Below are 57,257 nucleotides of genomic sequence, written 5' to 3'. Positions count from 1 at the left end.
CTGCGCCAGAATGCCCGGTTCCAGACCCTTGCGATGGTGAGGAGTGTGATCAGGCTGGTGAGCACGCTGGCCCCGACCAGCAAATAGGCAACCGGCGTTCCCAGTTCCACCCCTGCCTGCAGCAGGCCCAGCTTTCCCAGGAAACCGGAGAAGGGCGGTATGCCGGCCAGGTTCATGGCGGGGATGAAGAAGAGCACGCCCAGGATCGGTGACAGCTTGGCCAGCCCGCCCAGCCGGTCCATGTTTGCGGTGCCGCCCCGCCGTTCAATGAGTCCGGTCACCAGGAAAAGACTGGTTTGAACAATAATGTGGTGGGCCACGTAGTACACAGCTGCGCCGAGGCCGATCACGGTGGAGATGGCCAGACCAAAGACCATGAACCCGATATGGCTGACCAGGGTGAAGGAGAGCATACGTTTGATGTCCGATTGCGCAAGCGCTCCCAGTATTCCAACGATCATGGTAAGCAGTGCCACGATCATGAGCAGGGTGTTGATGCGGTCGCCCGGGAACAGGAGGGTTTCCGTGCGGACCATGGCGTACACGCCCACCTTGGTCAGCAGCCCCGCGAACACTGCGGTGACCGGTGCCGGCGCTGTCGGATAGGAGTCGGGAAGCCAGAAGGACAGCGGGAAGACCGCCGCCTTGATACCAAAGGCGACGAGGAGCATGAGGTGGAGCATCAGCTGGGTTGCCGGGTCTATTTCGGCCAGTTTCAATGACAAATCCGCCATATTGATGGTGCCCGTTGCCGCGTAAATCATCGCGATGGCTATCAGGAACAGCAAGGAGGAGACAACGCTCACCACCACGTAGGTGACCCCGGCCCTGATGCGTGGGCTGGTTCCACCGAGAGTCATCAGCACATAGCTTGCCGTCAGCAGGATCTCGAATCCAACGTAGAGGTTGAAGAGATCCCCGGAGAGGAACGCGTTGGAGACGCCGGCAACCAGGATCAGGTACGTGGGATGGAAGATGGAAATGGGTCCGTCTTCATCACCATCCGCCATACCCTGGCCTGTGGCATAGATCAGCACAGCAAGGCTCACTGCCGAAGAGACAACCAGCATCAAAGCCGAAAACTGATCCACCACCATGGTGATGCCGAAAGGAGCGGGCCAGCCGCCAATGAAGACTGCGGTGGTTCCGTGCCCGGCCGCGTTGAAGAGGAGGAACAGTTCCACCAGCAAGGTCAGGCTGAGCGTCGAGATGCTGACAGCCCGCTGGGACCGTGAGTGGCGGATGAGCACGAAGGCGATCGCCGCACCAAGGAACGGCAGGACCACTGCCAGTGGAGCCAGGTTGGAGATATTCACCGCGACTCCTTTGTATCCTGTGCGAGTCCGGGCCGTTGCGAACCGGGTGCTTCTTCTGCCTCTTCGACCGGTGTGAACTCGGTGGTTTCGATGGGCACATCGGCGTCGTCCTCGGCGTCGAAGCTGCCTTGGCCCGCCACTCTGCGGTCTTCGATGTCGTCCTGGACCTCGTCCTGCCGGCCAAGGATCCAGGATCGGTAGATGATGCCGAGCATGAATGCCGTGACGGCAAAGGAAATCACAATGGAGGTGAGGATCAATGCCTGCGGGAGCGGATCGTTGTACTCCTCAGGTGCGATATCGGCGTCATAGAGCGGTGCCAGGCCCGCGAAACCGCCGGTGGACAGCAGCAGGATGTTGGCTCCGTTCGCCAGGAGGATCAGGCCCAGCAGCACACGGGTCAGGCTTCGCTCGAGCAGCAGGTAGATCCCGGCCGCGAAGAGGGCTGCCATCACCACGAGCAACGTAATGTTGACGCTCACCTCACAACCTCCTCGCCGGACTCGGAATGCTCCTGATGTTGGGCCTTCATCCCTGCCGGGTCTGCGGATGCGGACTGGCCCTCGCTGCGCTCGTCTATTTCGGAGCCGAGGCTGCGGAGCACATCGAGCACCAGCCCCACAACCACCATGTAGACGCCGATATCGAAAATGGTTGAGGTGACAAATTTGATGTCCCCGAAGACCGGCCAGGTGAATTCGATAATGGCGCTTTGGAATACCGCGCCGCCGAGGATCACCGGTGTGATCGCTGTGAGGGAGGCCGTCGCCAGGCCCGCGCCCAGGAGCAGTCCCGCGCTGATGGGACTTGCCTCGGCAAGTTCAAAGCGCCCCCCTGCCAGGTAGCGGATAGTCAAGGCGAGCCCCGCCATCAGACCTCCTGCGAAGCCGCCTCCCGGCAGGTTATGGCCCGCGAGCAGCAGATAGATTGAAAAGATGATGATCGAGTGGAACAGCAGTCTGGTAACCACTTCGAAGATGATGGAGCGGCGCTCCGGGGCAAGGGTGCGCCCGGCAACAAGCCACGCGTCGCGCGCAACGGTGGAGAACTTCTTCGCCAGCGCCAGCGCGGCTGCTTCCCGGCCGAACTCGTCGATGTGCTCCTGCCCGCGGTCTACAGAACCGCTCTTCACCCCATGTGCCCTGATCCGGCCGTCCCCTCGTCCGCGGATGAAGATCAGGCTCGCCACGCCGGTTGCGGCGATGGCCAACACTGAGATTTCGCCGAAGGTGTCCCAGGCCCGGATATCCACGAGGGTGACGTTGACTATGTTTTCGCCTCCGCCGTCGTTGTAGGCAAGGCCGGGAAACTCGAGCGAAATGGGTGTGGCGACCCGCGAAGCCATCGCGGACATCGCGATAGCGGCCATCACCAGCCCAAAAGACAATCCGAGGACGGCGCGCAGTACCCTGTATTTCCGCCCCGGCTCGCGTTGCCACAGCCGTGCCGGCAGGGAGCGGAGCGCAAGCACAAAGGCCACCAAGACGATTGTTTCAACCAACAGCTGGGTCAGCGCGAGGTCTGGCGCCCCCTGCAGCGCAAAAACCAGCGCCATTCCATAGCCGGTCACACCGACCATCAGGACCGCCATAAACCGCTTGTTGGCCCGGACGGCGGCGAAGGCCCCCAGGATAATGACGACGCCGGCAACGGCCTGGGCGGGCGAGTCGGCCCAGTGCCACTGATCCGGCAGGGGCGCATCGTAGAACACCAACGCTGCCAGTGGGGTGACGATAGCCATGGTCAGAATGACAAACAGATAGAACGCGAGCGAACCACGCTGGGTTCGGCCGGTGATCCACACGGCCGCGTCATCGAGCGCGCCGATGATGTTCTTGTAGCCCCGCTCGTTGTCCACCAACAGTGGAAGCCGGCTCTGGGTCCTTTCCATTCTCTCGCGGAACCAGAAGAGCGCCAGTCCGGCAGCGATGGTGAGCAGGGACAGGATGAGCGCCGGCGTCACGCCGTGCCACAGCGCAAGGTGCGCCGGTTCGCCGTCGGGCTCGAACAAGGTGGTGTAGGGCTGAATGATGGCATCCAACGGAGTGGGCCAGACCCCAAACACCACTGTGGCAACAGTCAGCAGCGCCGGCGCAAACAGGAAGGCCCCCTCCACGCGCTTGAACGGCGTTGCCTCCCGGCCCTTCCCCGCGAATCCGCCCCAGACAAACCGTGCGCTGTAGGCGAAGGTGAGAATTGAACCCAGGACCACTCCGCTGAGCAGGACCACGCCCGCCGGCCCCGTTTCGGCGGCGTGCACAAAGGTCTCGTACACCGATTCCTTCGCCACGAAGCCAAACAGTGGCGGAACACCCGCCATCGACGCGGCTGCAATCACGGAGACTCCGGCGAGGATGGGCGCCGAACGACCCAGGCCGGCCAGCTTCCGGATATCCCGGGTTCCCGACTGATGGTCAATAATGCCGACCACCAGAAAGAGCGTTGCCTTAAAAAACCCGTGCGCCAGCAGGAGGCCCAGCCCCGCGAGCGCACCTTCCGGCCCGCCAAGTCCCACCACCATGGTGAGGAAGCCGAGCTGGCTGACCGTCCCGTAGGCGAGCAGGAGCTTAAGGTCATGCTGGCGCAGCGCCCGCCAGCCGCCAATGAGCATGGTTGCGAGGCCAAGCACCATCACCATGGGAAGCCAGAAAGTTGTTTCGGCGAATCCCGGAGCAAACCTCGCTATCAGATAGATGCCGGCCTTGACCATTGCCGCGGCGTGCAGGTACGCACTGACAGGAGTGGGAGCCGCCATTGCTCCCGGAAGCCAGAAGTGGAACGGAACGAGGGCCGATTTGGAAACCGCCCCCACCAGAACAAGTACAACGGCGATGTCGAGAAGAGGGCCCGTCAGGCTTTCCGCGCGGGCGAGGATGTCGGAGAGCCGGTAGGTCTCGGCCGTCTCTCCGAGCATGATGAGGCCCACCAGCATAGTCAGACCGCCAAAGGTGGTGACGATAAGCGCCTGGAGGGCCGCACGCCGGGCCGCAAGCCGGTGGCGGGAGTATCCGATCAGCAGGTAGGACAGAACCGTGGTCAGTTCCCAGAAGATAAACAACAGAATGAGGTTATCGGCGATGACCAGCCCGAACATTGCACCGGCAAACGCCAGCAGCTGTGCGCCAAACGGGCCGATATTGGGGTCGTCCTGCTTGAAGTACCGGGCACAGTAGAAGAGAACCAGGGCGCCGACCCCCAGGATGAGAATCGACATCAGCGCCGATAGCGCGTCCAGACGGAACGCGAGTTCCAGCTGCAGTCCCGGTATCCAGGAAACCACCGACGACGGCGGCGCATTGGGCTGCCCGTTGGCCAGGGCCTGATTGTCCCCGGTGTACCGGCTGTAAGTTCCAATGAGCCAGACGAAACCCGCGGCCGGTACGGCGGCCAGGACGTAGAAGGCGGAACGACCCATCCGCTGGAAGATCAGGGGCGCCGCAAGTGCCACCGCAAACAAGGCGATGAGCACGATGAGCACGATGATCTCCTGATCTCTCACATGAGACGGTCAGCTGACGGTCAAGGGCTTTGATCTATTCTACCCTTGGCATACAGCCGGGTGGACGTGATCAGCCCAGTGCAAAAGTCACCTGCCGTTGGGAATAAACAGCGTGCTGCACCGGTTGGGGTACGTGAACCGGATAGCATGCACGATATGAGCACTTCCGTTGCCAAACCTGCTTCCCACCGCATATTCTCCAGACCAGTGCTCGCCTGGGCGTCGTGGGACTGGGGCTCGGCTGCCTTCAACGCCGTCATGGTGACCTTTGTCTTCACCGTGTACCTCACCTCCGACGCGTTCGGCGGAGAAGCTCAGGCGTCCACTGTGCTTGGCTGGGGACTCGCGGTTGCCGGACTTCTGATCGCGCTCCTTGCGCCGGTGACCGGTCAGCGGTCGGACGCCGGTGGCCGGCGCAAACTGTGGCTCGGTGTCAACAGCCTTGTGGTGGCAGTCCTGATGGCACTGTGCTTTTTCGTCTATCCCCGCCCGGAACTGCTCATCCTCGGCGTGGCGTTGATTGCGCTCGCCAGTATTTTCTTTGAGTTTGCGGGAGTGAACTACAACGCGATGCTGTCCCAAATCTCCACGCCTGCCAGCGTTGGCCGCATCAGCGGGTTCGGCTGGGCCATGGGCTATGTGGGCGGCATCATCGCGCTGATCCTGGTGCTTGTGGCCTTTGTCCAGCCTGTGGTCGACTGGTTTGGCTCCAACACGGCCGATGGCCTGAACATCCGCCTGGTTGCGGTCTTTTCCGCAATCTGGTTCCTGGCGTTCGCGTTGCCCGTGATGTTTGTGGTTCCCGAAGTGCCGAGGCAGCAGCAGGCGGCGCAGCTGGGATTCCTTGCCTCCTACGGACTGCTGGTCCGCCGGGTGAAGGCGATCTTCAAATCCAGTCCGCACACCATTTACTTTCTTCTGGCGAGCGCAATCTTCCGCGACGGACTTGCCGCTGTGTTTACCTTTGGCGGCGTGATCGCCGCGGGAACCTTCGGATTTTCACTCAGTGAGGTCATTGTGTTTGCGATTGTCGGCAATGTGATTGCCGCGATCGGCGCGGTGATCGGTGGTTACTTTGATGACCGGCTGGGGCCCAAGCGGGTGATTATCGTGGCGCTGATTGGACTTTTGATAGCCGGGACTGCCGTGCTGGTGCTCGGCGTCTCCACGTTCGAGGTCTTCGGATTTCAGTGGACCGGCGACACGACGTTCTGGATATTCGGTCTCATGCTGACACTCTTTGTTGGCCCTGCCCAGGCTTCTTCACGGGCGTACCTGGCCCGGCTTGCACCTGCCGGCGAAGAGGGCGAGCTCTTTGGGCTCTATGCGACAACCGGCCGTGCAGTCAGCTTCCTCGCGCCCGCCCTCTTCGCTCTCTCGATCACCATTTTCGGCGGACAACTCTATGGAATCGTCGGGATTCTGGTGGTCCTGCTCGCCGGCCTACTGGTGCTGCTCCCCGTGAAGCCACCCGCCAAGGTGACTCCCGCCGTCGTGCCCTCCCACTAAGCGTTTCCCCCTGCTGCGCCTCTTCCACGTTGCCGCGCCTGATTTGCGCGACCGCTGCCGCACCCGATATATGCGGCGCGCCTGCCGGAAGTAAGTGCGCTGACCGGTATCGAGTGCGACACGGGGAGGGAGGCTAAATGTCCGTCCGGTGGAAGTTGAGGTGGCTCCGCGACGCCGTCGGGCCGCGTTGCCCCTGGTACCTGTTTCCATACTTGCCGGATCCGTAGGGATATTCGGCGGGAGACGTGAGTTTGAAGAAGCACAGCTGGCCGATTTTGGATCCGGGCCACAGCTTGATCGGCAGCGTAGCCATGTTGGACAGCTCGAGTGTCACGTGGCCAGAGAACCCTGGGTCAATGAAACCGGCGGTGGAGTGGGTCAGCAGGCCAAGCCGTCCCAGCGAGGATTTGCCCTCCAGCCGGGCAGCGATGTCGTGGGGAAGCGTTACCGTTTCGTAGGTGGAGCCGAGCACAAATTCGCCCGGGTGCAGGATGAACGGCTCATCCGGGGCAACCTCAACCAGCCGGGTCAGATCCGGCTGGTCCTCGGCCGGATCGATATGCGCGTACTTGTGGTTGTCGAAAAGCCGGAAGTAGCGGTCAATGCGCACATCCACACTGGACGGCTGGACCATCGCCGGGTCATAGGGATCGAGCACAATTCGCTCGCCGGCAATTTCGGTTCGGATGTCGCGGTCTGAAATCAGCACGGTCTAAAAATACCCCAGAACCCTACCTTCCGATTTCCGTGCGCACCGCAAACAGCTCCGGGAAGAACGTCAGCTCAAGAGCCTTCTGCAGGAAACCGACCCCTGAAGACCCGCCCGTTCCCTTCTTGTGGCCGATGGTCCGCTCTACGGTTTTCAGGTGCCGGAACCGCCACAGCTGGAAATTATCCTCCAGGTCGACCAGTTCCTCGCACGCCTCGTAGATATCCCAGTGATCGGACGCATTTTCGTAGACAACCTTGTACACCTGGACCAGCCCGCCGTTGAACTCATGGGCCGCACGGACATCCCGTTCCAGCAGTTCGACCGGAACGCCGTAGCCCCTCCGGTGCAGATAGCGGATGAACTCGTCATAGATGCTGGTTTCCTCCAGGAGCCCGCACAACAGGGGGTACGCCTGCGCGTCGTCGGCGAAGACCTGCAGCATCCCCTGGTTCTTGTTGCCCAAAAGGAATTCCACCGCCCGGTACTGGTAGGACTGAAAACCGCTCGCAGCCTCCAGCGATCCGCGGAACTCCGCGTACTCCGACGGCGTGAGGGTGGCCAGCACCGACCATTGCTCGGTCAGCGACCGTTGGATGTGCTTGATCCGGGCTATGCCCTTCATCGCCGCCCGCAGGTCATCGGCCTGGAGCCGCAACCGCACGGCACGCAGTTCGTGCAGCACCAGCTTCAGCCACAATTCGGAGGTCTGGTGCTGGATGATGAATAACATTTCATCGTGGTGCTCAGGCTGGCTGACCGGATGCTGTGCGTTCAACAGCTCATCCAGCGATAAATAGGAGCCGTAGCTCATCCTTGCCGCGAAGTCCCGTTCGATTCCGGCCTCAAGATTGCGGGTGTTCCGCTCCACGCTCATACCCTCAGCGTACCCACCGTTCCAGCGGGCACCGCCGACCACCCGCAGGCCCGTTGAATACTGTCAGCGCGGGCGGCTAGGTTGGACGCAACCAAGGAGGCCATATGTATTGCAGCATTGTTCCGCCGTATCTGCTCACCCGGCTCGCCGGCCTGCAGGATCCCGGCCACGCAGGCGCAGCAGCGGCCGCGCGCCACGCATTGCAGCAGCTGGATCCGCTGCACGCCGCGCGTTCCGCGACACCCGTCATGCCTACGCCGGGCGCGGGCACCGCCGTCGTCCTCGCCCTGCGCCGCACCATTTCGGACGCGGGCGGGCTGGAGGAGCTGCCGGGCCAAACCGTGCGCCGGGAAGGCGGGGAGCCCACCGGCGATCCCGCAGTGGATGAAGCGTATGACGGCCTGGGCGCCACCTACTCGCTGTTCGGCGACATCTATGGCCGGTCTTCGATTGACGACGCCGGCCATCCCCTCGACGCCACCGTCCACTTTGGCGAACGGTATGACAACGCGTTCTGGGACGGTACCCGAATGGTCTTCGGCGACGGCGACGGCGACGTCTTTGACCGCTTCACCAGATCGCTCACGGTCATCAGCCATGAGCTCACCCATGGCTTCACGCAATACACCACCAACCTCCAGTACCGCGGGCAGTCCGGCGCCCTGAACGAGTCCATTTCCGACGTTTTCGGTGTCCTGGTGGAGCAGCGGGAGAAGGCGCAGACGGCTGACACTGCAAGCTGGCTCGTGGGCGAGGGAATCTTCACGGAGCAGGTGGAGGGAAACGCCCTGCGCTCGCTCAAGGCGCCCGGAACCGCGTACGACGACGACGTGCTGGGCAAGGATCCCCAGCCCGCCACCATGGCGGATTACGTCGAAACAACGTCCGACAACGGCGGCGTCCACATCAATTCGGGCATCCCAAACCACGCGTTCTATCTTGCGGCTACGCGCTTGGGCGGCAGGGCCTGGGAGCGGGCGGGCCAGATTTGGTATGACGCCGCGGTGGGCGGTGAAGTACCCGAGGACTGCGACTTTAAGCTGTTTGCCTCCGTCACTTTTGATGCGGCAGTGGAACGGTTTGGAGAAGGATCCGAGGAAGCGCTGGCTGTCGACTACGCCTGGAAGGAAGTGGGGGTGGTGACGTGAAAATTGTGGTGTCACAGTCCGGTGGATTCGCGGGCATCACCCGTACCTGGAGCGTGGAGGTGAGCCGGACGGAAGCGGAGGAACGGTGGCTGCCGCTCCTGGCGGAGGCCGAAGGGTCCACCGACGACGACGCACAGAGGGACCGGTTTGTCTACCAGATCAGCGTGGGCTACCGGGAAGTCACTGTGACGGAGAGTGCTGTGGCCGGGCCATGGAAGGAGCTGATCGAGCGTGCCAAAGGGGAATCAGATCAGGACAAGGCGGCGGATCCGGACTGCTGAGCACTGAACCGGTGGGCTCCCTGCCCGGCCGCGGCAACGCCGTCGCCGATAGCCGGGTGCAGTCTGTCCGCTCCGGTGTCCGCGTCCGGTGCCCGTCCCGGACAGGCACCCGGATGTTGTAGGGTTTATGAAGCGGTTTAAGCCGCAGTGCGGGCGTAGCTCAATGGTAGAGCGCTAGCTTCCCAAGCTCGATACGCGGGTTCGATTCCCGTCGCCCGCTCCAGGAATCCCCGGCCTACGCCGCCCCCGGCCGTGGTGCGAACATGATCACAGCAACCCCGATGAGGCAGATCATCGAGCCGATGATGTCCCATCGGTCCGGCCGGAAACCGTCCAGCACCATCCCCCACGCCAACGACCCCGCCACAAACACCCCGCCGTAGGCAGCAAGAATCCGGCCAAAGTTCGCATCCGGCTGCAGTGTGGCGATGAAACCATACGTGCCCAGCGCCATGACCCCGAGCCCCGCCCACCACCAAGGCTTCGCCTCGCGCACGCTTTGCCAGATAAGCCAGGCGCCGCCGATCTCGGCGAGTGCAGCAAATACGAATAGCACAATAATGCGGATTGTGGTCATGCCCCATTATTGCCCGCAGTTGAATCTGCCCACTGAGCGCCCGGATTCGGTGGGCATAACCGAACATGCCCACCGAATAAGGCTGTTCAGTGGGCAGAAACGTTCGCGGATGCGGGCAGGCAGCCCAACCTACGCAGGCTGGTGTTCGCGCACGTTCGATTTCCGCACGATGGCAACCAGCCGCCGTCGCTCATGTGGCTCTGCTGTCCAGCGGAAGCGGAGCGTGAGCTGGCCACGCCGAGCCAGTACAACGGCGATGACACCCGCCGCAATCGCGGGAACACCTCCTGCAATGAGCAGGGCGGTATGCGGGCTGAGGTTCTCAGCCACCCACCCCATCATTGGTCCGCCAATCGCCTGACCACCGATGAGCACCATCATGTAGAGGCTCATGACGCGTCCCCGGATGGCCAGGTTTGAGGAAACCTGAACCAACTGGTTGGCACCGGTGACAAACCACAGACAGCCAATTCCCGCACAGAACATGAGAGACGCGAAAACCGCCTGGTTCGGGGCGAAGGCCGCGAGCACCATAAAGCCACCAAATGCGGCCGCGCCGCCAAGGACTCCGCGAAGCCGCAGCGTGGTCCGACGGGTAGATGCCAGTGCTCCCACCAATGAACCGGCCGCGAGCGCCGAGTTCAGGAAGCCGTAACCCCCTGCCCCCGAGTTGAACACGTTGTCCGCAAACGCTGCCATCAGTACAGGCGTGCTCAAAGCGAACACGGCAACAAATCCAGCCGCTAGGGTGCTCCAGAAAATTGCCGGTTTGCGGAGCACATACCGCGCCCCTTCGCGGAGTTGGCCTTTTGCCTTGGGTGCGCGCACCGCGACAGCCAGCTGATCGGTTTTCAGCATTGCGAGGGTCAGCACTGTGTACGCGCAGGCAACGGCGTTGACGGCGAATGCCCAGCCTCCACCGATGGCCACGATGAGCACGCCGCTGATCGCGGGGCCCACCATTGCGCCGACCTGGAAGATGGAGGAGTTGAGACTGATTGCGTTGCGGAGGTGGGTTGGTCCCACCAGGTCATTGACGAAAACCTGCCGGGCAGGTGCATCCACCACAGTCACCAGGCCAAGCACGAGCGCAATGACATAGACATGCCAGACCTGAATCACCCCGGACAGGGCGAGGACCGCCATTGCCGTGGCCGACAGCGCTGCAACACTCTGGGTAATGATCAGCAGGATCCGCTTTGAATAACGGTCGGCGATGATTCCGCCCCAGGGTCCCAGGATCAGGAACGGCGCAAACTGCATTGCCACCGTGATTCCGACGGCGGTGACCGAGCCGGAGAGCTGCAGAACCATCCAGTCCTGCGCGATGCGCTGCATCCAGACGGCGACGACGGCAATCAGATGGGAGATGGCAAAGAGCCGGAAATTGGGGATGCGGAGGGAAATGAAGGTGTCGCGCCAAGCGGGGCGCTTGGTGATAATCGGGATGGGTGCGGTCAGCGTGGGGTCTCCGGCGTGGACGGAGGGGCGTGGGGGTGCCAAGGTTTCTTCCTGAATAGGCTGATGGGAACGCGTTCAACGCTACGCAGCACCCCGCCATTATCAAAGCGTATGCTGGCTATAACTAGTATTGGATAACGTAATAGAACATCTTCGGGAGCCCTCATCGTGTTTGAACCCGTCCAACTCAAGACCTTCCTCGCCGTCGCCGAAACCCTCAGCTTCACGGGCGCCGCCGCACGGCTGGGCCTCAGCCAGCCCACAGTCAGCCAGCACGTCCGCAAGCTGGAGGCCGCGGCGGGGAGGGGGCTGATAGCCCGCGACACCCGGGACGTCCGCCTGACCGACAACGGTGACGCCATGGCCGGCTTTGCCCGCACCATCCTGGCCGCCCAGGAGCAGGCAATGAGCTATTTCTCCGGATCAGCCATGCGCGGACGGCTGCGGTTTGGGGTTGCCGACGATCTTGCCATCACCCAACTCCCCCGCATCCTTCGGCATTTCCGGCAGCTGTACCCGCAGATCAACCTGGAGCTCACGGTGACGCAAAGCCCATTGCTGCTGCGTCGACTGAGGGCCGGCCAGCTGGATCTGATCTTCATGAAGTACATGACCGGCACCGGAGAGGGCGCGCTGGTTCAGCGCGATCAACTGGTCTGGGCGGGCCACGGCAAGACCTCCCTTGAAGAAGGAGCGCCCGTTCCCCTGATCGTCTACCAGGCGCCGAGCCTGAGCCGCCAAATGGCCATCAACGCTCTGGAGAAGGCCGGCCGGACCTGGCGGATTACCTGCAACACCCGGGAGATCAACGGGGTCCTGGCCGCGGCACGGGCAGGAATAGGCCTCGCTGTTTTCCCGCAGTCACTCATCCCGGAGGACCTGGTCCAGGTGAGCAACCGTTTCAACCTGCCGCCTGTCGGCGAGGTGGATTTCACCCTGCTCAGCAATCCGCTGGCAAACCAGGAACTCGTTGACGCGCTCAGCACCGCCATCATGGGCCGGGCGCTCCGCAAGGCCCCGGACGTATGAGAATCAGTCCCCGCGGATGATCCTCCGCCGGCGCGCCTCGGAGATGGCGGCGGTCCGGTTATCGACCCCGAGCTTCCCATAAATATGCACCAGATGCGTCTTGACGGTCGCTTCTGAAATGAACATCTGCCGCGCCAGCTCCCTGTTCCCCAGGCCGGTTGCCAGCAGCTCGAGCAGCTCCACCTCCCGCGCGGACAGCGCTGGCTCGGGGTTGCGGATCCTCCCCATGAGCCGCGCAGCAACTTCAGGAGCGAGCGCGGTCCGCCCCGAGGCCGCGGCCAGCACCGCCGACCGGATCTGCTCCGGAGGAGCATCCTTGAGCATGTAGCCCGCCGCCCCGGCTTCCACCGCGGCGAGGATGTCGGCGTCGTTGTCGTAGGTGGTCAGGATCAGCACGGGCGGTCCGTCCAGCGCACGAATCCGCGACGTCGCGGTCACCCCGTCCATCCCGGTCCCCATCTGCAGGTCCATCAACACCACCTGCACCGGTTCGCCGAGCGCGGTGAGCCGTCCAAGCTCAGCAAGGGCGCCCGCTCCATCGGCCGCCTCCGCCACCACCGTCATTCCTTCGAAGTCGGTGAGCATGGACCGCAGCCCGGCGCGCACCACGGGGTGGTCATCCACGAGCAGCATCCGGATCTCGCTCACAGGGTTCCCTCCCCCAGCGGTAGCCGCACCGCCACGACGGTGCCCTCACCCGGAGCCGACTCGACGCTCAGCGTTCCGCGCAGAGCCCGGACACGCTCTCGAAGGGACAGCAGCCCGAAGCCCGTCCCATCCGCGCGCGGCACCTCCGGCAGCGCTGCCGGATCGAAGCCGGCGCCGTCGTCGTAAATGTCCAGGGTGACATCATCGTCCAGGAACCCAAGAGTAACGACGGCGGCCGCTGCGCCCGCGTGCGCAGCCACATTCGCGAGGCTCGCCTGCGCGGCACGCAGCAGTGTGACCTCGTACGGTGCGGGAAGCCCGGCGGCATCGCCGTTCACGGCGAACCGGCGCCGCAGCGACGCAACCCGTGCCGCCGCCTGCCGCTCGGTGCTCTCGCAGAGCCGGCGCAGGCTGGACGCCAGTGACTCCTCGGGCGAGGTGACCCCACGGACAAACCGCCGCGCCTCCGCAAGGTTTTCCGCGGCGGTGTCCTGCACTGTCTGCAGCCGCTCCCGCGCCGCCTCCACATTTCCCGATCCCAGCGCCGAGCCGGCCGAACGCGAAGCCAGCACAATGCTGGACAGCCCCTGCGCGAGGGTGTCGTGAATGTCGCGCGCGAGCCGCTCCCGCTCGGCGAGCACACCGGCGCGGTGCTGTGTTTCGGCGAGTTCGGCGCGTACGCTGCAACTCCTCGAGTGCCCACCGAAACCCGATTCCCACCGGGCATGTACGGACATGCCCACTCATCAGCCCCGCTCAGTGGGCAGAAATGGAAGAACAATGCTCAACCTCGTGAATGTGACCCTCGAATACCCGGACGGTACCGGCACCATCAAAGCCCTCGACAACGTGAACCTCAAGGTGCGGACCGGGGATATAGTTTCGCTGGCCGGTCCTTCGGGTTCCGGGAAGTCGTCCCTTCTGGCCGTTGGCTCCACGCTCATCCGCCCGACGTCGGGACTGGTGGTCCTGGACGGAACGGACACCGCAGCGCTCAGCGACAGGGATGTGACGGCGCCGCGACACGGTGGGAATCGTCTTCCAGCAGCCCAACCTACTGGCATCACTGACAGCCGTGGAACAGCTGCTGATCACGGCGCATCTGCGCGGACACCCGCCCCGTGATGCCCGGAAACGGGCCCTGGAACTGCTCGACGTCGTCGGACTCGCGGACGCTGCGTCGCGCCGCCCGCACCAGCTCTCCGGTGGGCAGCGCCAGCGCGTCAACATAGCCCGCGCCCTCATGGGCAATCCCAAGGTGCTGCTGGTGGACGAACCGACTGCCGCACTTGACCACGCCCGGTCCGAGTCCGTGGTCAAGCTCCTGGCAGCACTCACTCGTGACTTCGCCGTTGCCACAGTCATGGTCACGCATGACACGGAGTTCATTTCCCTGACGGATGCCGTCGCAACTATGCGGGACGGCCGCCTGAGTGCCGCGGAGGCGACCGTTGGCGCGCACTGAACGCCGTGCCCCGACCGCTGACCTCGGTGGTCGACCAAGCGACGAAGGAGCGCGTGGAGACCAAGCCCACATAGCCGGACACTTTGCCCGGCGGTAGACTTGATGCTGATGAACCGCACAATGTTTAAATCCAAGATCCACCGCGCCACGGTAACCCACGCAGACCTTCACTACGTCGGTTCCGTCACCGTTGACCTGGATCTGCTGAACGCCGCGGACATCCTGCCCGGCGAAATGGTCTCCATTGTGGACGTCACCAACGGTGCCCGGCTGGAAACCTACACCATCGCCGGCGAGCGTGGTTCCGGAGTGCTCGGCATCAACGGACCGGCCGCGCACCTGATCCATCAAGGCGACACCGTCATCCTGATTACTTACGCGCACATGACCACCGATGAGGCCCGCGCTTTTGTGCCGATCGTTGTTCACGTCAACGCAGAGAACAGGATCATCGAGCTGGGAAACGATCCCGCGGAAGGCCTGACGGCCGGTCTGGAACGCCCACCGCACGCGCTCAACAACTCAACGCTGATCTAAAAAGCCCCAATCCGATAACACCGGCCCACCGCACCGCCTTATGTCCTAGCGTAATTTCCGTGCAGGGCATATGGTCACAATGACAAGGCTGCTTTGGTCTGGCTGGCTAACCTCTGCCGCCTGACCGGGCTGTCTACGACGATGTGGAGGCACGGTGGGATTGCCGGGAAATCGAAGGAAAAAACGTCTGGCCAAAGGCCGGACCTACGCAGGGGCATGTGCAACCCTGCTTGCAGGGACCATGGCGATGACCGGGTGCGGCCCGGCGGACGGCGGCGTGGAGACGCTCACCTGGTACATCAATCCCGACGCCGGTGGACAGGCAGCCATTGCGGCGAAGTGCACGGAGGAAGCCGGCGGGGCCTACCGGATCGAAACCTCGCTGCTTCCGACGGATGCCGCGGCGCAGCGTGAACAGCTGGCCCGCAGGCTCGCAGCCGGCGACGATTCGATGGACATCATGAGCATCGACCCGCCGTTCATCCCCGAGCTCGCTGAACCCGGCTTCCTGGCACCGGTTCCCGACGACGTCGCACAGGCCACCACGGAGAACACCCTGGATGGCGCCCTTGCCGGGGCCACCTGGAAGGACGAGTTGGTCACGGTGCCCTTCTGGGCCAACACTCAGATTCTTTGGTACCGCAAATCCGTGGCCGAGGCCGCCGGGCTGGACATGTCCCAGCCAGTCACCTGGGACCAGCTCATGGAAGCCGCAACCGAACAGGAGAAGCTCCTGGGCGTGCAGGGTTCTCCCGCCGAGTCGATGACCGTGTGGATCAATGCGCTGATTGAATCCGCCGGCGGCCAGATCCTCGAGAATCCCGAAGCGCCAGCCGACGAACTGCAATTGGGCCTTACCTCCGAAGCAGGAGTGGAAGCCGCCCGGATTATCGGAACCATCGGCGACGAAGGGCTTGGCGGGCCCGGGCTCCCCACCTCGACCGAGAACACATCGCTGACCCTCTTCCAAGGGAATGAGGGATCCTTCATGGTCAACTATCCGTTCGTCTGGCCCGCGACCCTGAGCGGCGTCGAAGCAGGGACACTTGAGCAATCGGTCATCGACGATATCGGCTGGGCCCTCTACCCACAGGTTTACGAGGGCGAGGACACCGCGCCGCCGCTGGGAGGCATCAACCTCGGGGTTGGTGCTAACAGCCAGAACCCTGAGCTGGCTTATGAGGCGATCGAGTGTATTGTTCAGCCGGAGAATCAGACCGAATACTTCATCACCAACGGGAACCCGCCGTCCAACTCCGAGGCCTACGAAGACCCGGCTATCGAAGAACAGTTCCCAATGGCTGAGACAATCCGAGATTCCCTGGAGCTCGCGGCTCCGCGGCCCCAAACCCCGTTCTACAACGAAATCTCCACTGGACTGCAGCAGGAGTGGAGCCCGCCCAACGAGGTGGACCCTGATGTCACCCCCGAGGAGTCCCAGGAGTTCATTACTGCCGTGCTCAGAGGGGAGAAGCTGCTGTGAGTAGCTCAACGATCAACAAACCGGACACCGGCAACAAACGATCGGACAAGTCAGCGAAGAAAATGCACAGCGACCGGGTCAAGGCTGAACGACGCCTGGGCTGGTATCTGGCCGGCCCAGCGTTCATCGTCATGCTGCTGGTCACGCTGTACCCGATCCTGCAGGCGGTTTTCGAGTCCCTTTTCGCCTTCCGACTGACGGCGCCGGACGAACGCGAGTTCATCTGGTTCGCCAACTACATCACCATCCTCTCCGATGAGGTGTGGTGGCGGGACCTCCTGGTGACCCTGCTGATCACGGTGGTGACAGTCGCCGTCGAACTTGTCCTCGGGTTCGCGCTGGCACTGGTGATGAGCAAGGCACTCAAGTCACTCCGCGGCATCCTCCGGACCGCGATCCTGGTGCCGTACGGCATCATTACGGTGGTTTCGGCCTACGCCTGGTTCTACGCCTTCGACATCAACTCGGGATACGTCAACGCCTGGTTCGACTGGGTGCCCGGCATCGACTCGGACCTGAACTGGTTCGCGCAGACCGGGACTTCCCTGTTTGTGATCATGGCATCGGAGATCTGGAAGACCACTCCGTTCATCTCGCTGCTCCTGCTGGCCGGGCTGGCACAGGTCCCGGACGAGCTCACCGAGGCCGCCAAGGTGGACGGCGCCACCTGGTGGGAACAGATGCGCAAGGTGGTCATCCCCAATATGAAAGCAGCGATCATGGTCGCTGTGCTTTTCAGGGCGCTGGACGCCTTCCGAATATTCGACAACGTATTCATCATGACCAACGGTGAGAACAACACGGAGGTGCTCTCGCTCCTGGCCTACCGCACCTCGATCAGCCGGCTGGAGATAGGACTCGGTTCAGCCGTGTCGGTGCTGCTGTTCATCTGCGTCATACTCATCAGTTTCGCGGCCATCAAGATCTTCAAGGTTGATCTTGCTGGCACGAGAGGAGAAAAATAATGAAGAACTCTTCCCGGCGCGAAAAAGTCTGGTGGGCAGTCATTTCCGTCCTGGTACTGGTGTACGCACTGTTCCCCGTGGCGTCCATCCTGGCCACGTCCTTCAAATCCCCCAGCGACCTGACCAATGGAAGCTTCCTGCCCTCGCCCGGCGCCGCAACTACATCGAACTACGAGCAGATCCTTGTCGGCGACGCTCAGGACCTGTTCCTCAGCTCACTGCGGAACTCCATCGGCATCTCGCTGATCGCGACGGCGATCGCCGTCGTCCTCGCAACGTTGTGCGCCTACGCGATCGCGCGGCTGGATTTCCCCGGCAAGAAGCTGATCCTCACCACCGCACTGGCTGTCTCCATTTTCCCGGTGATCTCGATTGTGACCCCGCTGTTCAACCTGTGGAGGACCATTGGCCTGTATGACACCTGGCTCGGCCTGATCATCCCGTACCTGTCCCTCACTCTGCCCATCTCCATCTGGACCCTCGCGGCATTCTTCCGCCAGATTCCGTGGGAACTTGAACAGGCGGCGCAGGTGGACGGCGCCACAACGTGGCAGGCCTTCCGGAAGGCGATCGTGCCACTGGCCGCGCCGGGTGTGTTCACGACGGCGATCATCGCCTTCTTCATCGCCTGGAACGACTTTGTCTACGGCATATCGCTCACGTCGACCGAGGCGGCGAGACCGGTTCCAGCAGCCCTGGCGTTCTTCACGGGCGCGTCCCAGTTCGAATCACCCACAGGCGCCATCTCGGCGGCGGCCATTATTGTCACCATTCCGATTGTCCTGTTGGTGCTGTTGTTCCAACGTCAGATTGTTTCAGGCCTCACCCAGGGCGCGGTCAAGGGCTAACTGCCCCTGTCTAAGAAAAGGATTCTCAAAAAATGGCTTCGATTACCCTCAACAACCTGGTCAAGAAATACGGCGATGGATTCCCTGCCGTCAATGACATCAGCATTGACATCGCAGACGGCGAATTCATCATTCTGGTTGGACCTTCCGGCTGCGGCAAGTCCACCCTCCTGCGCATGATCGTGGGTCTGGAGGACATCACCGACGGTGAGCTCCTGATTGACGGCAAGCGCGTCAATGACAAGGCTCCCCGCGACCGCAACCTGGCCATGGTGTTCCAAAACTATGCGCTCTACCCGCACCTCACAGTGTATGAAAACATCGCCTTCCCGCTGCGCCTGGCGAAGGGAAAGCACAGCGAGGAGCAGGTCAACAAGCTGGTGACCGAAGCCGCGTCCACCCTGGAACTCACGGATCATCTGCAGCGCAAGCCGGCCAACCTTTCGGGTGGGCAGCGCCAGAGGGTGGCCATGGGAAGGGCCATTGTGCGTCAGGCGGACGCATTCCTGTTTGACGAGCCGCTGTCCAATCTGGACGCCAAGCTCCGCGGACAGATGCGGTCCGAAATATCGCAGATGCAGCGCCGGCTGGGTGTCACGTCGGTGTATGTGACCCACGACCAGACGGAGGCCATGACGCTCGGCGACCGCGTGGCCGTGCTCAAGAAGGGCGAGCTGCAGCAGATTGCGTCCCCGCGCGAGCTGTACGAACAGCCGGTCAATCTGTTTGTGGCGGGCTTCATCGGCTCGCCATCCATGAACTTCCTCCCGGCAACCATCGAGAACGACAAGCTCCAGACTGCTCTCGGCGACCTGGATGTTCCCGCGGAAAAGGCAGCCAAGGCGGAGGGGAAGAAGGTGGTGCTGGTAGGCGTGCGGCCCGAGTTTTTTGAAGACGCCAAGCTGGTCGAGGAGTCCAAACGCGAACACGGCTCCACCTTCAACGCGACGCTCACGCACACCGAATGGCTGGGCAATGAGCAGTACGGGTACATCAACTTCGATCCTTCGCCGGAGGTCCGCGAACTGCTGAACAACCTGGCACGCGACATGGACGCCGATGAACTGCGTCCGCAGATTGTAGTGACCCTGGATGCCGCCAGTCGGATCCGTGGCGGCCGCGAGGCAGAGATCTGGCTGGACACCCGCAAACTGCACCTCTTCGATCCGGAGACCGGCGAAAACCTTACCCGCGATGCGGAAGCGGGTGCTGCGCTCACCGAAGAGGCCAACCAGGAGCGCGCCGAGGAGATCGATCAGGCCCGCGAGCGCGACGCGTCGAACGGGCACGAAGGCGGGTCTCAAACCGGGCAAGAGGGCGGCAGGCACGCAGCGGCCAGCTAGGCCTAACAGTGGTCGGCCAAGGTCGCTCGCGACCGCGTGGAGACCCACCAACCAACCGGATCTCCACGCCCGCCCCAGCGGGCACTTGGTCGATCACCGATCCGCCCGCCCCCGGCGGCCCTGGTCGATCACCGGGCTCCGCTGTGTACGCTGTGAGCTATGGCGAGCAAAGACACCGCGGAGCATGCAGCTGACATAACGTCGGGATACACCTTCGAGGGTGCTTCGGTCCACTTGGGTGCAAGCATCATTGGTGGTGAGATCCACAAGGATGCGGCCGTGCGGCTGCCCCTGGCCATGATGAACAGGCACGGCCTGGTGGCTGGCGCCACGGGCACCGGAAAGACCATTACCCTGCAGGTGATCGCGGAGCAGCTCAGCTCCCACGGGGTGCCGGTTTTCCTGGCGGACATCAAGGGAGACCTGACCGGATTATCCACACCGGGCAACGGTTCCGAGAAACTCCTTAAGCGCACCGTCAGCGTAGGCCAGGCCTGGGAAGCGAAGAGCTTTCCGGTGGAGTACTACTCCCTGGGCGGCGACGGCATGGGAGTGCCCGTCCGCGCCACTATCTCAGCGTTTGGACCGCTGCTGCTATCCCGCGTCCTTGACCTCAATGAGACCCAGGAATCCAGCCTGCAGTTGGTGTTCCACTATGCGGATAAGAACGACCTCGAGCTGTATAACCTCGCGGATCTGCGCGCCGTCATCACGTTCCTGACCTCCACTACCGGGAAGTCCGCATTGGAGGAACTCGGGGGACTCTCCAAGGCCACTGCGGGAGTTATCCTCCGGGAGCTGATCACCCTTGAGGCGCAAGGTATGGACAAATTCTTCTGCGAGCCGGAGTTCGACACGGGGGATCTGCTCCGAACCGCAGATGACGGGCGCGGGATCATCGGTTGTCTGGAGCTTCCAACCCTCCAGCAGAAACCCCAGCTCTTTTCCACCTTTCTGATGTGGCTCATCGCGGACCTCTTTGCTGAACTCCCGGAGGTGGGAGACACAGACAAGCCCAAGCTTGTGTTCTTCCTGGATGAGGCGCATCTGCTGTTCAACGGCGCGTCCAAGGAGTTTCTCCGCTCCATCCAGGCCACTGTCCGGCTCATCCGCTCGAAGGGTGTGGGCATCTTCTTTGTCACCCAAACCCCCAAGGACGTACCGGCGGACGTGCTGGGCCAGTTGGCCAACCGGGTGCAACATGCACTCAGGGCCTTCACCCCCGACGATGCCAAAGCGCTGAAGTCCACCGTTTCCACATTTCCCACCAGTCCGTATGACCTGGAAGAGGTGCTCACCTCAGCCGGCATCGGCGAGGCAGTGGTCACCGTCATGAATGAGAACGGTGCACCCACACCCGTCGCCTGGACAAGGATGACCTCACCGGTGTCCACCATGGGACCATCGGAGGCATCAGTGGTGCAGGCCATTGTCGACGCTTCTCCACTCCTGACGGACTATGGCACGCCCGTCGACAGCCATTCCGCGTTCGAAAAGCTCAGTGGAAAAACGAATGACGGCGTTGCCGCCAACCTGCCGGCGGGCGCCGGGAGCGGCAGAACCGCACCAACACCCGGCGGAGAAGAAAATTCCGATCGCCCGATGTCCCAGGCAGAGATCGATGCCGAGGCACGCCGCATCGAAGAAGAGATCCTCGGCAGGCCCAGCACCCGCCCGGCAAGTGTCCCGCAGATGCCGGAACAGCCAGCACGAAAGCAGCCAGAACAGGCACCGCCGGCACAGCGCACGGAGAACAACACCGAGATGAGGGACTTCGCACTCAAGGCGGCAGGCGTGATCGGAAGCGAGCTGATGCGCGGCCTGTTCGGCACCAAGCGCAGGCGCCGTCGTCGGCTTTTCTGAACCCGGCGTGTGTCACACAGTTAGTAATGTTGCCTGTTACTACGGGTAACGTAATAGCGTGCAATCCTCCCGCGTGATAAAAGTCCTTGCAGCATGGCTGCTTGGGCTGATGCTGGCGATCGCGGGTGCCATCACCACCATTTACATCGTCAACGTTCACGTCTTCAGCCCGGAACAGCAGGTTGAGAGCTACCTCGAAGCGTTGAAGGACGGCGACGGGGAGCGTGCGCTGGGGCTGCTCAACGCGTCAATGCCGGAAGCAAATGCGGCGCTGCTTGATGGACCGGCCCTTCAGCAGTCCGCGGCTGCGGTAGAGAGCGTCCAGATTGGAGAGCCGCTCCAAGCGGGAGACGGCCGGGTTGACGTTCCCGTCACGTACATGATCCGCGAAGTGGAGCACTCCACCGGGTTTGTGCTGGAGAAGACCGGCACTGAGTGGCTGTTCTTCAACCGCTGGGAGTTTGTTCCTGCCGTCCTGCCGGTTGTGGAGGTTTCGGTGATCAACGAGAACGAGGCAACGGTTAACGGAACCCGCGTACTCATGCCGGATGGCCGCAATCAGTTTGCCGTGTTCTATCCGGGCGGGCTGGAAGCCCACTACACCAGCCAGTTCTTCGCTGCCCCAGCCCAGACTTTGTCAGTGACCTCCAGGCAGGGATCGGCAGGGCGCATAGCACTCGCGACACAGGCCACCGAAGAGCTCTCCGAAGCAGTGGACGCGCAAATCAGGAGCTTCCTGGATACGTGTGCCACGCAGACTGTCTTCCAGCCGGCCAACTGCCCTTTCGCGTTCCAGACGGAAAACCGCGTGGCGGGCGAGATCAAATGGTCCATCACCGAGTATCCGACGGTGTCCATCGAACCCTTCAACGGCGACTGGGTCATGGCCCCCCTCACCGGCACGGCCCAGCTGGACACCAGCCTTCAGGACCTCTTCACCGGCACCATCGAGCCCATCAGCGTGCCGCAGGACTTCGGCTTCACTGCCAGGCTGGCGGTCACCGATGAGGAAATCACGGTTACTCCGGTGGTGGAGTACTAGCCGCTAGTCCAGCCCGCGCAGGTCCAGCGTCAACTCCGTCTCGCCGTCGGCGCTGAAGTTCACCGGTATGCCCCAGTCCTGCTGGTACAGGTGGCAGGCCGCATGGTCGGGGATCTCGCCGCCCAACTCGCCGTCGCAGGCAGCCGCCCTCGCGGTGATGTGCAGCACGCCCTCGGTGATCTCGTCCGACAACACCAGTTCACGCTGCAGCCCCACAGACGTACCACCCCCGGATACCAGGAGCGATTCCGGGGAGGATGAAATCTTCAGCTGCGTAGGGTCGCCCCACCGGTCGTCGAGCTTTTGGCCCTTGGGCGCGCTGAAACGGATGGTCACTGCCAGCGGTCCGGGCACGACGGCGGTCTTCGGCCGCTGCGTCTGCGAGGCACCCTCGTCCACGGCGAGTGCTTCCTTAGGGATGGGCACGCGGACCAGTTGGTGTTTGTTCGCTTCGACGACGATGAGCAGGGGCTCGCCGCCGTCGGCTACCGGCGCCTGGTCCACGAGCACGTCCGACGGCTCGGCCAGCCCCCGGACCAGCGTGGAAACCTGCCGCGTTGCGGGATCATAGCGCCGCACGGCACCGTTATAGGTATCCGCGATGGCCACGGAGCCATCAGGCAGCGCGGTGACGCCCAGCGGGTGCTGAAGCCGGGCCTGGTCAGCGCCGCCGTCCCTGAAGCCGAAATCGAAGAGGCCGGTGCCAACAGCTGACTGAACCTGAACGCGTACGCGTCCGTTCACGGAGAGGAAGCTGAGGATCCTCACCGCCGAAGTTTCGGAGTCGGCCACCCAGATGTTCCCATGGGCGTCCTCGGTGAGCCCAGAGGGCTGGGCAAACCAGGCTGCGGAGGAATCGCCGTCGAGCAGCCCCTCAAGACCCGTTCCTGCAAGAATATCTACCGATCCGGTCAGCGGATCAAAGGTGAAGATCTGGTGTGTCCCGGCCATCGCGATGACCACTCGCTCAAGCGTTGAGGACCAGATGACGTCCCAGGGCGAGGACAGCGAGATGGCTGTGGGGTTGATGCCCAGGTGGGTGTCCTCCAGCCGGGGAGTGGCGTCTTCGGGGGGTTCGCCCGTGTAGCCGCCTAGGTCATGTGACGTTTCCTGCAGTTCGACCGGGCGTGCCTTGATCTGGTTTTCCGCATCGAGGAGCCGTTGCACACCGTTGCCGGCAATCGTGGATACGCGGCTGTCCGCCAGGGCCAGCCCGCGCAGCCGGTGGTTGACCGTGTCAGCGATAACGACGTCGTACCCCACCTGCCGGGCGATGGCGCCGGGAAGCAGCGCAAGGCCCTGCGGCTCGTTGAACCGGGCTTCGTCCAGTCCGCCGTCGGCGAATCCCCGCTCTCCCGAACCAATGGTGCGCCGCACCGTCACCAGGTCAGCTTCCAGCTCAACCAGACGGTGATGGCCGGTGTCACCGACCAGGAACGTCCCGGTCTCCGGCAGCGCCAGAACCTTGCCCGGGAACCGCAGATCGCCCGCTGTGGACTCCGCGGGCACGTACGGGCCGCTGCCCCGGTGGAGGGTTCCCTTGGCTGAGTGCTCCTCCACCAGTTCCTCAACCAGCGACTCAAGGCCGGAAGCGTGTCCCTCGCCGGAGAGATGGGCAACGATGTAACCTTCCGGATCCACCACCACCAGCGTTGGCCAGGCCCGGGCCGTGTAGGCCTGCCAGGTGGTCAGTTCCGGATCATCGAGCACCGGATGATGGATGTCGTACCGTTCGACCGCCGATGCCAGGGCAACAGGGTCCGCCTCATGTTCAAACTTGGGCGAATGGACGCCCACCGTGACCAGCACCTCGGAGTACTTTTCCTCCAGCGGCCTCAGCTCGTCGATGACGTGCAGGCAGTTGATGCAGCAGAACGTCCAGAAATCGAGAATGACAATCTTGCCCCGCAGGTCTTCGAGCTGCAGCTGCCGTCCGCCCGTGTTCAGCCAGTTGCGGCCGGTCAGTTCGGAGGCGCGCACGCGGTAGCCGGTACGCAGCGAAGTCTCAGTCATTCACGTCTCCCAGAAGTTTCTTCCGACGGCGTTTCCCGCCGCTTATGGTGTTTGTCTTGTTCGGCCAGATTGGCGAACATGTTGTTGTAAGCGGTGAGGTCGGCGTCGTTATTCCTGTCCGCCGCGCGGTCGGTGCGCTTGGACTCCCGCGCGTCGCTGCGGGACCACATAATCGCCACGCCAATAGCGACCAGCAGCGTGGGCACCTCTCCGATACCCCAGGTCACTGCGCCGCCGATCTGCTGGTCGGCGATCGCGGATGGCCCCCAGTCGCGGCCCATGTTGCCGAACCAGGACGCCTGCAACAGAGAGGTGCTGCCCATCAGCGCCACCCCAAAGAAGGCATGAAACGCCATCGTGGCGAACAGGAGGAGGATTCGCAGCGGGAAGGGCGCCCGGCGGGGAACAGGATCGGTTCCAATCATGCTCAACACGAAGAGGTAGCCCGTGATCAGGAAGTGGAGGTTCATCAGTTCGTGTCCCACATGCTCGCGCAGGGCAAACCCGAACAGCGGCGAGTAGTAGAAGATGATGATCGATCCCACAAAGTTTCCTGCGGCGAACAACGGGTGCGTGACAATCTTCGAGAACCGGGAATGGACAATCACCAGGGTCCATTCACGGATCCCCCGGGTGCCGTCGCCACGTGGGACCAGTGCCTTGAGCGCCAGCGTCACCGGCGCACCCAGGACCAGGAACAGCGGCACCACCATAGTGAGCGCCATATGCCCCACCATATGGGTGCTGAAGAGCACCATTCCGTAGACGGCCGGCGCGCCCGAGGTGACGTAGGTCAGGGCAAGCAGCCCCACCAGCCAACAAAGGAGGCGGGCAATCGGCCAGCTGTCCCCGCGTCGTCGCACCTTGATCGTTCCCAGGATGTACGCAGCCCCGACTGTTACGGCGAAGGCGATCCACAGCCAGTCGGGACGCCATTCGGTGAACCAGCGCTCCGGCGTGAGCTCCGGTGGCAGCTCATAGCCCGTGAGAAGGCGTGCCGGCGAGGCCTCGGGAGCAAGCTCCTCGGACCGCGGCGGTGCGGTCCGGGCCAAAGCGACCGCTACGCCGGACACTGCGCCCATGATCAGGAGCTCAACGGTAATGAGCTGCCACAACACCCGGCGCGCGGACAGGTTGGCTCCGCTCAGCTGCGGGATGATCCACTGACGGTGCATGAATCCAATGCCACCCAGCAGGATGGTGGAAACAGTTTTGAAGGTTACAAGCAGGCCCCACTCGGAGCTCAGCTGCGGGAGTTCGGTGATGCGCAGGCTGGCATTGATGATGCCGGAGAAGAACACCAGGGCAAATGCGAAGCCGGCCAGGGCGGAGAACCTCTTGAGGACAGTCTGTGTCAGCGGCCCGAGCTTCCCCCCGATGACGGCGAGCACAATGATGCCGCCGATCCACAGGCACACTCCCACCAGGTGCAGGAGGATTGAGTTAACCGCCGCGTTATGGTCGTCGCCGCTGGCGGAGTGTCCGATCAGGGACATGGGCAGCAGCCCGCCGATGGCAAGAAGGCCCGTCAGGGCCAGCCAGACGCCCGAGCGGGCGCCGAAGGTCATGGTGGCTACGATCGCCGCGATCATGGTGGTGGAGAGCCAGGCGCGTCCGGTGTCGAAGTCGGTGAGGTAGGAGGCAAGACCCTCGGTGTAGGCGGGGTCCCCGCTGAGCGGCAGACCGGCGGCGTCGGAATAGGTAAACACCAGGACGCCGAGGGCCGCGATGGTCCAGACCACCGAAGCGGCTGATGCCAGCACCATCACGCGGGCAAACGCCGGGTGCTCACCGCCGGTTTCGGTGCTGCGGTTGTTGCCCTGCTGCCGGGGAAGGATGATCACGGCGAACACCAGAGAACCGATGACCGCTGCCACCGAAACATTAAGCACAGCCTTCGAGATGGGCAGACCCCACCGTGTCAATGCTCCCGGGTCACCCAGCTGTCTGGGAGCGGCCGCGCCGGAGAAGGTCAATGCCAGGACCAGCGCCAGCAGGACGATGGCCCCGGCCGCGATCAGCAGGCCGGGCTTTATCGCGGAGGACGCGGTGGTGCTGCCTGACGGCTTGGAATCCTTGGTTGTTGTTGCCACGCCTTCCATTGTCTACCCGCCGTTGAACTGTGGCCAACCGGCGCGAACTGTCCCGAGCCGTTAAACAGGAGTGGCCGCCACCTTCGCGGTGACGGCCAGCTGTCCTGAGGGACGGCAGACTACTTGACTGCAGCCTTCAGCTTGGAGCCTGCGGTCAGCTTCACGCTGCTGCCGGCGGCAATCTGAATGGTCTCACCGGTCTGGGGGTTGCGGCCGGTACGCGCTGCACGCTCGGTGCGCTCGACTGCCAACCAGCCTGGAATGGTGACCTTGACGTCGGAAGCTGCGGAGGATGCAAGTACATCAAACAGGGCATCAAGCACGCTGTTAACTGCAGTCTGGCTGGTGTCAGCCTTTGCTGCTACCTCGGCAACCAGTTCGCTGCGGTTCTTGGTCTCTTTCTTAGCCAATGTATGTCCTCCTGGACTTGTTGGATTTCGCAGAGCTTCACGGTTTCGAAAAGCTTCTGTGCGAAAACTTACCAGCTTGAACGGGAAACTCCCGCAGATTGGCGCATATTTAGGGGTTTTTGCGCCCAAATCGCCGGAAATTCAACGTTGTTGCCGGGGGAAAGCCGTCCTTGTGGCCGGTCAGCACAACTACAAGAGCCACCAGCATCAGCGCAGCGCTGACATATCCGATCCCCGACGGCGGAGCCACCAGCACGGTCTGCGCCCCAATAAACGCGCCGGCGCTGATGCCGATGTTAAAGGTGGAATTGTGGATGGCGGAGACCGTCTCGGGCTGGCTGGGCGCGGAATTCATGGCCGCCGTCTGCACGTAGGACGGCACAGGGCCGAAGAATATCCCCCAGACAACAACGAGTACCAGCGTCCAGCCTGGCGTTCCGCCCAGCAAAGCAATGAGTACGACGGCGGCGGCCATCACCGCGACGGACACCAGCAGGCCACGGCGCAGATGGGAATCGGTAAACCGGGCAAGCAGGCTCAGGCCCAGCACTCCCGCCGCGCCGTACGCCAGTAGCGCGAGACCGACGGTATCGCGGGTAAAGCCGGATTCAAGCAGCAGCGGGGTGATGAAGGTGTAAAGGGCAAACTGGGCGGTTACCAGTACTATTACCGCTGCGATGACGCGGTGAAGGGACTTCTCTCTGAGAACCACACGCAGCTGTGCACCTCCGGATAGCGAGGAGCCGGGGCTTGGGGGCATCAAACGCGCGGCGCCCAGAGCCAGCAGAAAGGCCAGGCCTGCGGCACATGCGAATGCCCAGCGCCAGCCGACCGTCGCGCCCAGCCAGGTGCTGAGCGGCACGCCTCCTGCAATGGCGACGGCGTTCCCAGCGTTCACGAGGGCAACCGCACCGCCAAGCCGGCCCCTTGGCGCCAGCCGTGACGCATACCCAAACAGCACCGCGAAGAACAATGCGTGGCAGGCCCCCGCCAGCAGCCTGCCGGTCAGCGCGACGGCGTAGCTGTCTGCCAGGCACACCACCAGGTTGCTTGCGCCGTAGCCAATAAGAAGCCCAACCAGTAGCGGCTTACGCGGAAGTTTGCTGGTCCAGGAGTTCAGCGGGATGGAGGCGAACACCACCACCGCCGCGTAGGCGGAAACCAGCAGTCCGATCGCGGACCCTGACACGCCCAGATCGGCTGCCATCAGCGGCAGCAGTCCGATGGGGAGGACTTCCGTAGCAACGGCCAGGAATCCGCCGGCGGACAGCAGGAGCAGGGGCGGCTGCATCAGGCTACGGCTCGGCACGGGGCGACCCTTCGATGTGGCGTTAAACAGCTGGAGCGGCGACTTGTTCAAAGTCGCCGCTCCAGCCCTCAAGGCTGCGTGGTGGTTACCAGCTTGACTTGGTTACGCCGGGCAGTTCGCCACGGTGTGCCATGTCGCGGAAACGCACACGGGAAATGCCAAACTTCTGGAGCGTGCCGCGGGGGCGTCCGTCAATCTGGTCACGGTTGCGCAGGCGGACCGGCGAAGCGTTGCGTGGCAGCTTCTGCAGGCCGAGGCGTGCAGCTTCACGTGCTTCATCGGTTGCGTTTTCATCAACCAGGGTCTTTTTCAGCTCGAGGCGCTTTGCAGCATAACGCTCAACGATGACCTTGCGCTGCTCGTTGCGAGCAATCTTTGACTTCTTAGCCATGTGTTTAGCGCTCCTCTCGGAATTCGACGTGCTTGCGGATCTTGGGGTCGTACTTCATCAGAACCATGCGGTCCGGGTCATTACGGCGGTTCTTCCGGGTTACGTAGGTGTAACCGGTGCCGGCCGTAGACTTCAGCTTGATGATGGGACGTACGTCTTTGTCCTTTGCCATTAGAGCTTCACTCCCCGCGCCAGGATCGAGGCGACGACGGCGTCAATTCCGCGCACGTCAATGGTCTTGATACCGCGGGCCGAAACCTGCAGCGTCACGTTGCGGCGCAGGGACGGAACCCAGTAGCGCTTCTTTTGAATATTCGGGTCGAACCTGCGCTTGGTGCGGCGGTGCGAGTGCGAAATGCTGTGCCCAAAGCCCGGCTCGGCTCCAGTCACTTGGCAGTGAGCTGCCATGACTATCCTCCAAAAATAAATGTTCGGCAGTGTGACCTGCCATGAAATGCGTTCAGGAGCGTTGCTCGATGACTATCGAGAGATGCCTGCGTTTCCGCGCAACTTGAGCCCCTAACTACCGATCGTCAGGAAAATGATTCCTGAAAACCGGAGCAATTGCGCACGCTCTGCCACCTGATGCCCTTCCATTCTAGGAGCTGGGCTGGATTAAGACCAATCGCCCACCCTTCGCTGGGAGGCACTGTTACAGGGGCAGGGCCTGGCGCAGGATCCAGTGTTGTTCATCCATCCGGGAGAGGATCTTCCTGCCGATGCGTTCCAGATCGGCAACATCCTCCGCGTCGAGGGCGTCGAATACCACGCTCCGCACATGCTGCACGTGGCCCTCGGCCAGGACGCGCAGGTTCTGCAGACCGTCGGCCGTGATCGTGGCTGTCGTCACGCGGGCGTCCTTGTTGCTCTGGCTGCGCCGCACCCAGCTGCGGTCCTCCAGTTTTGTCACCACATGACTGAGCCGCGACAAGGAGGCGTTGGACCTGCCCGCCAGTTCACTCATCGGCAGAGTGTGGCCCTCGGCTTCCGAGAGCATGGCCAGCACGTGGTAGTCGAAAAGCGTGATTTTTGCCCTTTTGTTCAGTTGGGCATCCAGTGTTCCCGGCAACATGGTTGCCACCGCGTACAAGGCCAGCCATGCCTGCCGTTCCGCCGGACTTAACCACTTAACGGCTGTCATGACGCAATTCTGGCACAAAAATAAGCAAGCTGACCATGATCACCTGCGTACAGAACTGCTGGACCAGTCCGGGCGGACCGGCTGGGGATACTTTGCGGTAATCGTGTCTCCCGAGGAGATGCCCCTCAGCCGCCGCCCAACCCAGGGCGTGAGGTAATCGCGCGCCCACTTGGCGTCGGCGCGGAGCTGGTTGAGCCGCGACAGCGCGGGCCGGGTTTCGAGTTCCGGCAGGTCGATCGAATGCGAGGACTTGAGCACCTCCAACACCCTGATGGCCATCAGGGTGTGGCCCGAGGACGCCATGTGCAGGCGGTCCGTATCCCAGTAATCCCAGTTCTGGAACTCCCTCAGCCGCCAGTAGTCCACAATATCCGCGCCGTGCCTGTCTGCTATTTCCCGCACCAGCTCGTTGTAAATCGCAGTGCGGCCACGCGTCCGGCCGAACACCGCAGAGCCCGACGAGTCGAAGCCGGTAAACATGACCACCGCGGCACCGGACGCAACAAGTTTGGCGATACCGGCGTCGTACTCTGCCATCAGCGCATCAATGTCAATGCGCGGACGCAGGATGTCATTGGCTCCGGCATAGATGGTGACCAGGGTCGGCTCGAGTTTCAGCGCTCCGTCTACCTGCTCTGCCATGATCTGGCGCAACTTTCGTCCGCGGATCGCCAGGTTTGCATACCCCCAGGACGGCTCCGCGAGGATCAGCTGCTGCGCCACACGGTCCGCCCATCCGCGGACGCCATTGGGACTGGACGGATCCCAATCGCCTACCCCTTCAGTGAAGGAGTCGCCGAGGGCCACATACCGCTGAGAGAATTCCACGTTTTCTAGGCGTCCTTCCCTGTGTCTTTTTCCTGATGGGCGAGGTCATTCTGGGAGTGGTGCTCCGTCTCATCAAATGAGCCGCCAAACTCCCTCGTGTCGCCGGTAGGGTGCGACGACGGAAGGTTGGGAAACGTGGGCGATCCGCCTTTGGGGTTGATGGTTTCCGGATCCTTGTCCTGAGGTTCTTCCTGATCCTTGTCCACGGTTCCTCCTTGATGGATTGCTGGGAAATCCAGCATAACCAGTCTCACTATCCGCCGGCGCTCGGATAGGCTCGTGGGAAACGTCCGAACTTCCTAAGGATCCCATGGCCACCTCCTCAGATACCGGACGCAAACGCGCCGCCCTCATCGTCAACCCGATCAAGGACACCGGCGGCGACATCCGGGACATCGTCTCAGCGCTGTGTGAGAGCGAAGGCTGGGACGAGGTGCTGTGCCTCGAAACCACTGAAGACGACCCGGGTAGGGGACAGACGCAGGAGGCACTCAAGGCAGGTGTCGACGTCGTTATCGCTGCCGGTGGTGACGGCACCGTCCGATGCGTGGCAGAGCAGCTGGCGGGCAAGGGGACCGCGCTGGGACTTGTCCCCCTCGGTACGGGAAATCTGCTCGCGCGCAACGTCGGCATCGCCGTCGACAATCCGGAGGAAGCCGCGAAGGCGGCGCTGTTGGGTACTGAACGGGACATTGACGTTGTCTATGTGACGGTGGACCGGGCACAGGATGCCCATGTCTTCCTGGTGATGGCGGGCCTTGGTTTTGATGCGTCGATCATGGCGGATACCCGGGATGATCTGAAAGACAAGGTGGGCTGGCTGGCCTACGTCGACGCCGGGCTCCGAAACCTTCAGGGCAAGCCCGCCAAGGCGCGAATCACGCTCGACGGCGGCGAACAGTTCACGCGCAGGCTCCGAAGCGTGATGGGAGGCAACTGCGGGAAGGTCCAGGGCGGGCTGGAGATTTTCCCCGGTGCCAAAATCGACGACGGCCTGCTGGACCTCATGACCATCGCGCCGAGCGGAAAGCTCGGATGGTTTGGGGTGCTAGGCAATCTATTCACACGAGGAAAAAGCAAAGACCCGTCGCTGGAATACTTCCAGTGCAAGGAAGCGGAAGTGCAACTCGACTCTCCGCTGGAAATCCAGCTTGACGGCGACCCGCTGGGCAAAGGGACGCACATGGCCTTCCGCGTTGATGCCCGCTCGCTGAAGCTCAAGATGCCATACGGGAAAAAGGATCCGGCGATCCTGACCAACCCGGAACCCTAGTTTCCCGTCCAGAGGTAGAACTTTTCCGGACGGCCCGCCGCGCCGTACTTCGGAGTGATTCGTGCGCTGCCCTGTGCCACCAGGAATTCAAGGTAACGTCGGGCGCTCACCCGCGCCAGGCCCAGCCTTCCGGCTACCTCCGACGCGGAAGCTCCCACGGTGGACGAGCGGAGGTCCCCCACGATGGCCTCAAGCGTGGGCCCGGACAACCCCTTGGGCAGCTGCTGCTGAACCTGCACGGACGCCAATGAGCGTGAGCCGGGAGGAGGGGCAAGCAAACGGTCGATTCGGTCCTGGTCGAGGGGCCCCCCTTCCCCCGAGCTGTGCTGCAGAATGCTCGAACGGTGCCCAACGTAATCATCGAGCCGCTGCAGCAGCACCCTTGAATTGAAGGGCTTGACCAGATAGTGCAGCACTCCGCCCGCCATCGCTGCGCGCACGTTTCGAGCTCCCGGGCAGCCGTGATCGCAATAACGTCCACGGGATCGCCCGGCAGGTTCCGTGCCGCACGGAGAACTTCGATACCTGAGATGTCCGGCAGCTTCGCGTCTTCGCCATGGTCCGGTCAAGGTCATTCCGGTGACCGGTAACTGGACCACTTGGATGAAGCGTGACGATTGGCGGCGCTCCTGGAAGCCCTGGCTCCGCGGAACGTTCATCGGATTCCCGGTGGGAACCATTCCCGCCGGCGGCGCCGACGTCGCGACCTTCCTTTCCTATGCGTCTGAAAGGAAGCTTGCCAAGGGCGAGCGCAAGAAGCAGTTTGGCAAGGGCGCCATCGAAGGGGTTGCCGGACCGGAGTCCGCAAACAATGCGGCAGCCGCCGGTGTCCTGGTGCCGCTGCTGACCCTGGGTATTCCGACGACGGCGACAGCCGCAATGATGCTGGTAGCGTTCCAGCGCTACAACATCCAGGCCGGCCCGCTCTTGTTCGAAGTTGAGGGCGCGCTGGTATGGGCTCTGATTGCAAACCTCTACGTCGGCAACCTCATGCTGCTGGTGCTGAACCTGCCCCTCGTAGGGATCTGGGTGAAAATTCTGCAGATTCCGCGACCCTACCTCTATGCGGGGATCCTGGTCTTCGCCGCAATGGGTGCATTCTCAGTCAAGTTCACCCCTGTGGACGTGTTTATCCTGCTGGTCATTGGCATACTGGGCTTTTTCATGCGCCGGTACGGCTACCCCATTTCCCCGTTGGTGGTGGGCATCATCCTGGGGCCGATCTTCAAGGATCAGCTGCGCCGCGCCCTGGCGATCTCGCAGGGTGACCCGGTTGCCCTGGTCAGCACCCCGATCGCAGCAGGCATCTACATTGTCCTCATCATCATCTTTGCGCTGTTCTTCTGGTTGAGGCGCCGTCAGCGGGCGATGGAAACAGAGACGGTTCCCGCGGAGCCGAGGAGCGCGGCCGATGAGCGTCATAGTGCTGGGCTACGTTCCCAACGAACTGGGCGACGGCGCTGCGTCAGCTGCCGTCGACGAAGCGCGGAGCCGTGGAGCCTCCCTGGTGGTGGTCAATACCACCAGGGCTGACCGGCTGGTTGATCCCGGCTATGCCGATGACGCTGACATGGCGAGGCTGGAGCAGACCCTCAGGTCCTCCGGTGTTGAGTACGCAGTGCACCACGGCACGTCGAAAGACACAGCTGCCGAGGATGTGCTGGACGCGGCCGAAAAGAGCGGTGCCGAGCTCATTGTCATCGGACTGCGGCACCGCACACCCGTTGGAAAGCTGATCATCGATTCCACGGCGCAGACAATCCTGCTCGGTGCGCGTTGCAACGTGCTGGCGGTGAAGCTGGCGTAAGCCCTCCACAACCGGTGATTGACCAAGAGAGCACCAGCCAAGGACGACGGCGCGCACCCAGCCAAGTGGGTGCGCGCCGTCGTCGTTCCAGGTCCGAATTCGATACACGCAACCGTGTACCATGGGATCGGCCCGGCAGACCTGGCCCCGAAATCTGAAAGCTGTTGCCGATGAATTCACACGCGGTGCGTACCGCTCACCTGGGTCCGGAACGGCAAGCGATCCTGTCCCGCCGGATCCGGCTCTTTGTCGCGGCGACAATCATCTACAACGTCATTGAGGCAGTTGTTGCACTTGCCGCCGGGACCATTGCGTCGTCGTCGGCCCTGATTGCGTTTGGACTGGATTCGATTGTTGAAGTGTTGTCCGCCGCTGCAGTGGCGTGGCAGTTCGCGGCCCCCGATCCGGAGCGCCGGGAGAGAACAGCGCTGCGGCTGATCGCGTTTTCCTTCTTCGGTTTGGCGCTGTTCGTCACGATTGACGCCCTGCGAGGTCTGTTCGGCGCCGGGCAGCCGGACCACTCCCCCGTAGGAATCACGCTTGCCGCGGTCAGCCTGGCCGTCATGCCTGTGCTCTCCTGGGCACAGCGGCGGGCTGGCCGGGAACTGGGATCACACTCCGCGGTGGCCGATTCCAAACAGACGCTGCTGTGTTCCTACCTCTCCGCCGTGTTGCTGGTGGGGCTTGTCCTCAACAGCACCCTGGGCTGGGCCTGGGCCGACCCGCTGGCAGCTCTGGCGATCGCTGCGGTCGCGGTGAAGGAAGGCGTAGCGGCCTGGAAAGGTGACTCCTGCTGCGCGCCCAACGCAGCCGTGCACGAGGCTGCGGAAGAACCCGGGCACGCTGCTGAGACTCAATGACCGCGGAACCCACCAGAATGCACGCTGATCAACTCGATTTACCGCTGACGGTGGTCAGCGGCCTGATCGCGGAACAGTTTCCCCAGTGGAAAGACCTCCCCGTCTCGCCCATCGAATCGCAGGGTACGGTCAACGCCATCTACCGGATCGGCAGCAAACTGACCGCAAGGTTCCCTCTGCAACCCCAAGAACCCGGTCCAGCCCGGGAACGCCTGGAGGAGGAGGCATTCGCGTCCCGGGAGTTCCTGGGCCACACGCACGTTCCGACTCCTGAGCCGGTTGCCATCGGCGTTCCGTGCCATGGCTACCCAATGCCCTGGTCGGTTCAGACGTGGCTGGAGGGCGCGGTCGCTACTGAGAACGTGGCAGTTTCGGACGGTTTCGCTGAAGATATTGCGGACTTCATCTGTGACGTCCGCTCCATCCCCACCCGCGGGCGGCGTTTCAATGGAAAAGGACGCGGAGGTGATTTTCCCCGTCATGATGCGTGGATGAAGGAATGCTTCCGCAGAAGTGAGAGTCTCATCGACGTCGGACGTGCCCACACTCTCTGGAACAAGTTGCGTGCCCTCCCCCGGGAACACCCTGATGTGATGAATCACGGGGACCTCATTCCCGGCAACGTCCTTGTTCAGGCGGGACGGCTGAGCGGGATCCTCGACGTCGGCGGTCTCGCGGCCGCTGACCCGGCGCTGGACCTGGTGAGTGCGTGGCACCTCCTTGAGCATGCTCCCCGCGAGGCGTTCCGGCGCAAGCTTGTCTGCACCGATCTTGAATGGTCGCGGGGGCAGGCGTGGGCCTTTGAGCAGGCGATGGGCCTCGTTTGGTACTACGTCGAGACTAACCCGGCAATGCACGCCACGGGTCAGCGCACTCTGGCCCGGATCCTCGCCTCACCCACCCTGTGACGTCTCTGGTGGTGGGCCCGTATAGGGGTGCCGGCATGCCGCGTCCAGTTCGCGGCGGATGTTCCCGACGAGTTCCTCGACAGGGTGAGGTTAACCATGCGCAGCACGTCACCGTGGGTGACAACGCCAAGGATCTGCTCCCCGGCGACCTGCGTGGTCATGGTTGGACCCCACACCGCCCGCATGCCACTCGCGTTGGTTACGTCGGCAACTCCCAGGTTGGTGATTTCGATGTCGGCCGTGGTCGCTGCGAGCATCGCTGCCTCCGCATCATCAGCGGTTGACGGAGCGGCCTGCGCGAGCATGAGAGCGGAGGCTCGGACCGTCCCCAAACTACGTGCGGCCCGGAGCTGAACGGCGGCGCTCCGCGCGAGCTCCCAGAAGCCCACCTCGGCGAAGTAGTCGAGGACGATCACGGCCGCGCCGAAGCGAACGACTACGCCGTCCTCCAGGTCCGCGGCGCGGCGCAGGTCAATCGGCACGTTGATCCGCACCCGGGCCCGCGTTGCCGGCTCGAACAGAATTGAAGCCACCGCCGCACACAAGGCGGCTTGCACCGTGCATGATTCGGCACGGCAGCGCCCGACGAGCTGCAGGGTCGCGGCAGAGTCGAGTTCGTCCGCCTGGAGGATTGGCAGCGATCCGTCAAAGGGACGCAGTCCGCCCGGCTGTGGCGGCATCGCGTCAGCTACCAGGTCCCCGGACTGGTTTGCGGCGGCGCCCTTGTCGAGGGCAGTGAATGCCGGCGCCAGGTTGACGAGGAGATCTTCCTGCGCCGCAGGAAGATCCGACGGGGTGGGCGTTGAACCGGCAAGGAGACTTGCGAGATCCTCCATGGCGCGCAAGGCGTCACTTCCGTCCGTGATTTGGTGGGCGAAGGTCATGACGATGGTGGCTCCCGCCTGCCTGTTGTGTGCAGGGATCAGGACGGCGCGGGCGAGCGGACCCGGCGCAGGCTTCATCGGATCCGTCTGCTCGATGGCGGCTTCGCGCGTCCAGGTTGTGTTGCGGGCAAGCCGCACGGGTATTGCGTTGGCTGAGTGTCGAAACACGGCGCCCGCCGGAAGATGGCCATGGTCGGTCCGATCAATGTCGGCAGCAAGCAACGGGTGAAGCCTCTGGAGGTCCCGCAACGCCCGGGCCAGCTCTTCTTCGGAGACGTCACGGTTCAGCTCCATCGTCAGGGAGAGCTGAACCGGGTTACGGTGCATGTACAGGTCGATAGTGCGTTCGAAAGCACCGAGTGGACGAAGATACTGGTCCGTCCTGTTGTTCAGCATTTGGTTCTGCATAGTCTCACTTTCGTCTCCGCTTTAGTCCGCGCGGGTGCCCGCGGGTGGCGGCTCTCCGGCATCGATCTGACCGGCACGTTTGAGGAGTTCATTCCCTACGCGTCGGAAAACATCGAGTTGGGCGGCATTGTAGAGGTCGTTCATAGCCAGGTTGATGGTGCCGGCCACGTGCTCGGCCCCACCGGGAGCTTTCAGCTGGGAGGTGATCATGTCCGGGTATGCGCTGTGTATTTTGAGGACATGGGGTAGGAGCCTGGCTGCCAGGTCGCGTTTGGTATCCTCGTCAGCGTCCGCCGGCAGCTCGTCAAGCTCGACGTCGGCAGGATCCTGGGGGTAGTCCTTCAGCATCTGTCTCATGGCGTCAATGCCAGCCGAGCTGAGGACGCGGCCGTACACAACCATGAGTGCCCGGTCACTCTGAGACATATCGCCGGTGACCGAGGCCAGCTCCGGCGGCAGGTCCGTGGGCAGTTGACTCTGCATCATCAGCGCCAATTCCGCGCGGATCCGCTGAAGCCGGTCCATGGTGGCGGCCAACTCTGCGTCCAGGACCTTCAGTGCCTCCTCAGGATGCTCGTCTGCCTCGCCCATTGCCGCGATCTGTGCCAGTTCAGACTGTGACCCTGGGGCACAGTCAAGCCCTTTCACTCCATGTGACCGAGATCACCCTTGTAAGAGCTTGAGTGTGACCTAAGGGCCGGGTGTGTGATGAATTTGTCCACGGAAATCGCGGACACCCGTAGTGGGTGCTTCTCAACTCGAACGCCCAACCTTCAACTCAAAAGGCTCATAGTGATTGAGTCCCTGCAAGGTTTTACCGAATCCCTGCCGCTGCCCCTGCAGTGGGTCGGCGTGATGGTCGCTGGGGCCATACCATTCGTCGACTCCGAAGGTGCCGCCACGATCGGGGTCATCTCGGGGATCAACCCGCCGATCGCGATCGCAGCGGCGATTGTCGGCAACGTCATCGCCGTGTGGCTCCTCATCAGCCTCAGCGGGAATATCCGCGGCAAGGTGGCGCGCCCTGCGGGTGAGTCAGCCTCACCCAAACGCCAGAAACTGCGCCGGAGTTTCGACAAGTTCGGAGTGCCAGGAGTGAGTCTGCTCGGCCCTACTATCTTGCCCACCCACATCACCTCAGTGGCCATGATTTCCTTCGGAGCGAAAAAGAATGCCGTGCTGCTCTGGCAGACCATAGCCATCATCCTTTGGGGAGTGGCGTTTGGCATCATCGCCACCATTGGCGTGGGTTTGCTCTTCTAACAGCGGTACGACGGCGGGACGGCGCCGATGAGGGCGTGGGATTGCCCGGCCCGCGCACGACGTGTGATCAGAAGTCGATCCGCATCACCACACGGCGCAGCGTCGGGGCGCTGACCTCGGTGAAGCCGGCTGCGGCGAAAACGCTGCGTATCCCGACGTGGAGCTCTTCGGAGAGGACATCCGTGGTGATGATCGGGTATCCCTCGAGTGCGCGGGCGCCGCGTTGACGGGCGAAATCGACGGCGGCACTTACCAGCGCCTGGCTGACCCCCCGCCGCCGAAATTCAGCCCGAACAAAGATGCAGGTCACCGCCCAAACGGTGTGGTCTGCTTTGTCCTCCGCCCGGTCCAGCCAGGGCACACGGCAGTTTCGTACCAGCCCCGCATACGCAGTGCGCTGCTCAACCGCACACCAGCCGCCGGGCTCGCCATCAAGGTTGGCAACCAGCCCGCTGGTGCTCTCCGATTTCGGCTGGCCGCACGAGACCTGTCGGCGTAGCCGATGGGTGCGTTCCTCGATTGGAAATGATGCGAAGGATTCCCGTGGCTGCAGCTTGTACCGCTGGCACTGGCAATTACGGGCCGGGCCGCGCGCACCGAAAATCGCTTCCAGATCTTCGCAGGCGGCATAGTTTGCGGGCAAGACGACCATCCCGCCGTCATCCGTGTCAGAGCCCATAACCAAACATGCTAATACCGACGTGGACAATTGGTGTCCTGATGAGGTCCTCAGGCTGCACAACACAGATCAGTATCAATCTGCGCACCTTTGCTGCCTTCGTACTGGTAGGGCCCCGCCCTACAAATGTCCCTGCGGATCCACGGGGGCGTCATTAACGATCACTTCGAAGTGCAGGTGGCAGCCGGTGGAATTGCCCGTGGTGCCTACAGCTCCAACATTGTCTCCGCGTCCGATTTCCTGCCCTACTGAAACTCCGAGACTGCCGAGGTGGTTATAGCTGGTCTTGATGCCTTCACCGTGGTCCACCACAATGCGCTGACCGCCGCCGTAGGCATGCCATCCCGATTCCACCACAGTGCCCGAGTCCGATGCCAACACCGGCGTTCCGCAGGATCCGGCGTAATCGGTACCTGTGTGCAGTTCGGTGCCTGTCCCGCCCAACGGGTTGACCCGGTAGCCAAACGGCGAGGCGATCGACAGACTCTCAAGTGGGGCACCCAGTCCCTGCTCTTCCTCAGCCTCTTCCTGCTTGGTCACACCACTGGACAGTGACTTGGCGGTTTGGGCGTCGGCACCCGCCGCGCGTTCACTCCGCGTCGCCTTCAGGCGCTCCCGGCTGAAATCCATGGCGGCCTCGGGCTCGGCGGTCACTTTGGGCGCGGAGGCAGCGGCGTCTACCCGCGATTCCTCAACGGACTCCAGCGGTGAAAGGCCCCCCAGAACAACGCCAGCGCCGGCCGTGACTACACCGGCGGCAACCAGCAGGGCATGCAGGCGGCGCCGCGGCCCCGCGGGTTTGACGGGTGAAGCGGGTCCGGACGCACGACGGCGCCCGGTCTTGGCCGGCTGGGACAAAATAGACCTCTCTGTAACGCCGGCGGAGTTAGCTGTCGGATTCGAGCAAGAGTTGACTCGGCCCGCTCTGCAATGCGTCAGACACGGCATTGCGCGGCGGGCTTCACCCCAAGGCAGCGAGCATGCTGCCGGAAGTGGGTCCTCCACCCCTGTCATAAAATATTGACGGACTGGGCCGCTGACAGGGTTTGGCGTGCGGGCCAGGAGCTACGATGTTGCGAATGGCTCCCATCAAGAATAGGGCAACCACGGAAAAGTTACAATTCCGTTATCAAAAACTAGGAGGTCTCGGCCCTGCCCTGCCGCCAGTACCCCATGAAAGCAACCTGTTTGCGGTCAATGCCCACGTCACGCACCAGATAGCGTCTGAGCCCGCGCACCATCGCTGCCTCGCCCGCAATCCAGGCGTAGAACGGGAGCGCGCCCGGTGGCCGATCCGGATTCAGGGAATTTCCTACGGCGCCTTGATCAAGCAGTTGGGGCGTTTCCCACAAAATGGTCTTGTCGACGTCGATCTCCTCAGGCTCAGGGCCCGCCGCGGTGCGGGCTGATGCTGCGGCGGCGAGCGCCAGCCCGGCCGGCGAATCCGCACCCAACGCAACGCTGAATGGTGACGAGAGCGAAACCCAGCCCGGAAGCCTGACCGCCTGGCGCACCGCCGCATCCAGCAACTCCCCCTGCGGGCGCACGCCCCGCGCCAGCCAGGTTATTTCAACACCGGAGCCAGTGGCGATGTCCTGAAAGTCCTCCGCATCGGGGACCTCAAGGAGCGCATGACCCTTGATGTCCGCGGGCAGCGACTCAAGGATCGCACTGATGGCAGGCACCGCTGTTTCGTCCCCGGCGAGCAGAACATTCTGCGCCATCCCCGGGCGCCATTCAATGCCACCATAGGAGCCGGCGGTGGCACAGGTGGCAGCCTGCACGTTGGGGCCGATCAGCCAGACACGGTCCCCTGGAGCCGCCGCGGCAGCCCATTGCGATGCGGGACCGCCATTGCCTTCGGCGTCGAAATGCATGACAAAGTCAACGTCCACCTCTGGCGCCTCACCACCGCAGCGGGCCCCGCGCACAGTGTAGGTGCGCATGGCGCCCCGCTCGTCCGCGTCCATCGCCAACCAGCGCTGGTACCAGCCCGTCCCTTCTGAGTCCATGAGGGACGCCATGTCCGCGCGGTTCCCATGGGAGGCGGGAATCATGACCTTGATTCGCAGGTCCAGCGTGCTGCCCTGGACGCCAAAATCGCTCAAGCAGGACCCCCCGAACGTGATCCGCTGGAAATTGGCGCTGATCCGCTCAACCCGGGTAACGACGACGTCGAAGGCAAGCACCGTTGACACGGCACCCTGCGCTGTGGTGCGGCGGACGGTGGGCTGTGTGCTGAGTTCGGTCACGATGCCTTCTCCATGTTCGTTGCCGGGATTTCGTCCTGGGGGTTGGGCAGGTAGCCCTGCGTTGGCCGATCTCCACGCGGGCCTGGCGGCCCTTGGCCGGTCACCGGAGAGTCCGGGTCCTCAGAGTCCGGTTGTCGACCAAGCGAAGCGCGCGGAGACACGGTCACCGGTCCTGCGTTAAATGTGCCGTGCCGCCCGATGGGCACAACCATGGGAGTCCCCGATACGGGGTCCGGCAGCACCCTCGACCGCAACCCGAAGATACTGTCGACGTTTGCCTCCGTGACCACCTCGGCCGGGGTGCCCTCCGCCACGATGCGGCCGCCTTTCATGGCGATCAGGTGGTCGGCGTAGCGCGCCGCGAGATTCAGGTCATGCAGGACGATGGCCACCGTGGTGCCTGCCCTGCGGTTGAGGTCGGTGATGAGGTCCAGCACTTCGATCTGGTGGGTGACGTCGAGGAACGTTGTTGGCTCATCCAGCAGGAGTATGTCGGTCTGCTGGGCCAGCGCCATGGCAATCCACACCCGCTGGCGCTGCCCGCCGGAGAGTTCATCCACGTTCCGGTCGATAAGTTCCAGCGTGTCGGTGGCCTGCAGAGCGGAAGCGACGGCGTCGTCGTCCTCTGGTTTCCACTGTCTGAACCAGCCCTGGTGGGGGTAGCGGCCGCGGCCCACGAGATCGGCCACCGTAATCCCGTCCGGTGCCACGGGTGTTTGGGGAAGCAGGCCAAGGGTTCTGGCGACGGCGCGGGTGGACAGCGAGTGGATGTCCTTCCCATCCAGCATGACGGTGCCCGCAGCGGGTTTCAGCAGGCGCGCCAAGCCGCGCAGCAGCGTGGACTTGCCGCACGCGTTCGCACCGACAATCACCGTTACCTTGCCGGCCGGGAGCTCCACCGAGAGTCCTTCGACCACAGTGCGTTCGTCATAGGACAACGTCAGGTCTTGCGCCTCTAATGACATTTCAGCCTCCTTGGCCGGAACGGTTGGACGTTACCAGCAGCCAGAGGAGGAACGGAGCGCCGAGCACACCCGTGATCACTCCGACCGGCAGGGAAACGTCTGGAATCAGGTTGGCCCCGACAAAGTCGGCGGCAAGAACAATAGCGGCGCCGGTCAGACCGGCGGCCACCAACGAATTGTGTCCCGTGAGGATCCGGCGGGCAATTGGGCCTGAAAGGAAGGCTATGAAAGCAACGGGCCCGGCGGCCGCCGTAGCAACAGCCGCCAGTCCAACCCCCACAATGATCAGGCCAAGCCGCGACCGTTCCACCGGAACGCCGAGGCCAGCCGCGGTGTCATCCCCGAGTTCCAGGCCGCGGAGGTTGCGGGAAAGAGCGGCAACGGCCGGAAGCAGTACGGCGAGTGCCAGGACCAGCACAGTGGCCCGGTCCCAGTTGCTGGAGTTGAGCGACCCGTTCAGCCAGATCAGGGCTTCACCTGCAACGGTGATGTCTGTGCGTGTCAGCAGAAAGTTCACGCAGGCGTGCAACACCGCCGAGAAGCCGATGCCCACGAGGATCAGCCGATAGCCGCCTACTCCTCCACGGCGTGAAATAGCGTAAATGGCCAGTGCAACAGCCAACGCACCCAGCAGCGCCGCACCGGAAACCACCAGCCCCGAGGCGCCGAACAACACAATCGCCGCGACGGCCGATGCGCTGGCTCCGTAGCTGATTCCGATGATGTCGGGGCTTGCCAGCGGATTCCGCAGCATGGTCTGGAAGACAGCCCCGGCCACGCCAAACGCACAGCCCACCAGCACGCCAATGACCGCCCGCGGAAGCTTGTTTTCCATGACAATGAAACTGGCACCGGGAATGTCCGCTCCGCCAAGGATGCGGAAAAAGTCCGGAATGGTCACCGTATAGCGGCCCAGCAGGACAGTGACGGCGAACAGCACAAAGATCAACGCAGCCAGTGCGGCCAGTTTCCTTCTACGCGCAGTGCCCTGCTGACCGCGGGCCGAAGCGATGATGACCTCAGTGGTGGCGGCGCTCACAGCTGGGCCAGCTTCCGCCGACGCACCAGCCAGATGAAGACCGGCGCTCCGATGACCGCCGTCATGATGCCAACCTGGACCTCTGCTGGAGGCAGGATCACGCGGCCGATGATGTCCGCGCCGAGCAGCAGCATGGGCGCGAAAACCAGCGAGAACGGAAGAATCCAGCGGTAATCGGGGCCGGTGAACGCCCGGACCAGGTGCGGTATCACCAACCCCACAAATGCTATGGGCCCGGCAACAGCAGTGGCAGCACCACAGAGCACGACGACGCCGAGGGCAGCGACTGCCCGCGACAGCGCAACCTTCTGGCCGAGTCCGCGGGCAATATCATCGCCCAGTGAGAGATTGTTCAGCACCCGGCCGGTAAGCAGCGTCAGGACAAGGCCGGCAGCAAGGAACGGTACAGCCGGCAGAATGATGTCCCAGCCACGCCCGGCCACGGACCCCACCTGCCAAAACCGAAAACTGTCGAACGTCTGCCTGCTGGATACCAGCACGGCGTTCATAAGGCTGCTCAGCCCGGCCGTGAGTGCGGCGCCCGCGATCGCCAGCTTAATGGGTGTAGCGCCCTCCCGCCCCAGACTGGCCACGGCGTAGACGAGGGCGGCTGCGGCTGCGGCACCGACAAATGCAAACCAGATGTAGCCGGTGACCTCGGTGACCCCGAGAACGTAGATTCCCAGCACCACGGCGAGCGCGGCACCCGCGTTGACCCCGAGGATGCCGGGGTCGGCGAGTGGATTGCGGGCAACTCCCTGCATGGCTGCACCGGCGACTCCCAGGGCTGCACCAACCAGGAGCCCGGTCACAGTGCGTGGAATTCGCGAAAGAACGACGGCGTGATCACCGTTGGCGGGGTCGAACTGCGTGAGTGCCTGAATCAGGGTTTCAAAGCTGACGGCCCGGGCACCGAAGGCCAGGGAAGCACTACTGATCAGTACAAGCACGACGACGGCGGCCAGTAGTTTCCAGCCGCGGTGCACCTTGACCGACTTGCCGCCCGGAACCGCCCGGGGGCTCCTCACAGGAGCAGCTACAGCATCAACCGCCACGCACGCCTCCCTTGGTCCTGTTCCGACTTAAGTAAGGCTAGCCTATGTTTCCCGGGATTAGGAAACGCTTCTGTTGCCTAATTATCAGAACGGTCGCTCGGGTATCAGACGGGCGGGGTGCCGTCCCCAAAGGGCCTCGCGCCCAGCCGCTCCCGTCCGTGCGCGCTGTGCCAGTTCGCCAGATCGGGTCCCTTGGGCACGATTCCGGTGGGGTTGATGTCCTCGTGGACCACGTAATAGTGCTTTTTGATCTGGTCAAAATCCACGGTGTCGCCGAATCCGGGTGTCTGGAACAGGTCGCGGGCGTAGCCCCACAGTGCCGGCATCTCGGTGAGTTTGTTGCGGTTGCACTTGAAGTGCCCGTGATACACCGGGTCAAAACGCACCAGCGTAGTGAAGAGCCGCACGTCGGCTTCCGTGATGGTGTCACCCACCAGGAACCGCTGTCGCATGAGCCGTTCTTCCAGCCAGTCCAGGGCCGCGAACAGACGGTCGTATGCGTCGTTGTACGCCTCCTGCGAACCGGCGAACCCGCAGCGATAAACACCATTGTTCACTTCGGTGAAAACGCGCTTGTTGACCTGTTCGATCTCAGCACGCAGTGCTTCCGGGTACAGGTCCGGGGCTCCCTCGCGGTGGAACTCCTGCCATTCAGACGAAAAGTCGAGGGTGATCTGGGGGAAATTGTTGGTCACCACAGCACCCGAGCGAGTGTCGACTATTGCAGGCACAGTAATCCCCTTGGGGTAATCGGGATCCCGCCTGAAGTAGGCATCCTGCAGCCGCTCTATGCCAAGAACCGGGTCCTTGCCGCTGGGATCCAAGTCAAACTTCCAGGATCGCTTGTCATGGGTGGGTCCGGGGGTGCCCAGCGAAATGGCGTCCTCAAGTCCCAGCAGCCGCCGCACGATGATGGCGCGGTTCGCCCAGGGACATGCCCGCGCGGCGATGAGCCGGTAGCGGCCGGCCTCGACGGGAAATCCGTCAGCGCCGTCGCGTGTGATCCGGGTTTCGATGTAGGCGGTGTCGCGTGTGAACTCTTGACCGGCGTCGACGTAGCTGCCGTTGGTGCTGTTCTCGGAATCGCTCATCTGATTACCTTAATCCTCGCTGGTGGCCCGGACCGCTTCATCGACTCTCCCCAAAATGACCTTCTCAACCCCAAAATGAAGCTGAAAGGGTCATTTTGGGGAGAGTCGATGGGTTAGTTGGACAACGCCACCAGCAACGCCGCACAAGCTTCTTCGCACCTGCGGCAGTGTTCGGCGCAGATGCGGCAGTGCTCGTGCATGCCGGCGTGCCGCTCGCACTCGTCAGCGCAGTTACGGCAGGCTGCGACGCAGGCCTCCAGAAGTGGCCGCAGCACAGCGGTATGGTGTCCGCCCTGCCGTTGCAGCATCCGTGCCGTGGCCAGACAGATGTCCGCGCAGTCCTGGTCGGTGCGAATACAGTGCCGCAGTTCCTCAATGCCTTCTTCCGCCAGGCAGGCGTCGGCGCAACTGCCGCACACGGCAACGCAGTCCAGGCATGCCTTGATGGCCTGCGCCAGTTGATCAGCCGGAAGGTCACCGGCCTGCTTGGGGTGGGCGTCGATCATGCTCTTAATGTGGCTCATGACTTACTCCGTTCCTTTTGTCTTCCGTATTTTCTGCGAAGTTCCCGGCCATTCTCAATGTCCATGAGCTCCTTGTCCCGCTTCTTTCGGCTCTGCTTGGTGTCCCGCGGCGGCAACTGGATGGTTTCCTCGGCTTCAATACCTGCCTGCAGTTGGCGCCCCCGCTCAAGCTCGGCGTCGAACTCGGCGCCGAACAGCAGTGACAAATTGATCAGCCACAACCACAGCAGCAGGACTATCACGCCGGCGATCGCTCCGTAGGTTGCGCCGTAGCTGCTGAAGTTCGCCACGTAGAACGCGAAGCCCGTGGTGGTCACCGCCATGACCAGCAGGGCAATGAATGCGCCCAGACTAGTCCACTTGAACTTTGGCTGCTGCAGGTTGGGTGACCAGTGGTAAAGAAGTGCAATCATCACGACGGCGAATGCCACCAGCACCGGCCACTTGGCTATGTTCCACACCAGCAGGGCCGTTGCACCAAGCCCGATGGCGTTGCCCACCGACTCCGCCACCGGCCCGGAAAGCACCAGCAGTAACGCCATCAGCACCACAAGCAGCAGCACCACCACCGTCACGCCAAGCATGGTGGGGCGCAGCTTCCAGAACGGGCGGCCCTCCTCCACCTCGTACACGCGGTTCATGGCCCGGCCAAACGCGCCAACATACCCGGAGGCGGACCACACGGCGCCCAGAATGCCGACTACAAGGGTCAGCCCCGCCGTGGACGACGAAGCCAGCTGCTGCACCGTTGATTCAAGTAGCGCAGTGTCGGCGCCCGGCGCCACGCCGTCAACAATGGTCACCAGCTGAGCGGTGGTCGCTTCAACCTGACCCACCACACCGAGGATGGATACCAGAGCCAGCAGTGCCGGGAAGATCGAGAGCACCGCGTAATAGGTGAGGCTTGCCGCGATGTCGGTGCACTGGTCCTTGCTGAATTCCCGCAGCGTCCTTTTGAAGACATACCCCCACGCTGGCCGACGGATATCCGTCGGATCGTCAGGTTTGCGCGGATCATCCGGAGCGGGGCTGACTGCCGCCTTCGCCTGCGTGGCCGCTTCAGGAGAATCAGCGTCGGCAGGGCTCTTCTTGTTCATGGTGCCTCCCGGTAACGTGCTCCCCCAACGGAACCATAAGGATACTTACTATGGCAATAGGGGTTCAACAGTTTACTGTTGACTGAGGTCCGCAAAATCGCCACGGCGCTCTGAGTGCGGTCCAGCCACTGCAGGCACGGCACTGACGATAAAAGGACTCAACTTCATGCGAATAGCTGTCATCGGGGCAACGGGAAACGTGGGCACGGCCTTGCTGCGCCGGCTACGGCTCGCGGCCCAGGAAGATCCATCGATCAGCATCGTCGGAATCGCGCGGCGTCTGCCGTCCACGGACCAGGAGCCCTATTCCGGCGTCGAGTGGCACAGCGCCGACGTGGGCACCGACCGTGGCCGCACCAACCTGACTACTGCGCTGGAAGGGGCTGACGCCGTCGTACATCTGGCCTGGGCAATCCAGCCGAACCGCGACGAAGCAGCGATGCACCGGACCAACGTCATTGGCACCCAGAATGCGCTGCGCGCGGCGGCCGACGCCGGCGTAAGGCACTTTGTCTGCGCCTCCTCCGTGGCTGCCTACAGTCCCGCGCCTAAGGATGAGACGGTGGACGAGACCTGGCCAACCAGCGGGATCGCGTCCTCCCACTACAGCCGCTTCAAAGCCGCACAGGAGGAGCTGCTGGACGAGTTCGAGACGAACTACCCCGAGATTCCCGTTGCGCGGCTTCGGCCCGGGCTGAGCTTCAACACCGAAGCAGGCAGTGAAATAGGCCGCTATTTCCTCGGTCCGCTTGTACCCAAGGGGCTGGTGAAGCGGCTGGGGCTGCTGCAGGTGCTGCCCATTCCCGCCCAGCTTGTCTTCCAGGCGGTGCACGTTGACGACGTGGCCCAGGCCTACTGGCTGGCCGTCAGCCACCGGGCCAGCGGGGCCTTCAACATTGCGGCAAACCCGGTGCTCACCCCGGAGCTGGTTGCGGGCATCCTTGGCGCGCGCCGTGTGCTGAATATCCCGGTTCCGCTCCTGCGTTCCCTGGTGGCGGCGTCGTGGACGCTGCGGTTACAGACCACCGATCCCGGCTGGATAGACATGGCTGCCCAGGCTCCCGTCATGAATACCGACCACGCGCGCGCGGTGCTGGGCTGGAAACCGGAGTACACCTCGATTGACGCCATCCGGCAAGTGCTGGACGGCATAGACAGCGGATCGGGGCTGAAAGGCTCGCCACTGCTGCACCCCAGCAAATAGCCGGGCTGGAGGCTTACTCCTTCACCGCTCCCGCTGAAGCGTTCATGATCCGTTTCTGGAAAATGAAGAAGACGATGGCCACCGGAATGGTCATCAGCGCGGCTGCGGCCAGCTTCAGCGGATACTGCGTGCCCTGGCTCAGTTGACCGGACGCCAGCTGGGCCACGCCCTTGGTGAGAGTGGTGAGCGCCGGGTCCTGCGTTGAAATGATGAAATGGTTCAGCTCGTTCCACGATCCCTGGAAGGACAGGATCACAATGGTCATGACCGCTGGCCGCGCCATGGGAAGCACTACGGACCAGAACGTGCGGAACGTCCCTGCGCCGTCAATCCGCGCCTGTTCCTCCACGCTTGCCGGGATGGATTCAAAGAAGTTTTTCATGATGAACACGCCGGCGGCGTCGGCGAGCAAGGGCAAAATCATGCCGGTGTAGGAGTCATACATGCCCAACTGGTTGATCACCAGAAACTTGGGAATCAGCAGTACAACACCCGGTACCGCCATCACCGCCACCAACAACGCAAACACCAGTGCGCGGCCGCGGAAATTTATCCGCGCCAAGGCGTAACCGGCCAGGGAGTTGAAGAACACCCTGCCGAGGGTCACAAACACCGTGACAATGAAGGAGTTCATTCCCCAGATGGGGAAGTCCGAATTGGCGAACAGTTGGTCATACGCCGCGAAGGTCCAGTGCTGCGGCACCAGGCCTAATGGGTTTTCCGCGGCTTCGGGTTCGGACTTGAAGGACGTGGCCACCTGCACCAGGAACGGAAAGATATAGATCAGGGCCAAAGCTATGAGCACGCCATAGGAGATCCATGCGCCGCGGGTGACCTTCCTGCGACGGTTCGACGGCGGCTTGGGCGCCTCGGTCTCGGGGGCGGGTGCTGTTGCGGTGCTCATCTGCTGTTCCCCTCGCGATTGCCATTGTCAGTGCCTGTGCGGCGTGCGTGCTTCTCGGCTGAGGCTTGCGCGGCCATTGACTGTGGGTTGGCACCCACGGGCACCATCCGCCGTCGTTTTGGTATGTCTTTTTCCCGGAGCGCCCAACGCTGCAGCAGGGTGAGGACCACAATGATCCCAAACAGAATGAAGGCGATGGCGGCGCCCTCTCCCCAGCGCTGATTATTAAAGGCCGAGTTGAAGGACAGATAGGCAGGCGTGAGCGTCGTTTTTCCGGGACCGCCCTGGGTGCCGGTGTAAATCTGGTCGAATACCTGCCAGGTGCCGATCAACCCGAGCGTCAGCACCGTAAAGAGGGTGGGACGGAGCATGGGCAGCGTGACCTGCCAGAACCGTTGCCAGCCGCTGGCGCCGTCCACCATTGCCGCTTCCTGCACCTCGCCGCTGATGTTCTGCAGCGCGGCAATGAACAGGAGCATGAAGGTGCCGGACGTGGTGAAGATTGCCATCAGGACAAAAGCGCTCATGGCCACGGATGGCCCGGCCAGCCACTCCCACCCGGAAATCCCCAGGAAGCCCGGCGACTGGAGTGCCTCAGGAGCCTGTGACACGCCAAAGACGGACAGGACTATGTGGATCACGCCGCGGGGATCCTGGAACCAGTTGGGGCCTTCCACCGCAAAGAAGGAGAGGACCTTGTTGACCACGCCCGTGGCGCTGAAGAGAAAAAGCCACAGCACCGTAATGGCCACGGAGCTGGTCACCGAAGGGAAATAGAAGGCGGTGCGGAAGATCCCGCGGCCTTTGAGTACCTGCTTGTTCACCATCACGGCGAGGAACAGTGCCAGGGCAGTCTGGAGGGGAACCACCAGCAGCACGTAGTAAAAGTTGTTGCGGATGGACGTGCCGAAGTCGCGGGCAGCCAGGCCCTCGCCACCCAGGATGGCACTGTAATTGCTGCCGCCGATGAAGTTGACATCTCCGGACAACGGGCTGCCGCGGCCGGTCCAGTCGGACAGGCTGACCCACGCCGCCATGAGCACCGGGATCACCAGAAAAAGTCCCAGGATCACCACTACCGGGGCGATGAACAGCCACCCGGCCAGGCCCTGTTGCCCCTGGATGCTTGTGCGTTTGCGCTTGGGTCGCTGCGCTGGCGGAGACCCTACGGGTTTGGATACCGTTGTGTTTGCCACGTGAACCTCATTGTTTTGGCAGAGCGTTGTGAAGGTCCGCGGCAGCGCCCGTCTTGCGGGCCGGACGCTGCCGCGGGATCTGGGGCGGGCGTTAGCCCGCGAGTGCGGCTTCCATGTCACCCTGGACGCTGTCGAGGATCTGCTGGGGGTCACCGGTCTTGATCGATTCGAGCTGTGCGTTGAGCTCGGTCAGGACATCGATGGTTCCGGGCGCCGTGGGAAGGTTCTGTGCGTACTCGCCACCGGCAATGAATGGTGCCAGGTCCGGGTACTCCGCGGCCCATTCCTCGGCAACCGACTGGATAGACGGCATCACACCGAAGGCTTCTGCGAAGCCAAGCTGGCTTTCAGCGGACGTCAGGTGCTCAACGAGCTGCTTGGCGCCCTCGATGTTGTCGCTGTCCGCAGCGATTCCCCAGCAGTTGGTGAACTGAAGCGTGCCCTGGCCGGCAGGGCCGGCGGGAAGCTCCGCAATCTGGTAGTCAACGTCCGGGAAATCGTTGGTCATGGCGCCTGCTATCCAATTACCCTCGATGACCATGGCCGCCAGGCCCTTGCCGAATGCTTCGCCGCCCCAGCCAGCACCAAGCTCAGATGAATAGGAGGCGACGCCGTCGTTCATCATCTGCTTCACGTAGGTAAGAGCCTCAACGTTCTCCGGGCTGTTCACGGTGGCTGCGCCGTCCGTCACCAGACCGCCGCCTGCCTGTGCGGCGAACACGCCAAGCCGCTGGAACTCGGGGCTGAAGCCCAGACCAACAGTTCCCTCGGTGGTCAGCTGCTCAGCGACAGCGGCGAGCTCTTCCCAGGAGGTGGGGATGTCGTCGTCGGTCAATCCCGCTTCCTCCCACATGGTGGTGTTGATGACGAGCCCCAGAGTGGAGAAGTCCTTCGGTGCGCAGTAGAACTGATCCTCATAGGTGAAGGCTTCCTTCAGTGCGGGATAGTAGTCATCTTTGTTCGTGAGGTCGTCGCCGTACGGTTCCAGGGATCCGTTCGCCGCATAGCCGGCGAGCGCGTCGGTCGAGAGATAGAACACGTCCGCGGGCTCGCCGGAGGCAAAGCCCTGGCTGAGCTGCTGGGTCAGGTCGGACGCCACGTCAACGGAGGCGTCCATGCCCGATTCGCCGGCCCAGGCATCCACCGCTGCGTTGACCGCGTCGGTTTCCGCGTCACCGGAGGAGCCGATGAGCACGCTGATGGGTGCATCACTCGGTCCGGCGGCGGGGTCAGCGCCCTCGTCGGCTGACTCGGAGAAGCCGGAGCCTCCACAGGCGCTCAGGGCGAGTGCCGCTGCCGCCGTGGCGGCGACGGCCATCTTCTTTCGGATTGTCGTAGGCTTGCCAGTCTTCATTGTCTGATTCCTCATATTGATGTGGTGGTGATTGAACGGTTAGATACTGCTGAATGAGTACGGCGTGCGCTGGGTCAGTGTTGGCTCCAGGAGCAGGTGCTTCCTGGGCTTGTCACCGCCGTCGCGTCCGCCGGACAGATGGTGGGTTAGGACCGCGATGATGTGGCGCGCCGCGTCCTCGATTGGCTGGGCAACACTGGACAGCCCGACGGCGGCAGCCACCGGGGTGTCATCGAACCCGATGACTACGGGGGTTTTCTGCTCCGGCAGGAGTTGGCGCAGCTTGGCTGCTGCACCGAGCGCCAGCGAGTCACTGGCGCAGACGACGGCGGTTGCCCCGGCTTCAACGAGGCGCTCCGCTCCCAGCGCGCCTGCCGCGACGCCGTCGTCGGCCTGGATGTCCAGTCCCTTTGTGGCCAACCGTGCGTGGTGCATGGCTCGGCGCCAACCGGCGCGGCGGTCATCTCCCGCGCCGGAACCAACGGGCCAACCGAGGAAGCCAATGGATGTGTGGCCCTGTTCGATCAGCAGGCGGGTGGCCTGTTCGGTGCCTGCGCCTCCGTCCACGTCCACCCAGGCGTGGCGTGAAGTGAAAGGGTCCTCGATGCTGCTCCATGGACGGCCGAACGCTGCGAACGGAACATCGTTGTCCAGCAGCCAGGCCGTGCGGTCATCGCCGTAGTGGGTACCCGTGAGCACAAAACCGTCGAGGTCAGCCACGTTGAGCAGCTCCTCATACTGGCCGATTTCATCCGCATCCGAGTCGGCGCAGAACAGTGTCAGCCGGTAGCCGTCCTGCTGGGCGGCCTCCGTCAATGCGTGGAGGAAGCGGTCCAGAATGGACCCGTTAATGCCGTCCACCACCGGCATCATGCGGATGCCAAGGTTCATGGAACGGCGGGTGCGCAGTTGCCGGCCGGCGGCGCTGGGGCGGTACCCGCTTTGCTCGATGGCGCTCTGCACGCGGAGTCTGGTCTCAGGCTTCACCCGGTGCGGGGCATTGATGACATTGGAGATGGTCTGCCTGGACACCCCAAGTGACTCCGCCAGACTTACCAGCGTGGCCTTGGCCATGCGCACCTCCTTGATCAAAGTTCACGTCATCTCTGTACAATAATATGAACGTTCAAATATGATGTCAACAGTAAATTTGAACGATCTAATAACGAACTCGGCGAGTAGTGTCGAGGAACCGCACCAAACCCAAGGAGATTTACGTGGCGCACTTACAGCCCTTCCTGCACAACCTCACCGGCGTTTTCAGTGCGCCAGTCCAGGCATGGGCAGACCCGCAGGGGCAGATCCGCGGCGTCGGCGCGCAGGGAATCCACTGCGGTGATGACCGCGTTATCAGCGACGCCGTACTCACCGTCAACGGTGTGGAACCGGAGTGGGTCTCCACCCAGGTCCGCTCTGCAAGCCAGGTCGACTACCTTTACTTTGTGCGGATCCAGTCCCCCGTGGCCGACCCCCTGATGTATCTGACACGGACACGCACAGCCGATGCCAATGGAATCAGCGAGAGTATCCGGATTGAATCGGCCTACAGCTTCCTGGTTCATCTGGACGTGCAGTGTGCGCTCACGGCTGACAGCACGCCGATGGAGAAGGTCAAGTCCGGGGCGGCCAACACTGTGGATTTGGGGCTGACCGGTCCTACGTGGAACTGGCGCGGTCCCGCTACCTCCGCCCAGCTCGATGCGCCGGGCGCCGGCGCGGACTACAACGGCAACCGCATCCAGCTGACGTGGATGGTGGATGTGGAGCCAGGCGGCGCCGTCGTGCTTCCCTGGCGTCTTGACCTGAGCGATGCCGCCGCCCCCATGGTTGCTCCGCACAGTGCGCCGCTCGCGGCGCCGGTAGTGACGGAACAGCGTCTTCGGCAACTGGTGGACCGATCCATGTCAGACCTGAACGGTCTCCGGATGGCAACAGCAGACCGGCCGCAGGACACCTTCCTCGCGGCCGGGGCACCGTGGTTCTTCACAATGTTTGGGCGTGACTCGCTCATTGCCGCGCGCCTTTTGCTACCAGTGGATACTGCCCTGGCGGGTTCTACGCTGCGGGCATTGGCCTCGCGGCAGGGTGATTCGAGCGATCCTGCCACGGCCGAACAACCGGGAAAAATATTGCACGAGGTGCGCCGGGGGACGCTCTCCTTCACCGAGGGAACCAGCGGCATTGCGCTGCCACCGGTCTACTTTGGCACCATCGACGCAACCCCCCTGTGGATCTGCCTGCTGCACGATGCGTGGCGGGCCGGGCTGCCCGCAGTCGAGGTGGAGGGGCTGCTGGACCATTTGGAGGCGGCACTTGTGTGGTTGCGCGACCACGGCGACTCCGACGGCGATGGCTTCCTTGAGTACCTCGACACCAGCGGGCATGGGCTCGCCAACCAGGGGTGGAAGGATTCGGGCGACTCGATCCGCTGGCATGACGGAACGCTGGCCGACGGCCCGATTGCCCTCGCAGAGGTACAGGCTTACGCCTACGAGGCGGCCCAGGGCGGCGCCGCGCTGCTCGAGGCGTTTGGGCGACCAGGCGCTGACAACTGGCGCGGGTACGCGGAAAAGCTTGAAGTTCGGTTCCGTGAGGCTTTCTGGTGCACCGATGCCCAGGGGCCTTACCCGGCCATCGCCCTGGATGCATCCAAGCGCGCCGTTGACGGCGTGACCAGCAACATGGGTCACCTGCTGGGAACCGGGATCCTGAACGAGGCAGAGAAGGAAGCAGTGGTCCGCAGACTGATGGACCCCACCATGTTCTCCGGCTACGGCATCCGCACGGTATCCACCACCAATGGCGGTTACTGGCCTACCCGCTACCATGCCGGATCGGTCTGGAGCCACGACACCGGCATGATCATCAGCGGCATGCTCAAGGACGGGTTTGTGGATTCAGCGGCGATGCTGGCCGGTGGCTTGCTTCGTGCCGCCGAAGGGTTCGACTGGCGACTCCCCGAACTTTTCTCGGGACATTCCGCGGACGAGATGTGGCCGCCGGTCCCCTACCCCGCCTCCTGCAGGCCGCAGGCGTGGGCAGCGGCGTCGTCGATTCCCATCGCACAGGCGTTGGGCGGCCTCTAAAACGCATCGGGTGGCTCAGCGCGAGGTGACGCCTTCCCGCTCGTCCATGACATCCTCGTCCGGCCCGCTGAAGTCGCTTCCGCGGCGGTCTGCCTGGGGTGAACCGCTGAAGAGGCGTGCGTCGGACGCGGGGGGCGCGGCGTCGTCGTCGTTCGCTTGGTTGATCGCCGACGACGACGGCGCCACCGCCTCCCAGCGCTGGCGCGGCAGCGCGTCGGGGAACCGGGTCTGGATGAAGCCCACCATCTCCTCGCGGACGAGGCACTGAAGGTCCCAGAGTGCGCCGCTGTCGGCGGCGCTGACCAACACGCGGGCACGCACCAGGCCGTCGGTGGCCTGGGTGATCTGCAGGGTGCCGGTGCGGCGGTCCCAGAGGTCGGAGCGGTCCAGAATCAGCTGGAGATGGCTGCGCATCTGCTCAATCGGAACCCGCCAGTCGAGGTCCAGGTCAATGGTTCCCAACAGTTCGGAGCGGCTGCGCGTCCAGTTCTCGAAGGGTGTGCTGGTGAAGTAGGTGGACGGCAGGATCAGTCGGCGTTCGTCCCAGATCTGCACCACCACGTAGGTGAGCGTAATCTCTTCGATGGTGCCCATCTGTTCCTCGACCAGCACCACATCCTCCACCCGGATGGCGTCGGTGAAGGCCAACTGCACGCCAGCAAACACGTTGCTCAGCGTGCTCTGGACCGCCAGGCCCGCGACGATCGAAATCAAACCGGCGGACGCAAGAATCCCTGCGCCAAGCGCCCGGACCTCATCGATCGTGAGCAGTACGCTCGCCAGCGCCAGCGTGATGATCACTGCCACGCCCACGCGGCGGGCCAGCATGATCTGGGTTTTCAGCCTGAGTCTCCGGCGGTGGTCTTTGGTCTCGGCGCTGTACTTTCGGAGCACCAGGGCTTCGACAATCACCAGTAGTACGGCGAGCAGCCATGCCAGCGATCCAATCATGCCCAGCACCAGGATGTAGTCCACAACGGGGAACCAAGGGGTGTCCGGCGCCGTCATTGCCAGGGCCACCCGTGTACCTGCGATGGAGAGCACCGCGATGAGCGGCCCACGCGCCCTGCTGGTAACCGCTTGTACTTGAGGGACCTTGCGGAGCGTGCGTGCAGCCACCCGGCGGATGATCCAGGCGAGCACGACAGCTGCAACCACCGCACCTGCCACGGCAACCAAGGGTGCGATCGTGTTGAGAAAGTCCATGGTCCTACGGTGTCAGAGGGTACCGGGGGTGTGTCCAACCGGTGCCCGTATTCACACGTGGCATTCAGCCTTGCACGCCTTAGTACAGGAAGATGTCAAACCATTCCCGGTTGTGCGCGTGGATGAGAACCAGGAACAGCACAAAGTCGAAGAGCAGGTGCACACTGACGATGTAGCTGAGCGACTTGGTCTTCTTGAAGATCCACGCCTGCACCAGCGCAAACGGGTAGATCATCAGCGGGCCCCAGGCATGGAAGCCAAGTTCCCAAAGGAAGGACGTGAACAGCACAGCCTGCAGCAGGTTCGCCTGCCAGTCCTGCATGTGCCTCCGCAGCAGCGTGAACGCGGTGCAGATGAAGAACAGCTCGTCCCAGATACCCAGCACGTTGGTCCCGAGGAACAACCGGGCAACGGTGTCAGGGTCCGACGCCGCAGGCCAGTTTTCAAAGACGCCGGTGGGAATCATGTAGACCGGGAGCAGGAAGAAGCCGATGACGACGACGGCGAGCAGGTACCAGCGCTCGGTCCTGGTCCACTTTTGTCCAGTGAGGACGGGAAAGCGGATCGCGTGATCTTTGAAGACCCACCGCGACAGTGAGTAAGGCAGGCCGACGGCAATAATCATTGCCGCGCCCATGAGCGTCATGTGGCTGAAGCTGATGTCCGTGGTGATCGGGACCGCGCTGATCGCCGCCAGGCCAATAGCCAGGAGCAACAAGTCCTTGAAGAGTTGCCTGCCGGTGAAGTAGGCAGTGACCAACGCGACGGCCAAAATGGCGTAGCCAATCAGCCGCTGCTCCAGCGCAAACATCACAAACCCGGAAAGGGAGATCAACACCGCCGGGATGAGATTGAGCGTGCTGTGTCTGGTGGCCAGCTGCGGGTCCTGCACTTTGCTCATACCATCGAGATTACCCGCCTTGAATCCACCAGGCACCTGCCCGGGAACTCCACCCGATGCTCCGGACCGGGCAAGATGGGGTTCATGACATACGACGTTGATGTTCTGGTGATCGGCGGCGGGCCCGCGGGCATGGCCGCAGCGGTCCGTGCGGCAGAGTTGGGAGCGCGGGTGGCCGTCGTCGAGCGCGCCAGGCTGGGTGGCACCTGCATCAATTCCGGTTGCGTGCCCACCCGGGTCCTGGCCAAGACCGCCAGGCTGTACCGCGAGGTTCGAACTGCGCGCGACTACGGCATTGTGGTTGGCGAGCCGTCCGTCGACTGGCCGCAGCTTGTGCGGCGGGTTCGGTCCACCGTGGACCGGGTGCTGGAAGCCAAGGGTTACAGCGCCGTTATGGCACGGTTAAACATCGAACTTATCCAGGGAAACGCCGTCTTTACCGATCCGCACACCGTGGATGTTGGCGGGCGGCTCGTTACGGCTGGATCGTTTGTTTTGTGCGTGGGCGGCAGCGCT

The 57,257-nt window shown here is 63.0% G+C and carries 55 protein-coding genes, 1 tRNA gene, 3 pseudogenes and 1 riboswitch (1 of these 60 running past the window's edge); of the genes and pseudogenes, 22 read left to right on the top strand and 37 right to left on the bottom strand.

From position 1 onward, the window contains the following. The 3 genes in view from Y708_RS0113445 to Y708_RS0113435 are tightly spaced (each overlapping or abutting the next) and all read right to left on the bottom strand, a layout consistent with a single transcriptional unit that may run on beyond the window. On the bottom strand, nt 1–1,316 hold the 5' portion of the coding sequence (locus tag Y708_RS0113445; RefSeq protein ID WP_028280340.1) for a Na+/H+ antiporter subunit D. The gene continues 295 nt to the left of window position 1, outside the view; only the first 1,316 of its 1,611 coding nucleotides appear in the window; its start codon is at nt 1,314–1,316; the stop codon falls past the left edge of the window. Then, nucleotides 1,313–1,798 (bottom strand): Na(+)/H(+) antiporter subunit C, encoded by a 486-nt coding sequence (locus tag Y708_RS0113440; RefSeq protein ID WP_028280339.1) that lies wholly within the window; start codon nt 1,796–1,798, stop codon nt 1,313–1,315. The genes Y708_RS0113445 and Y708_RS0113440 overlap by 4 nt, the downstream gene beginning before the upstream one ends. After that, nucleotides 1,795–4,794, bottom strand: coding sequence for a Na+/H+ antiporter subunit A (locus Y708_RS0113435; protein ID WP_028280338.1), 3,000 nt, complete (start codon nt 4,792–4,794; stop codon nt 1,795–1,797). The genes Y708_RS0113440 and Y708_RS0113435 overlap by 4 nt, the downstream gene beginning before the upstream one ends. Before the next feature lie 177 nt (nt 4,795–4,971). Here Y708_RS0113435 and Y708_RS0113430 point away from each other — a divergent pair, with 177 nt between their 5' ends. Further along, nucleotides 4,972–6,324: an MFS transporter gene (locus Y708_RS0113430; protein ID WP_081746787.1), complete on the top strand. Its 1,353-nt coding sequence runs from the start codon at nt 4,972–4,974 to the stop codon at nt 6,322–6,324. A 133-nt stretch (nt 6,325–6,457) separates the two neighbouring features. On the opposite strand, the gene dcd is transcribed toward Y708_RS0113430, so the two are convergent. Both dcd and Y708_RS0113420 read right to left on the bottom strand, forming a co-directional pair. Then, a complete protein-coding gene (gene dcd / locus Y708_RS0113425; RefSeq protein ID WP_028280336.1) occupies nt 6,458–7,033 on the bottom strand; it encodes a dCTP deaminase in 576 nt (191 codons plus the stop codon). Between the two features lie 22 nt (nt 7,034–7,055). Further along, nucleotides 7,056–7,910 (bottom strand): tryptophan 2,3-dioxygenase, encoded by an 855-nt coding sequence (locus Y708_RS0113420; RefSeq protein WP_028280335.1) that lies wholly within the window; start codon nt 7,908–7,910, stop codon nt 7,056–7,058. A 104-nt stretch (nt 7,911–8,014) separates the two neighbouring features. On the opposite strand from Y708_RS0113420, the gene Y708_RS0113415 reads away from it, so the two are divergent. From Y708_RS0113415 to Y708_RS0113405, 3 genes are all read left to right on the top strand, one after another. Next, a complete protein-coding gene (locus tag Y708_RS0113415; RefSeq protein WP_028280334.1) occupies nt 8,015–9,058 on the top strand; it encodes a M4 family metallopeptidase in 1,044 nt (347 codons plus the stop codon). Continuing rightward, a complete protein-coding gene (locus Y708_RS0113410; protein WP_051478983.1) occupies nt 9,055–9,339 on the top strand; it encodes a protealysin inhibitor emfourin in 285 nt (94 codons plus the stop codon). Before Y708_RS0113415 ends, Y708_RS0113410 begins: the two co-directional genes overlap by 4 nt. 149 nt (nt 9,340–9,488) lie before the next feature. After that, a tRNA-Gly gene (locus Y708_RS0113405) sits at nt 9,489–9,562 on the top strand. 12 nt (nt 9,563–9,574) lie between these two features. Here the strand turns inward: Y708_RS0113405 and Y708_RS0113400 are convergent. Together Y708_RS0113400 and Y708_RS0113395 are read right to left on the bottom strand one after the other, a co-directional pair. Further along, nucleotides 9,575–9,916, bottom strand: a complete 342-nt coding sequence (locus Y708_RS0113400; protein WP_028280332.1) for a YnfA family protein — start codon at nt 9,914–9,916, stop codon at nt 9,575–9,577. 129 nt (nt 9,917–10,045) lie between these two features. Beyond that, a complete protein-coding gene (locus tag Y708_RS0113395) occupies nt 10,046–11,419 on the bottom strand; it encodes an MFS transporter (RefSeq protein ID WP_028280331.1) in 1,374 nt (457 codons plus the stop codon). Nucleotides 11,420–11,545: 126 nt separating this feature from the next. Between Y708_RS0113395 and Y708_RS0113390 the strand changes: the two genes are divergently transcribed. Continuing rightward, on the top strand, nt 11,546–12,406 hold the full coding sequence (locus Y708_RS0113390; RefSeq protein ID WP_028280330.1) for a LysR substrate-binding domain-containing protein: 861 nt from the start codon (nt 11,546–11,548) through the stop codon (nt 12,404–12,406). Between the two features lie 3 nt (nt 12,407–12,409). On the opposite strand, the gene Y708_RS0113385 is transcribed toward Y708_RS0113390, so the two are convergent. Together Y708_RS0113385 and Y708_RS24985 are read right to left on the bottom strand one after the other, a co-directional pair. Continuing rightward, on the bottom strand, nt 12,410–13,054 hold the full coding sequence (locus tag Y708_RS0113385; protein WP_028280329.1) for a response regulator: 645 nt from the start codon (nt 13,052–13,054) through the stop codon (nt 12,410–12,412). Then, the gene (locus Y708_RS24985) at nt 13,051–13,791 is read right to left on the bottom strand and encodes a sensor histidine kinase (RefSeq protein ID WP_051478982.1); all 741 of its coding nucleotides are present in this window, start codon (nt 13,789–13,791) and stop codon (nt 13,051–13,053) included. Before Y708_RS24985 ends, Y708_RS0113385 begins: the two co-directional genes overlap by 4 nt. Nucleotides 13,792–13,834: 43 nt before the next feature. Here Y708_RS24985 and Y708_RS31430 point away from each other — a divergent pair. From Y708_RS31430 to Y708_RS0113340, 8 genes and pseudogenes are all read left to right on the top strand, one after another. Continuing rightward, nucleotides 13,835–14,519: pseudogene (locus Y708_RS31430) on the top strand (ABC transporter ATP-binding protein). A gap of 108 nt (nt 14,520–14,627) precedes the next feature. Next, nucleotides 14,628–15,056, top strand: coding sequence for an aspartate 1-decarboxylase (panD, locus tag Y708_RS0113370; RefSeq protein WP_028280328.1), 429 nt, complete (start codon nt 14,628–14,630; stop codon nt 15,054–15,056). Nucleotides 15,057–15,297: 241 nt separating this feature from the next. Continuing rightward, nucleotides 15,298–16,539 carry an extracellular solute-binding protein gene (locus tag Y708_RS0113365; RefSeq protein WP_051478998.1) on the top strand — a complete coding sequence of 414 codons (1,242 nt, stop codon included), beginning with the start codon at nt 15,298–15,300 and terminating at the stop codon, nt 16,537–16,539. Between the two features lie 62 nt (nt 16,540–16,601). After that, a complete protein-coding gene (locus tag Y708_RS0113360; RefSeq protein ID WP_173401521.1) occupies nt 16,602–17,504 on the top strand; it encodes a carbohydrate ABC transporter permease in 903 nt (300 codons plus the stop codon). Continuing rightward, complete coding sequence (locus tag Y708_RS0113355; protein ID WP_028280325.1) at nt 17,504–18,352, top strand: carbohydrate ABC transporter permease; 849 nt, start codon at nt 17,504–17,506, stop codon at nt 18,350–18,352. The genes Y708_RS0113360 and Y708_RS0113355 overlap by 1 nt, the downstream gene beginning before the upstream one ends. 32 nt (nt 18,353–18,384) lie before the next feature. Then, on the top strand, nt 18,385–19,695 hold the full coding sequence (gene ugpC, locus Y708_RS0113350) for an ABC transporter ATP-binding protein (RefSeq protein ID WP_028280324.1): 1,311 nt from the start codon (nt 18,385–18,387) through the stop codon (nt 19,693–19,695). A 159-nt stretch (nt 19,696–19,854) separates the two neighbouring features. Continuing rightward, nucleotides 19,855–21,558, top strand: a complete 1,704-nt coding sequence (locus Y708_RS0113345) for a helicase HerA-like domain-containing protein (RefSeq protein WP_028280323.1) — start codon at nt 19,855–19,857, stop codon at nt 21,556–21,558. A 58-nt stretch (nt 21,559–21,616) separates the two neighbouring features. Next, a complete protein-coding gene (locus tag Y708_RS0113340; protein ID WP_343212973.1) occupies nt 21,617–22,600 on the top strand; it encodes a zinc ribbon domain-containing protein in 984 nt (327 codons plus the stop codon). 3 nt (nt 22,601–22,603) lie between these two features. Here the strand turns inward: Y708_RS0113340 and Y708_RS0113335 are convergent, their stop codons facing one another. The 10 genes from Y708_RS0113335 to Y708_RS0113290 form a co-directional block, all read right to left on the bottom strand. Further along, complete coding sequence (locus Y708_RS0113335; RefSeq protein ID WP_028280321.1) at nt 22,604–24,613, bottom strand: NHL domain-containing thioredoxin family protein; 2,010 nt, start codon at nt 24,611–24,613, stop codon at nt 22,604–22,606. Further along, on the bottom strand, nt 24,610–26,706 hold the full coding sequence (locus Y708_RS24975) for a bifunctional copper resistance protein CopD/cytochrome c oxidase assembly protein (protein ID WP_253905810.1): 2,097 nt from the start codon (nt 26,704–26,706) through the stop codon (nt 24,610–24,612). Before Y708_RS24975 ends, Y708_RS0113335 begins: the two co-directional genes overlap by 4 nt. 119 nt (nt 26,707–26,825) lie before the next feature. Continuing rightward, nucleotides 26,826–27,116 carry an HU family DNA-binding protein gene (locus Y708_RS0113325; protein ID WP_028280320.1) on the bottom strand — a complete coding sequence of 97 codons (291 nt, stop codon included), beginning with the start codon at nt 27,114–27,116 and terminating at the stop codon, nt 26,826–26,828. 109 nt (nt 27,117–27,225) lie between these two features. Then, nucleotides 27,226–28,425 carry an MFS transporter gene (locus tag Y708_RS24970; RefSeq protein WP_155853857.1) on the bottom strand — a complete coding sequence of 400 codons (1,200 nt, stop codon included), beginning with the start codon at nt 28,423–28,425 and terminating at the stop codon, nt 27,226–27,228. Nucleotides 28,426–28,510: 85 nt separating this feature from the next. Continuing rightward, nucleotides 28,511–28,816 carry a 30S ribosomal protein S14 gene (gene rpsN / locus Y708_RS0113315; protein ID WP_026545363.1) on the bottom strand — a complete coding sequence of 102 codons (306 nt, stop codon included), beginning with the start codon at nt 28,814–28,816 and terminating at the stop codon, nt 28,511–28,513. Between the two features lie 4 nt (nt 28,817–28,820). Continuing rightward, nucleotides 28,821–28,988, bottom strand: a complete 168-nt coding sequence (gene rpmG, locus Y708_RS0113310; RefSeq protein WP_019481734.1) for a 50S ribosomal protein L33 — start codon at nt 28,986–28,988, stop codon at nt 28,821–28,823. After that, entirely contained in the window at nt 28,988–29,224 is a 237-nt protein-coding gene (gene rpmB, locus Y708_RS0113305) for a 50S ribosomal protein L28 (protein ID WP_019481733.1), read from the bottom strand. The genes rpmG and rpmB overlap by 1 nt, the downstream gene beginning before the upstream one ends. Before the next feature lie 244 nt (nt 29,225–29,468). Next, nucleotides 29,469–29,957 carry a MarR family winged helix-turn-helix transcriptional regulator gene (locus Y708_RS0113300; RefSeq protein WP_028280319.1) on the bottom strand — a complete coding sequence of 163 codons (489 nt, stop codon included), beginning with the start codon at nt 29,955–29,957 and terminating at the stop codon, nt 29,469–29,471. 39 nt (nt 29,958–29,996) lie between these two features. Continuing rightward, nucleotides 29,997–30,785 (bottom strand): SGNH/GDSL hydrolase family protein, encoded by a 789-nt coding sequence (locus Y708_RS24965; RefSeq protein ID WP_035776261.1) that lies wholly within the window; start codon nt 30,783–30,785, stop codon nt 29,997–29,999. A 5-nt stretch (nt 30,786–30,790) separates the two neighbouring features. Beyond that, a complete protein-coding gene (locus Y708_RS0113290; RefSeq protein ID WP_155853856.1) occupies nt 30,791–30,991 on the bottom strand; it encodes a hypothetical protein in 201 nt (66 codons plus the stop codon). Between the two features lie 104 nt (nt 30,992–31,095). Here Y708_RS0113290 and Y708_RS0113285 point away from each other — a divergent pair, with 104 nt between their 5' ends. Continuing rightward, entirely contained in the window at nt 31,096–32,058 is a 963-nt protein-coding gene (locus Y708_RS0113285) for a diacylglycerol/lipid kinase family protein (RefSeq protein ID WP_028280317.1), read from the top strand. On the opposite strand, the gene Y708_RS24960 is transcribed toward Y708_RS0113285, so the two are convergent. Beyond that, nucleotides 32,055–32,498, bottom strand: coding sequence for a response regulator (locus tag Y708_RS24960; protein ID WP_155853855.1), 444 nt, complete (start codon nt 32,496–32,498; stop codon nt 32,055–32,057). The genes Y708_RS0113285 and Y708_RS24960 overlap by 4 nt on opposite strands. 100 nt (nt 32,499–32,598) lie before the next feature. Here Y708_RS24960 and Y708_RS24955 point away from each other — a divergent pair. The 4 genes and pseudogenes from Y708_RS24955 to Y708_RS0113260 all read left to right on the top strand — a co-directional run. Beyond that, nucleotides 32,599–33,591, top strand: a pseudogene (locus tag Y708_RS24955) (tripartite tricarboxylate transporter permease); the annotation flags it as partial. After that, a complete protein-coding gene (locus Y708_RS0113270; RefSeq protein WP_253905816.1) occupies nt 33,482–33,865 on the top strand; it encodes a universal stress protein in 384 nt (127 codons plus the stop codon). The pseudogene Y708_RS24955 and the gene Y708_RS0113270, both read left to right, overlap by 110 nt. A 170-nt stretch (nt 33,866–34,035) precedes the next feature. Continuing rightward, nucleotides 34,036–34,725 carry a cation efflux transmembrane domain-containing protein gene (locus tag Y708_RS24950; protein ID WP_035776259.1) on the top strand — a complete coding sequence of 230 codons (690 nt, stop codon included), beginning with the start codon at nt 34,036–34,038 and terminating at the stop codon, nt 34,723–34,725. Next, complete coding sequence (locus tag Y708_RS0113260; protein WP_216699793.1) at nt 34,722–35,633, top strand: aminoglycoside phosphotransferase family protein; 912 nt, start codon at nt 34,722–34,724, stop codon at nt 35,631–35,633. The genes Y708_RS24950 and Y708_RS0113260 overlap by 4 nt, the downstream gene beginning before the upstream one ends. On the opposite strand, the gene Y708_RS24945 is transcribed toward Y708_RS0113260, so the two are convergent. Then, complete coding sequence (locus Y708_RS24945; protein WP_051478978.1) at nt 35,591–36,925, bottom strand: hypothetical protein; 1,335 nt, start codon at nt 36,923–36,925, stop codon at nt 35,591–35,593. The genes Y708_RS0113260 and Y708_RS24945 overlap by 43 nt on opposite strands. A 21-nt stretch (nt 36,926–36,946) precedes the next feature. Beyond that, a complete protein-coding gene (locus Y708_RS24940; protein ID WP_051478977.1) occupies nt 36,947–37,516 on the bottom strand; it encodes a hypothetical protein in 570 nt (189 codons plus the stop codon). A gap of 201 nt (nt 37,517–37,717) precedes the next feature. On the opposite strand from Y708_RS24940, the gene Y708_RS0113245 reads away from it, so the two are divergent. Further along, nucleotides 37,718–38,188 (top strand): hypothetical protein, encoded by a 471-nt coding sequence (locus Y708_RS0113245; protein WP_028280314.1) that lies wholly within the window; start codon nt 37,718–37,720, stop codon nt 38,186–38,188. Nucleotides 38,189–38,255: 67 nt separating this feature from the next. On the opposite strand, the gene Y708_RS0113240 is transcribed toward Y708_RS0113245, so the two are convergent. The 9 genes and pseudogenes from Y708_RS0113240 to Y708_RS0113200 form a co-directional block, all read right to left on the bottom strand. Continuing rightward, a complete protein-coding gene (locus tag Y708_RS0113240) occupies nt 38,256–38,867 on the bottom strand; it encodes a GNAT family N-acetyltransferase (protein ID WP_035776258.1) in 612 nt (203 codons plus the stop codon). Nucleotides 38,868–38,987: 120 nt separating this feature from the next. Then, complete coding sequence (locus Y708_RS28455; protein ID WP_253905809.1) at nt 38,988–39,725, bottom strand: M23 family metallopeptidase; 738 nt, start codon at nt 39,723–39,725, stop codon at nt 38,988–38,990. 2 nt (nt 39,726–39,727) lie between these two features. Further along, a riboswitch (cyclic di-AMP (ydaO/yuaA leader) is annotated at nt 39,728–39,929 on the bottom strand. Between the two features lie 74 nt (nt 39,930–40,003). Then, on the bottom strand, nt 40,004–41,119 hold the full coding sequence (locus tag Y708_RS0113230) for a siderophore-interacting protein (RefSeq protein WP_035776256.1): 1,116 nt from the start codon (nt 41,117–41,119) through the stop codon (nt 40,004–40,006). A 188-nt stretch (nt 41,120–41,307) separates the two neighbouring features. Further along, nucleotides 41,308–42,084, bottom strand: a pseudogene (locus tag Y708_RS24935) (ABC transporter ATP-binding protein); the annotation flags it as partial. A gap of 1 nt (nt 42,085) precedes the next feature. Next, nucleotides 42,086–43,051: a FecCD family ABC transporter permease gene (locus Y708_RS0113220; protein WP_253905815.1), complete on the bottom strand. Its 966-nt coding sequence runs from the start codon at nt 43,049–43,051 to the stop codon at nt 42,086–42,088. A gap of 68 nt (nt 43,052–43,119) precedes the next feature. Next, nucleotides 43,120–44,151 (bottom strand): FecCD family ABC transporter permease, encoded by a 1,032-nt coding sequence (locus Y708_RS0113215; RefSeq protein WP_253905814.1) that lies wholly within the window; start codon nt 44,149–44,151, stop codon nt 43,120–43,122. A 131-nt stretch (nt 44,152–44,282) separates the two neighbouring features. Continuing rightward, nucleotides 44,283–45,269, bottom strand: coding sequence for a glutathione S-transferase family protein (locus Y708_RS0113210; RefSeq protein ID WP_028280308.1), 987 nt, complete (start codon nt 45,267–45,269; stop codon nt 44,283–44,285). Nucleotides 45,270–45,382: 113 nt separating this feature from the next. Continuing rightward, nucleotides 45,383–45,793, bottom strand: coding sequence for a four-helix bundle copper-binding protein (locus Y708_RS0113205; RefSeq protein WP_028280307.1), 411 nt, complete (start codon nt 45,791–45,793; stop codon nt 45,383–45,385). Next, complete coding sequence (locus Y708_RS0113200; protein WP_028280306.1) at nt 45,790–46,890, bottom strand: YihY/virulence factor BrkB family protein; 1,101 nt, start codon at nt 46,888–46,890, stop codon at nt 45,790–45,792. Before Y708_RS0113200 ends, Y708_RS0113205 begins: the two co-directional genes overlap by 4 nt. 166 nt (nt 46,891–47,056) lie before the next feature. Between Y708_RS0113200 and Y708_RS0113195 the strand changes: the two genes are divergently transcribed. Then, the gene (locus tag Y708_RS0113195) at nt 47,057–48,094 is read left to right on the top strand and encodes an NAD-dependent epimerase/dehydratase family protein (RefSeq protein WP_028280305.1); all 1,038 of its coding nucleotides are present in this window, start codon (nt 47,057–47,059) and stop codon (nt 48,092–48,094) included. 13 nt (nt 48,095–48,107) lie between these two features. On the opposite strand, the gene Y708_RS0113190 is transcribed toward Y708_RS0113195, so the two are convergent. The 4 genes from Y708_RS0113190 to Y708_RS24925 form a co-directional block, all read right to left on the bottom strand. Then, on the bottom strand, nt 48,108–48,998 hold the full coding sequence (locus Y708_RS0113190; protein ID WP_028280304.1) for a carbohydrate ABC transporter permease: 891 nt from the start codon (nt 48,996–48,998) through the stop codon (nt 48,108–48,110). Continuing rightward, nucleotides 48,995–50,122 carry a carbohydrate ABC transporter permease gene (locus tag Y708_RS24930; protein WP_051478996.1) on the bottom strand — a complete coding sequence of 376 codons (1,128 nt, stop codon included), beginning with the start codon at nt 50,120–50,122 and terminating at the stop codon, nt 48,995–48,997. The genes Y708_RS0113190 and Y708_RS24930 overlap by 4 nt, the downstream gene beginning before the upstream one ends. 163 nt (nt 50,123–50,285) lie before the next feature. After that, nucleotides 50,286–51,548, bottom strand: a complete 1,263-nt coding sequence (locus tag Y708_RS0113180; protein ID WP_081746786.1) for a sugar ABC transporter substrate-binding protein — start codon at nt 51,546–51,548, stop codon at nt 50,286–50,288. Between the two features lie 39 nt (nt 51,549–51,587). Beyond that, nucleotides 51,588–52,622, bottom strand: coding sequence for a LacI family DNA-binding transcriptional regulator (locus Y708_RS24925; RefSeq protein WP_035776252.1), 1,035 nt, complete (start codon nt 52,620–52,622; stop codon nt 51,588–51,590). Between the two features lie 143 nt (nt 52,623–52,765). On the opposite strand from Y708_RS24925, the gene Y708_RS24920 reads away from it, so the two are divergent. Next, nucleotides 52,766–54,634, top strand: a complete 1,869-nt coding sequence (locus Y708_RS24920; RefSeq protein WP_035776250.1) for a glycogen debranching N-terminal domain-containing protein — start codon at nt 52,766–52,768, stop codon at nt 54,632–54,634. Between the two features lie 15 nt (nt 54,635–54,649). On the opposite strand, the gene Y708_RS0113165 is transcribed toward Y708_RS24920, so the two are convergent. Together Y708_RS0113165 and Y708_RS0113160 are read right to left on the bottom strand one after the other, a co-directional pair. Further along, nucleotides 54,650–55,840 (bottom strand): mechanosensitive ion channel family protein, encoded by a 1,191-nt coding sequence (locus Y708_RS0113165; RefSeq protein ID WP_028280302.1) that lies wholly within the window; start codon nt 55,838–55,840, stop codon nt 54,650–54,652. A 79-nt stretch (nt 55,841–55,919) separates the two neighbouring features. Continuing rightward, nucleotides 55,920–56,741 (bottom strand): CPBP family intramembrane glutamic endopeptidase, encoded by an 822-nt coding sequence (locus Y708_RS0113160; protein WP_035776248.1) that lies wholly within the window; start codon nt 56,739–56,741, stop codon nt 55,920–55,922. Between the two features lie 84 nt (nt 56,742–56,825). On the opposite strand from Y708_RS0113160, the gene Y708_RS24915 reads away from it, so the two are divergent. Then, a partial coding sequence (locus Y708_RS24915; protein WP_155853862.1) for an FAD-dependent oxidoreductase occupies nt 56,826–57,257 on the top strand: 432 nt, incomplete at its 3' end.

This window comes from Arthrobacter sp. H5, from assembly GCF_000520595.1.
Taxonomy (GTDB): domain Bacteria; phylum Actinomycetota; class Actinomycetes; order Actinomycetales; family Micrococcaceae; genus Arthrobacter_D.
This window is presented reverse-complemented; position numbering and strand designations above follow the sequence as displayed.

Excerpts from the sequence above, each read along its gene's own strand:
- Y708_RS0113430 (WP_081746787.1), top strand. The coding sequence starts at position 4,972 with ATGAGCACTTCCGTTGCCAAACCTGCTTCCCACCGCATATTCTCCAGA.
- Y708_RS24950 (WP_035776259.1), top strand. The coding sequence starts at position 34,036 with ATGAATTCACACGCGGTGCGTACCGCTCACCTGGGTCCGGAACGGCAA.
- Y708_RS0113180 (WP_081746786.1), bottom strand. The coding sequence starts at position 51,548 with ATGAAGACTGGCAAGCCTACGACAATCCGAAAGAAGATGGCCGTCGCC.
- Y708_RS24925 (WP_035776252.1), bottom strand. The coding sequence starts at position 52,622 with ATGGCCAAGGCCACGCTGGTAAGTCTGGCGGAGTCACTTGGGGTGTCC.
- Y708_RS0113300 (WP_028280319.1), bottom strand. The coding sequence starts at position 29,957 with ATGACAGCCGTTAAGTGGTTAAGTCCGGCGGAACGGCAGGCATGGCTG.
- Y708_RS0113160 (WP_035776248.1), bottom strand. The coding sequence starts at position 56,741 with ATGAGCAAAGTGCAGGACCCGCAGCTGGCCACCAGACACAGCACGCTC.
- Y708_RS0113365 (WP_051478998.1), top strand. The coding sequence starts at position 15,298 with ATGGCGATGACCGGGTGCGGCCCGGCGGACGGCGGCGTGGAGACGCTC.
- Y708_RS0113240 (WP_035776258.1), bottom strand. The coding sequence starts at position 38,867 with ATGGGCTCTGACACGGATGACGGCGGGATGGTCGTCTTGCCCGCAAAC.
- Y708_RS0113165 (WP_028280302.1), bottom strand. The coding sequence starts at position 55,840 with ATGGACTTTCTCAACACGATCGCACCCTTGGTTGCCGTGGCAGGTGCG.
- Y708_RS0113195 (WP_028280305.1), top strand. The coding sequence starts at position 47,057 with ATGCGAATAGCTGTCATCGGGGCAACGGGAAACGTGGGCACGGCCTTG.
- Y708_RS0113400 (WP_028280332.1), bottom strand. The coding sequence starts at position 9,916 with ATGACCACAATCCGCATTATTGTGCTATTCGTATTTGCTGCACTCGCC.
- rpmG (WP_019481734.1), bottom strand. The coding sequence starts at position 28,988 with ATGGCAAAGGACAAAGACGTACGTCCCATCATCAAGCTGAAGTCTACG.
- Y708_RS24940 (WP_051478977.1), bottom strand. The coding sequence starts at position 37,516 with ATGGGCGAGGCAGACGAGCATCCTGAGGAGGCACTGAAGGTCCTGGAC.
- Y708_RS0113345 (WP_028280323.1), top strand. The coding sequence starts at position 19,855 with ATGGCGAGCAAAGACACCGCGGAGCATGCAGCTGACATAACGTCGGGA.
- Y708_RS0113210 (WP_028280308.1), bottom strand. The coding sequence starts at position 45,269 with ATGAGCGATTCCGAGAACAGCACCAACGGCAGCTACGTCGACGCCGGT.
- ugpC (WP_028280324.1), top strand. The coding sequence starts at position 18,385 with ATGGCTTCGATTACCCTCAACAACCTGGTCAAGAAATACGGCGATGGA.
- rpsN (WP_026545363.1), bottom strand. The coding sequence starts at position 28,816 with ATGGCTAAGAAGTCAAAGATTGCTCGCAACGAGCAGCGCAAGGTCATC.
- Y708_RS0113190 (WP_028280304.1), bottom strand. The coding sequence starts at position 48,998 with ATGAGCACCGCAACAGCACCCGCCCCCGAGACCGAGGCGCCCAAGCCG.
- Y708_RS0113355 (WP_028280325.1), top strand. The coding sequence starts at position 17,504 with ATGAAGAACTCTTCCCGGCGCGAAAAAGTCTGGTGGGCAGTCATTTCC.
- rpmB (WP_019481733.1), bottom strand. The coding sequence starts at position 29,224 with ATGGCAGCTCACTGCCAAGTGACTGGAGCCGAGCCGGGCTTTGGGCAC.
- Y708_RS0113335 (WP_028280321.1), bottom strand. The coding sequence starts at position 24,613 with ATGACTGAGACTTCGCTGCGTACCGGCTACCGCGTGCGCGCCTCCGAA.
- Y708_RS0113420 (WP_028280335.1), bottom strand. The coding sequence starts at position 7,910 with ATGAGCGTGGAGCGGAACACCCGCAATCTTGAGGCCGGAATCGAACGG.
- Y708_RS0113285 (WP_028280317.1), top strand. The coding sequence starts at position 31,096 with ATGGCCACCTCCTCAGATACCGGACGCAAACGCGCCGCCCTCATCGTC.
- Y708_RS0113260 (WP_216699793.1), top strand. The coding sequence starts at position 34,722 with ATGACCGCGGAACCCACCAGAATGCACGCTGATCAACTCGATTTACCG.
- Y708_RS24985 (WP_051478982.1), bottom strand. The coding sequence starts at position 13,791 with ATGTCCGTACATGCCCGGTGGGAATCGGGTTTCGGTGGGCACTCGAGG.
- Y708_RS0113360 (WP_173401521.1), top strand. The coding sequence starts at position 16,602 with ATGCACAGCGACCGGGTCAAGGCTGAACGACGCCTGGGCTGGTATCTG.
- Y708_RS24945 (WP_051478978.1), bottom strand. The coding sequence starts at position 36,925 with ATGCAGAACCAAATGCTGAACAACAGGACGGACCAGTATCTTCGTCCA.
- Y708_RS0113205 (WP_028280307.1), bottom strand. The coding sequence starts at position 45,793 with ATGAGCCACATTAAGAGCATGATCGACGCCCACCCCAAGCAGGCCGGT.
- panD (WP_028280328.1), top strand. The coding sequence starts at position 14,628 with ATGAACCGCACAATGTTTAAATCCAAGATCCACCGCGCCACGGTAACC.
- Y708_RS0113200 (WP_028280306.1), bottom strand. The coding sequence starts at position 46,890 with ATGAACAAGAAGAGCCCTGCCGACGCTGATTCTCCTGAAGCGGCCACG.
- Y708_RS0113415 (WP_028280334.1), top strand. The coding sequence starts at position 8,015 with ATGTATTGCAGCATTGTTCCGCCGTATCTGCTCACCCGGCTCGCCGGC.